At 30.9% G+C, this 57,671-nt stretch carries 55 protein-coding genes (2 of these 55 only partly in view); 26 read left to right on the forward strand and 29 right to left on the reverse strand.

All coding sequences use genetic code 11. The annotated features are described in order from the left end of the window. The 5 genes from ccoG to C4S75_RS02715 form a co-directional block, all read left to right on the forward strand. Window positions 1-237, forward strand: the 3' portion of a protein-coding gene (gene ccoG / locus C4S75_RS02695) for a cytochrome c oxidase accessory protein CcoG (RefSeq protein ID WP_105296786.1). The gene continues 1,224 nt to the left of window position 1, outside the view; only the last 237 of its 1,461 coding nucleotides appear in the window; its start codon lies beyond the left edge, outside the window; it ends in the stop codon at window positions 235-237. Between the two features lie 2 nt (window positions 238-239). Beyond that, window positions 240-701 (forward strand): FixH family protein, encoded by a 462-nt coding sequence (locus C4S75_RS02700; RefSeq protein ID WP_105296787.1) that lies wholly within the window; start codon window positions 240-242, stop codon window positions 699-701. Next, on the forward strand, window positions 692-1,423 hold the full coding sequence (locus C4S75_RS02705; protein WP_105296788.1) for a sulfite exporter TauE/SafE family protein: 732 nt from the start codon (window positions 692-694) through the stop codon (window positions 1,421-1,423). Before C4S75_RS02700 ends, C4S75_RS02705 begins: the two co-directional genes overlap by 10 nt. Window positions 1,424-1,488: 65 nt before the next feature. Next, window positions 1,489-2,235, forward strand: coding sequence for an ABC transporter permease (locus tag C4S75_RS02710; protein ID WP_166004694.1), 747 nt, complete (start codon window positions 1,489-1,491; stop codon window positions 2,233-2,235). 3 nt (window positions 2,236-2,238) lie between these two features. Next, window positions 2,239-3,015: an ABC transporter ATP-binding protein gene (locus C4S75_RS02715; RefSeq protein WP_105296789.1), complete on the forward strand. Its 777-nt coding sequence runs from the start codon at window positions 2,239-2,241 to the stop codon at window positions 3,013-3,015. A 14-nt stretch (window positions 3,016-3,029) separates the two neighbouring features. Here C4S75_RS02715 and C4S75_RS02720 read toward each other — a convergent pair whose 3' ends face one another. Further along, window positions 3,030-4,127, reverse strand: a complete 1,098-nt coding sequence (locus tag C4S75_RS02720) for a mannose-1-phosphate guanylyltransferase (RefSeq protein ID WP_105296790.1) — start codon at window positions 4,125-4,127, stop codon at window positions 3,030-3,032. Continuing rightward, the gene (locus C4S75_RS02725; protein ID WP_158254201.1) at window positions 4,124-4,738 is read right to left on the reverse strand and encodes a SprT-like domain-containing protein; all 615 of its coding nucleotides are present in this window, start codon (window positions 4,736-4,738) and stop codon (window positions 4,124-4,126) included. Before C4S75_RS02725 ends, C4S75_RS02720 begins: the two co-directional genes overlap by 4 nt. A gap of 168 nt (window positions 4,739-4,906) precedes the next feature. Between C4S75_RS02725 and C4S75_RS02730 the strand changes: the two genes are divergently transcribed. From C4S75_RS02730 to C4S75_RS02760, 7 genes are all read left to right on the forward strand, one after another. Beyond that, complete coding sequence (locus C4S75_RS02730) at window positions 4,907-6,136, forward strand: regulatory iron-sulfur-containing complex subunit RicT (protein WP_105296792.1); 1,230 nt, start codon at window positions 4,907-4,909, stop codon at window positions 6,134-6,136. 20 nt (window positions 6,137-6,156) lie between these two features. Continuing rightward, window positions 6,157-6,609 (forward strand): gliding motility lipoprotein GldH, encoded by a 453-nt coding sequence (locus C4S75_RS02735; protein WP_105296793.1) that lies wholly within the window; start codon window positions 6,157-6,159, stop codon window positions 6,607-6,609. Window positions 6,610-6,630: 21 nt separating this feature from the next. After that, complete coding sequence (locus tag C4S75_RS02740; RefSeq protein WP_105296794.1) at window positions 6,631-9,036, forward strand: penicillin-binding protein 1A; 2,406 nt, start codon at window positions 6,631-6,633, stop codon at window positions 9,034-9,036. Window positions 9,037-9,262: 226 nt separating this feature from the next. Continuing rightward, a complete protein-coding gene (locus tag C4S75_RS02745; protein ID WP_105296795.1) occupies window positions 9,263-9,940 on the forward strand; it encodes a LysE family translocator in 678 nt (225 codons plus the stop codon). Window positions 9,941-10,024: 84 nt separating this feature from the next. Beyond that, complete coding sequence (locus C4S75_RS02750; RefSeq protein ID WP_105296796.1) at window positions 10,025-12,454, forward strand: TonB-dependent receptor domain-containing protein; 2,430 nt, start codon at window positions 10,025-10,027, stop codon at window positions 12,452-12,454. Between the two features lie 417 nt (window positions 12,455-12,871). Then, window positions 12,872-14,716 (forward strand): M1 family metallopeptidase, encoded by a 1,845-nt coding sequence (locus C4S75_RS02755; protein WP_105296797.1) that lies wholly within the window; start codon window positions 12,872-12,874, stop codon window positions 14,714-14,716. A gap of 9 nt (window positions 14,717-14,725) precedes the next feature. Next, on the forward strand, window positions 14,726-15,505 hold the full coding sequence (locus C4S75_RS02760) for a type III pantothenate kinase (RefSeq protein WP_105296798.1): 780 nt from the start codon (window positions 14,726-14,728) through the stop codon (window positions 15,503-15,505). Window positions 15,506-15,689: 184 nt separating this feature from the next. Here C4S75_RS02760 and C4S75_RS02765 read toward each other — a convergent pair whose 3' ends face one another. The 4 genes from C4S75_RS02765 to C4S75_RS02780 all read right to left on the reverse strand — a co-directional run bounded on the left by C4S75_RS02765 (window position 15,690) and on the right by C4S75_RS02780 (window position 19,774). After that, complete coding sequence (locus C4S75_RS02765) at window positions 15,690-16,556, reverse strand: hypothetical protein (RefSeq protein WP_105296799.1); 867 nt, start codon at window positions 16,554-16,556, stop codon at window positions 15,690-15,692. Between the two features lie 302 nt (window positions 16,557-16,858). Then, entirely contained in the window at window positions 16,859-17,884 is a 1,026-nt protein-coding gene (hemE, locus tag C4S75_RS02770) for a uroporphyrinogen decarboxylase (protein WP_105296800.1), read from the reverse strand. Continuing rightward, a complete protein-coding gene (locus C4S75_RS02775; protein WP_105296801.1) occupies window positions 17,881-18,531 on the reverse strand; it encodes a uroporphyrinogen-III synthase in 651 nt (216 codons plus the stop codon). Before C4S75_RS02775 ends, hemE begins: the two co-directional genes overlap by 4 nt. A 259-nt stretch (window positions 18,532-18,790) precedes the next feature. Then, a complete protein-coding gene (locus C4S75_RS02780) occupies window positions 18,791-19,774 on the reverse strand; it encodes an ABC transporter ATP-binding protein (RefSeq protein ID WP_105296802.1) in 984 nt (327 codons plus the stop codon). Between the two features lie 308 nt (window positions 19,775-20,082). Between C4S75_RS02780 and C4S75_RS02785 the strand changes: the two genes are divergently transcribed. Beyond that, complete coding sequence (locus C4S75_RS02785; protein WP_105296803.1) at window positions 20,083-22,179, forward strand: type IA DNA topoisomerase; 2,097 nt, start codon at window positions 20,083-20,085, stop codon at window positions 22,177-22,179. 70 nt (window positions 22,180-22,249) lie between these two features. Then, entirely contained in the window at window positions 22,250-22,642 is a 393-nt protein-coding gene (gene mscL, locus C4S75_RS02790; RefSeq protein ID WP_105296804.1) for a large-conductance mechanosensitive channel protein MscL, read from the forward strand. A 47-nt stretch (window positions 22,643-22,689) separates the two neighbouring features. On the opposite strand, the gene C4S75_RS02795 is transcribed toward mscL, so the two are convergent. Both C4S75_RS02795 and C4S75_RS02800 read right to left on the reverse strand, forming a co-directional pair. Continuing rightward, the gene (locus tag C4S75_RS02795) at window positions 22,690-24,126 is read right to left on the reverse strand and encodes an OmpP1/FadL family transporter (RefSeq protein ID WP_146105550.1); all 1,437 of its coding nucleotides are present in this window, start codon (window positions 24,124-24,126) and stop codon (window positions 22,690-22,692) included. Window positions 24,127-24,149: 23 nt separating this feature from the next. Next, complete coding sequence (locus C4S75_RS02800) at window positions 24,150-25,520, reverse strand: hypothetical protein (RefSeq protein ID WP_146105551.1); 1,371 nt, start codon at window positions 25,518-25,520, stop codon at window positions 24,150-24,152. Window positions 25,521-25,697: 177 nt separating this feature from the next. Here C4S75_RS02800 and proS point away from each other — a divergent pair, with 177 nt between their 5' ends. Both proS and C4S75_RS02810 read left to right on the forward strand, forming a co-directional pair. Then, the gene (proS, locus tag C4S75_RS02805) at window positions 25,698-27,170 is read left to right on the forward strand and encodes a proline--tRNA ligase (RefSeq protein ID WP_370431227.1); all 1,473 of its coding nucleotides are present in this window, start codon (window positions 25,698-25,700) and stop codon (window positions 27,168-27,170) included. A 164-nt stretch (window positions 27,171-27,334) separates the two neighbouring features. Then, complete coding sequence (locus C4S75_RS02810; protein WP_255410569.1) at window positions 27,335-28,579, forward strand: 3-deoxy-D-manno-octulosonic acid transferase; 1,245 nt, start codon at window positions 27,335-27,337, stop codon at window positions 28,577-28,579. Between the two features lie 100 nt (window positions 28,580-28,679). On the opposite strand, the gene C4S75_RS02815 is transcribed toward C4S75_RS02810, so the two are convergent. From C4S75_RS02815 to C4S75_RS02825, 3 genes are all read right to left on the reverse strand, one after another. Further along, window positions 28,680-29,381 (reverse strand): 16S rRNA (uracil(1498)-N(3))-methyltransferase, encoded by a 702-nt coding sequence (locus tag C4S75_RS02815; RefSeq protein ID WP_105296809.1) that lies wholly within the window; start codon window positions 29,379-29,381, stop codon window positions 28,680-28,682. Between the two features lie 261 nt (window positions 29,382-29,642). Continuing rightward, entirely contained in the window at window positions 29,643-29,969 is a 327-nt protein-coding gene (locus tag C4S75_RS02820; protein WP_105296810.1) for an iron-sulfur cluster assembly protein, read from the reverse strand. Between the two features lies 1 nt (window position 29,970). Next, a complete protein-coding gene (locus C4S75_RS02825) occupies window positions 29,971-30,384 on the reverse strand; it encodes a BrxA/BrxB family bacilliredoxin (RefSeq protein WP_105296811.1) in 414 nt (137 codons plus the stop codon). 156 nt (window positions 30,385-30,540) lie between these two features. Here C4S75_RS02825 and rnpA point away from each other — a divergent pair, with 156 nt between their 5' ends. After that, window positions 30,541-30,912 (forward strand): ribonuclease P protein component, encoded by a 372-nt coding sequence (rnpA, locus tag C4S75_RS02830; protein WP_105296812.1) that lies wholly within the window; start codon window positions 30,541-30,543, stop codon window positions 30,910-30,912. 236 nt (window positions 30,913-31,148) lie between these two features. Here rnpA and C4S75_RS02840 read toward each other — a convergent pair whose 3' ends face one another. The 8 genes from C4S75_RS02840 to C4S75_RS02875 form a co-directional block, all read right to left on the reverse strand. After that, complete coding sequence (locus C4S75_RS02840) at window positions 31,149-31,742, reverse strand: MarC family protein (protein ID WP_105296814.1); 594 nt, start codon at window positions 31,740-31,742, stop codon at window positions 31,149-31,151. A 61-nt stretch (window positions 31,743-31,803) separates the two neighbouring features. Next, window positions 31,804-33,630, reverse strand: a complete 1,827-nt coding sequence (locus tag C4S75_RS02845) for a BatD family protein (RefSeq protein ID WP_105296815.1) — start codon at window positions 33,628-33,630, stop codon at window positions 31,804-31,806. Next, the gene (locus C4S75_RS02850; protein ID WP_105296816.1) at window positions 33,630-34,457 is read right to left on the reverse strand and encodes a tetratricopeptide repeat protein; all 828 of its coding nucleotides are present in this window, start codon (window positions 34,455-34,457) and stop codon (window positions 33,630-33,632) included. The genes C4S75_RS02845 and C4S75_RS02850 overlap by 1 nt, the downstream gene beginning before the upstream one ends. Before the next feature lie 19 nt (window positions 34,458-34,476). Beyond that, a complete protein-coding gene (locus tag C4S75_RS02855) occupies window positions 34,477-35,490 on the reverse strand; it encodes a VWA domain-containing protein (RefSeq protein ID WP_105296817.1) in 1,014 nt (337 codons plus the stop codon). A gap of 9 nt (window positions 35,491-35,499) precedes the next feature. Then, on the reverse strand, window positions 35,500-36,501 hold the full coding sequence (locus C4S75_RS02860; RefSeq protein ID WP_105296818.1) for a VWA domain-containing protein: 1,002 nt from the start codon (window positions 36,499-36,501) through the stop codon (window positions 35,500-35,502). Further along, a complete protein-coding gene (locus C4S75_RS02865) occupies window positions 36,491-37,405 on the reverse strand; it encodes a BatD family protein (protein WP_105296819.1) in 915 nt (304 codons plus the stop codon). Before C4S75_RS02865 ends, C4S75_RS02860 begins: the two co-directional genes overlap by 11 nt. Window positions 37,406-37,407: 2 nt before the next feature. Next, the gene (locus C4S75_RS02870; RefSeq protein ID WP_105296820.1) at window positions 37,408-38,274 is read right to left on the reverse strand and encodes a DUF58 domain-containing protein; all 867 of its coding nucleotides are present in this window, start codon (window positions 38,272-38,274) and stop codon (window positions 37,408-37,410) included. A 21-nt stretch (window positions 38,275-38,295) separates the two neighbouring features. Next, entirely contained in the window at window positions 38,296-39,300 is a 1,005-nt protein-coding gene (locus C4S75_RS02875) for a MoxR family ATPase (RefSeq protein ID WP_105296821.1), read from the reverse strand. A gap of 200 nt (window positions 39,301-39,500) precedes the next feature. On the opposite strand from C4S75_RS02875, the gene lipA reads away from it, so the two are divergent. Then, window positions 39,501-40,358, forward strand: a complete 858-nt coding sequence (gene lipA / locus C4S75_RS02880; RefSeq protein WP_105296822.1) for a lipoyl synthase — start codon at window positions 39,501-39,503, stop codon at window positions 40,356-40,358. A gap of 100 nt (window positions 40,359-40,458) precedes the next feature. On the opposite strand, the gene C4S75_RS02885 is transcribed toward lipA, so the two are convergent. Genes C4S75_RS02885 through yidD form a run of 3 tightly spaced genes read right to left on the reverse strand, consistent with a single transcriptional unit; the run spans window position 40,459 to window position 42,595 of the window. After that, entirely contained in the window at window positions 40,459-41,493 is a 1,035-nt protein-coding gene (locus C4S75_RS02885; protein WP_105296823.1) for a glutaminyl-peptide cyclotransferase, read from the reverse strand. A gap of 1 nt (window position 41,494) precedes the next feature. Continuing rightward, window positions 41,495-42,349, reverse strand: coding sequence for a prolipoprotein diacylglyceryl transferase (gene lgt / locus C4S75_RS02890; RefSeq protein ID WP_105296824.1), 855 nt, complete (start codon window positions 42,347-42,349; stop codon window positions 41,495-41,497). 6 nt (window positions 42,350-42,355) lie between these two features. Further along, entirely contained in the window at window positions 42,356-42,595 is a 240-nt protein-coding gene (gene yidD / locus C4S75_RS02895; protein WP_105296825.1) for a membrane protein insertion efficiency factor YidD, read from the reverse strand. Between the two features lie 184 nt (window positions 42,596-42,779). Here yidD and C4S75_RS02900 point away from each other — a divergent pair, with 184 nt between their 5' ends. From C4S75_RS02900 to C4S75_RS02910, 3 genes are read left to right on the forward strand one after another with little or no spacing between them, the layout of a single operon-like run. Continuing rightward, on the forward strand, window positions 42,780-44,021 hold the full coding sequence (locus C4S75_RS02900; protein ID WP_105296826.1) for a U32 family peptidase: 1,242 nt from the start codon (window positions 42,780-42,782) through the stop codon (window positions 44,019-44,021). 24 nt (window positions 44,022-44,045) lie between these two features. After that, a complete protein-coding gene (locus C4S75_RS02905; RefSeq protein WP_105296827.1) occupies window positions 44,046-44,276 on the forward strand; it encodes a ferredoxin in 231 nt (76 codons plus the stop codon). A 3-nt stretch (window positions 44,277-44,279) separates the two neighbouring features. Then, complete coding sequence (locus C4S75_RS02910; RefSeq protein WP_105296828.1) at window positions 44,280-44,849, forward strand: 5-formyltetrahydrofolate cyclo-ligase; 570 nt, start codon at window positions 44,280-44,282, stop codon at window positions 44,847-44,849. On the opposite strand, the gene C4S75_RS02915 is transcribed toward C4S75_RS02910, so the two are convergent. Continuing rightward, the gene (locus C4S75_RS02915) at window positions 44,816-45,382 is read right to left on the reverse strand and encodes a hypothetical protein (protein ID WP_105296829.1); all 567 of its coding nucleotides are present in this window, start codon (window positions 45,380-45,382) and stop codon (window positions 44,816-44,818) included. The genes C4S75_RS02910 and C4S75_RS02915 overlap by 34 nt on opposite strands. Further along, a complete protein-coding gene (locus C4S75_RS02920) occupies window positions 45,372-46,499 on the reverse strand; it encodes a hypothetical protein (RefSeq protein ID WP_146105552.1) in 1,128 nt (375 codons plus the stop codon). Before C4S75_RS02920 ends, C4S75_RS02915 begins: the two co-directional genes overlap by 11 nt. Window positions 46,500-46,663: 164 nt before the next feature. Between C4S75_RS02920 and C4S75_RS02925 the strand changes: the two genes are divergently transcribed. The 3 genes from C4S75_RS02925 (at window position 46,664) to C4S75_RS02935 (ending at window position 47,709) form a co-directional block, all read left to right on the forward strand. Next, entirely contained in the window at window positions 46,664-46,924 is a 261-nt protein-coding gene (locus C4S75_RS02925) for a hypothetical protein (protein WP_105296831.1), read from the forward strand. Window positions 46,925-47,025: 101 nt separating this feature from the next. Next, the gene (locus C4S75_RS02930; protein ID WP_146105553.1) at window positions 47,026-47,304 is read left to right on the forward strand and encodes a hypothetical protein; all 279 of its coding nucleotides are present in this window, start codon (window positions 47,026-47,028) and stop codon (window positions 47,302-47,304) included. A gap of 45 nt (window positions 47,305-47,349) precedes the next feature. Next, window positions 47,350-47,709, forward strand: a complete 360-nt coding sequence (locus C4S75_RS02935) for a hypothetical protein (protein WP_105296833.1) — start codon at window positions 47,350-47,352, stop codon at window positions 47,707-47,709. An 85-nt stretch (window positions 47,710-47,794) separates the two neighbouring features. On the opposite strand, the gene C4S75_RS02940 is transcribed toward C4S75_RS02935, so the two are convergent. Then, window positions 47,795-48,706 (reverse strand): SPFH domain-containing protein, encoded by a 912-nt coding sequence (locus tag C4S75_RS02940; protein WP_105296834.1) that lies wholly within the window; start codon window positions 48,704-48,706, stop codon window positions 47,795-47,797. A 62-nt stretch (window positions 48,707-48,768) separates the two neighbouring features. Next, on the reverse strand, window positions 48,769-49,887 hold the full coding sequence (gene prfB, locus C4S75_RS02945; protein WP_105296835.1) for a peptide chain release factor 2: 1,119 nt from the start codon (window positions 49,885-49,887) through the stop codon (window positions 48,769-48,771). A gap of 421 nt (window positions 49,888-50,308) precedes the next feature. On the opposite strand from prfB, the gene C4S75_RS02950 reads away from it, so the two are divergent. Further along, window positions 50,309-50,827 carry a mechanosensitive ion channel family protein gene (locus tag C4S75_RS02950; RefSeq protein WP_105296836.1) on the forward strand — a complete coding sequence of 173 codons (519 nt, stop codon included), beginning with the start codon at window positions 50,309-50,311 and terminating at the stop codon, window positions 50,825-50,827. A 24-nt stretch (window positions 50,828-50,851) separates the two neighbouring features. Further along, the gene (locus tag C4S75_RS02955; RefSeq protein ID WP_105296837.1) at window positions 50,852-51,811 is read left to right on the forward strand and encodes an MBL fold metallo-hydrolase; all 960 of its coding nucleotides are present in this window, start codon (window positions 50,852-50,854) and stop codon (window positions 51,809-51,811) included. Between the two features lie 52 nt (window positions 51,812-51,863). Here C4S75_RS02955 and sucC read toward each other — a convergent pair whose 3' ends face one another. The 3 genes from sucC to C4S75_RS02970 form a co-directional block, all read right to left on the reverse strand. After that, the gene (gene sucC, locus C4S75_RS02960) at window positions 51,864-53,057 is read right to left on the reverse strand and encodes an ADP-forming succinate--CoA ligase subunit beta (RefSeq protein WP_105296838.1); all 1,194 of its coding nucleotides are present in this window, start codon (window positions 53,055-53,057) and stop codon (window positions 51,864-51,866) included. Window positions 53,058-53,275: 218 nt separating this feature from the next. Continuing rightward, window positions 53,276-55,462: a thiol protease/hemagglutinin PrtT gene (locus C4S75_RS02965; RefSeq protein WP_105296839.1), complete on the reverse strand. Its 2,187-nt coding sequence runs from the start codon at window positions 55,460-55,462 to the stop codon at window positions 53,276-53,278. A 234-nt stretch (window positions 55,463-55,696) separates the two neighbouring features. Further along, window positions 55,697-57,671: the 3' portion of a thiol protease/hemagglutinin PrtT gene (locus tag C4S75_RS02970; protein WP_158254202.1), read on the reverse strand. 182 nt of this gene lie beyond the right edge of the window; only the last 1,975 of its 2,157 coding nucleotides appear in the window; its start codon lies beyond the right edge, outside the window; its stop codon occupies window positions 55,697-55,699.

Here is a 57,671-nt window from a genome sequence, read left to right on the forward strand (position 1 = left end):
AAACTAAACGTAAAAATACTTAAACCCAATCATGCAAGTATAACTTTAGTAGGATATGGTACACAGTTTATCATTCAACCTAAACAAACTCTCAAAGGTACAGCCACTATTAAAATTCCTCAGTCTGATTTAATTAAAACCAAGGAAGAAGTAATTATTGGTATCTTTGATGAAAATGGTAAAAAAGTAGATGAGTATAAAACTAATTTTATTGGTCCATCTAAAATCCGATTTTAATTATGAAATTTAAATTTACTTGGGGGCACGGGGTTATTTTAGCACTTGCCTTCTTTATTATATTTATTTGTACATTGATATTCACCATAGAATTTTCAAAGAATACTTTTGACCTGGTAACAGATAATTATTATGAAGAAGAAATAAATTATCAAAAAGAGATTGATGCTACCAACCATGCTGCTTTATTACAAGAAAAACCTAAAATTGAAATAATACCTGAAACCGGCATTAAAATAATCTTTCCAAAAGAATTTAATTATACTAATACCACCGGAAAATTTAAACTTTTCAGAGCCAATTCTCAAGCTTTAGATATTAATAAGAAAGAACTTGATTTATCTCCTTCTAATACCATATTAATACCGTCTAAAGTCTTAGTAAAAGGAAATTATACATTAAAATTATATTGGGAAAAAGAAAAAACTAACTACCAGATGGAAATACCTTTAACATGGAATTAGATATCGTTTACTTATATACAGCACTTAGTTTAGGGCTATTGGGGGGATTTCATTGCATAGGCATGTGTGGCCCGATCGCTTTTTCCATTGGTCTGGATGCTACTAATAAATTTAAATTCTATACTCAGAATATTTTATATCAATTGGGAAGAATAACTACTTATTCTTTATTAGGAGGCATTTTAGGAATTGTAGGTAAAAGCTTTAATATAGCCGGATATCAAAAATACATATCTATCTTTGCCGGTATTCTATTAATTCTCATGGTATTATTGCCGGGAAAAACCACTGAAATCGGAGATAATTTCAGACCGATAAATAAGTTCATGATTAAAATTAAACTATTTTTAGGTAGATTTCTTCAAAGGAAAGACAATACTTCCCGATATCTTACCGGAGTACTTAATGGATTTCTTCCTTGTGGAGCAGTTTATGTGGCTTTAACCTCTTCGATTGCTGCCGGTGGAATTATTCAAGGTATGCTATTTATGGCCGTTTTTGGATTAGGGACATTTCCTTTCATGTTCATAACAACATTAACCGGTAAATTTATTGGAGCTAAAGTTAGATTCAAGATTCTAAAAATATTTCCCTACTTTATAGTTTTAATAGGCATTTTATTCATACTAAGAGGGTTGGGTTTAGGTATTCATCTATTGTCACCCTCAGATAAAGCTTTAAAATTGGAACAAAGATCGCATGCGAAAAGTTGTTGCCATTAAAACGGTTTCCTTTAAAAATAATCTTTCTTTTTTTAAAAATAAAAAAATAGTAACTTCGCACCATTATGGGGATGATTTCGAATATTGGAGCATATTCTTTCTTAATGGCAAGGGTTTTTAAAAAACCCCAAAAAAGAAAAATTTTCAGAAAAAATTTACTTAGAGAAATAAATGATTTAGGAGTTAATTCCGTGGGTTTGGTTGCTTTCACCTCTTTTTTTGTGGGTGCAGTAGTTGCCATTCAAATGTATAATAATTTCAAGACATCATCTTTCCCTATTCCTGATTATTATGTGGGATATGCTACCAAAGTGGTTCTTATACTGGAATTTTGTCCTACAATAATTAGTGTTGTATTAGCCGGAAAAGTGGGTTCTTTTATTGCATCGAGCATCGGTACTATGAGAGTAACCGAACAGATTGATGCTTTGGAAATCATGGGAGTAAACAGCCCATCGTATCTAATTCTTCCAAAAGTGGTTGCTTCTTTATTTTTTAATGTAATCTTAATCATGATTAGCCTTTTGATGGGTATTCTGGGAGGTTATTTTGCGGGAAGTTTTTCAGGAAGCTGGGCCCCTGTAGATTATGTTCAAGGACTTCAAATGGCATCACCTGATTTCTTTATTTACTATTGTTTTATAAAAACTATCGTATTTGCCTTTATCATAGCAACAGTACCTTCTTATTATGGTTATACCGTAAAAGGCGGTTCATTGGAAGTTGGGCGTAATAGTACTTCAGCTGTTGTATGGACAACAGTCCTTATCATCATCACAAATTTAATGTTAACTCAACTTTTACTAGATTAAACAATGATTTCAGCAATAAACGTTACTAAATCATTTGATGGTGTAGAAGTCCTTAAAGGGATTACTACTACTTTTAAAAAAGGAAAAACAAATTTAATTATCGGACAAAGTGGTTCCGGAAAAACTGTTTTTCTTAAATGTCTTCTTGGCTTATTTGAACCTACTTCCGGACAAATTCTATACGAAAATACAGATGCATCCAAATTATCTGTATCTGAAAGGCAAAATTTACGAAGTGAAATAGGAACCGTGTTTCAAGGGAGTGCCCTGTTTGATTCCATGACGGTTGAACAAAATGTAAAGTTTCCTCTTGAAATGTTTGCAAATATATCTGAAAAAGATATGAGGGAACGGGTAGATCAAGTATTAGAACGAGTAAATCTAACGAATGCGCGTAAGAAATTTCCATCTGAAATTTCCGGAGGAATGCAAAAAAGAGTAGCTATTGCACGTGCTATTGTTAATAATCCAAAATATTTATTTTGCGATGAGCCAAATTCAGGTTTAGACCCTCAGACTTCTCAAATAATAGATAAACTTATTCATGAAATTACTCGTGAATACGACACAACTACTATTATAAATACTCACGATATGAATTCTGTTCTTGAAATAGGTGAAAATATAGTTTACTTAAAAAACGGAGTTAAAGAATGGGAAGGAGATAAAAACTCTATCGTAACTTCTGATAATCAAGCTTTATTAGATTTCGTATTCTCTTCAAAAATATTTAAAATGGCTCGTGAAGCCATGCTATATCATCAAAATAATAAAAAGTAAGAAACGAAGAAATATTATTCTTTTGAAGATTTCTTACTTTCTTCCAATTTTTTAATATTTTCTAAATAATCCTTAATTTTTTGATCATTATTTCGGGGACATATTAATAGTGCTTCTGAAGTATCCACTATTATAAAATCTGTTAGTCCATCAATAATATATATTTTATTCGAGAGGTCTGTTTTTATAATGGTATTACTGGTATCGTATGTATAAATATTGTTACCGTGTACTGCATTCCCTTCTTCATTTTTGTTAAAGTTCTCATATAATGCACTCCATGTTCCTAAATCACTCCACCCGAAAGTAGAAGGAATCACCCAAACATTATCAGATTTCTCTAAAATGCCATAATCAATTGAAATTTTTTCAATTTTAGAATAAATTTTTTCTACAGCCTCTGGTTCTTTATCTGTGTTATATTCAGGGATTATAGATTCAAAAGATCGATACATATCCGGAAGATATTTTTGATAAGAACTTAAAATACTTCGACTTGACCAGATAAAAATTCCTGAATTCCATAAAAAATTCTTACTTTTTAAGAACTCTTTAGCCGTTTCTAGATTCGGTTTTTCTTTAAAAGATTTCACTTGATAAAGCCCCTCTTTGCCTTCCTTAATGTACTCAATATATCCATATCCGGTGTCAGGTCTTGTCGGAGCAATACCTAAAGTTACCAATATATTATCATGACTAGCATGTTTTAAAGCGTTTAATACATTAGTAACAAATTGATTCTCATTGATAATTAAGTGATCTGAAGGAGCAACGATAATACTTGCATCCGGATTTAATTTATGGATTTTTTCTGCCATATAAATGTTACAGGCAGCTGTATTCATCATTTTGGGTTCACCGATAATTTGGTTTTTTGAAATATCGGGTAATTGACTCAATGTAAGATCAACGTATTCTTGATTAGTGATAACAAAAATATTTTCTTTTAAGATAATTTTACTTAATCTTTCAAATGTTTGCTGAATTAATGTTTTCCCTGTACCTAAAATATCATGAAACTGCTTTGGGAACTTTGTGGTGCTTATTGGCCAAAAACGACTACCTATACCTCCGGCCATAATTACACAATAATAATTCTTATTCTTTGTCATAAAACATTTATTTCAGTAACCGGAGCATTCTCCGCAATCAAATATCTTTTACCTGTATTTTTTTCAATGCAAATATAGCGAGTTTTTGATTTCTTTAATTTATAAAAAAATTTATTGTTAATTTTAAATAAAGCATTTACATGTAAATCTTTCAATAACAACGCATTCGGATCTTGTTTTCTTATAAAATATTCAGATAATTTTTTATCTGCATAAAAACTTGCTTTGGGATTCTGCATAAAAACTTTCAATATCACTTTTAATTCTTCTTCATATACATCAATACTTTCAGAAATCATTTCAGAAAATGTTTTTTTCCACTCTTTACCATGAGGTTGAATTCTTCTAGAATACAAATCAAAAGCTCTTAAATGTGCTATTTCATGGGTTAAAGTTAAAAAACATAACGATTTTAACATACCCGAATTTACTGTTATTATATGAGGATTACCTTCTTGTGGAACTCTATAATCTCCTAATTTAGTTGATCGTGGTTTTTTTATAACCAAATGAAACCAATATGGTTCCAGCCATTTTTCAATATAAACTATTGCTTCTTTAGGGATATGGGGATTTAATTTTGAATAATCTACTTTTTTAGAAGTTTCCACTATATTTTTAAATATTTCTGTAAATTTTCTTCAAAAGTAAGCCTTTTATATTAAATAATGGAATATAACGACTATATACCTTTCTTGAGAAAGGTAATTGTAAAAAATATTTTTAAGACTTATAACTTTAAAAATATCTATCTTTGTGAATTAGATTAATATCAAAATATGGAAACATGCAGTTCTTGTGGTTCGGGAGAACTACCTAAAGGATGTAAAAATAATGGAGCTTGTGGAACTGGAAATTGCAACAGTAAACTTTCTGTATTCAATTGGTTATCCGACATACACCCCCCTACTCAAAAAAATCAACCCCAATATATTGAAGTACGATTTAAAGACGATAGAAAAGATTTTTATCTAAATGATTCCCATTTACCCCTATCAATTGGTGACATAGTTGCTGTGGAAGCTAATTCAGGACATGATGTAGGGATTGTATCTTTAACCGGAGAGTTAGTCAAAATCCAAATGAGGAAAAAAAAGGCTAAAATTGATGAACTGTTTAAAGTTTATAGGAAAGCTTCTCAAAAAGATATTGAAATTTGGCAAAGCTATAAAAACAAAGAGCACGCGGTTATGCTTGATGCGAGACAAATTGCCAGGAGTTTGGGACTTCAAATGAAAATTTGTGATGTAGAATTCCAAGGTGACGGATCGAAAGTTACCTTATATTATACGGCTGAGAGCAGAGTAGATTTTAGACAGTTAATTAAAGATTATGCTATGACCTTTCGCTCAAAAATCGATATGCGGCAAATTGGTTACAGGCAGGAAAGTGCCAAAGTGGGAGGAATTGGATCCTGTGGGCGAGAGTTGTGTTGCTCTACTTGGCTGACAGATTTCAGATCTGTTAACACTGCGGCGGCAAGATATCAACAATTATCCATCAATCCGCAAAAATTAGCCGGACAATGTGGTAAATTGAAATGTTGTCTTAATTTTGAATTAGACACCTATGTGGACGCCTTAGCTGATTTCCCTTCCAGCCAAACTGTATTAGAAACTGAAAAGGGAAAAGCATATTGCATTAAAGTGGATGTATTCAGAAATCAAATGTGGTTTACTTATACTGATAATTCTATTTCTTGGTATCCTGTAAATATTTATGAGGTTAAAAAATTAGTTGAACTTAATAAAAAAGGTGTAACTATTAAACCATTAGATGAACTTCAGGAAAAAGAAGATTTAAAAGTTGATTTAATTGAAGAAAATAATTTGAATCGATTTGAAAAAAAATCGAAATCAAATACTAAACGGAAATCCAAAAATAAAAATCAACAGCGAACCAATTCAAAAAATACAACTGAAAAGCCTAAACCAAAAGCTAAAGCTAATACTAACGTTCAATCAAATTCTAATCAACCTAAAAAAAGAACCCCTAAAAAACCTAAATAATTTTTTTAGAACAATTTTAAATGAAAAAATTTCTTTTTATATCTCTTTGCTCAACGCTTCTTTTCATAAATTGTAATCATAAGTATGAATACTCACAAATGAAAAGTATCAATAATTCTTGGAGTAAAAAAGATACTTTAAATTTTAATTTTACCATTAAAAATGCTTCCGACAAAAAAAATATAAACTTTATAGTAAGGAATAATGAGGATTATCAGTTTAGTAATCTTTATTTATTTATTAAATTAAAAGAAGGAAAAAAAATTATTAGTACCGATACCTTAAATTATATATTAGCTGATAAAACAGGAAAATGGCTTGGTTCGGGCATGGGATCCATTAAAGAAATTTATTTTCAATATAAAAAAGATTTCTCATTTACTAAAAACGGGGACTATACTCTTTCCGTTGTTCAAGGAATGAGGAAAGACACTTTAAAAGGTATTGTAGACTTTGGAGTAACTATTGAATAAACTTACCATAGAATATATATTATGGCATTAACAAATAAAAATAAGAATAAGACCAATACTATAAATAAAATAAATAAATCTAATTCCACTAAAAAATTTATAAGAAAATTTTTTATATGGTTTTGGGGATTATTTTTTGCCGGAATTTTATCATTTGCTTTACTTTTCTTATTAACGATTTATGGCTTTTTTGGAGAAATGCCCAATGTTAGAGATTTGGAAAATCCGGATATATTTGTTGCCTCTGAAATTATATCTGCAGATGGTGTTGTAATTCAAAAGTTTGAAAAAGAAAAAAGAATCCCGGTAGAATATCAAGATTTACCACCATACCTTATTTATGCTTTAATGTCTAAAGAAGACGAACGTTTTCCTTACCATTCAGGGGTTGATAAAAAAGCTTTATTCAGGGCTGTTTTTTATGGTGGAAAAAGAGGGGGTGGTAGTACTATAACCCAGCAGTTAGCGAAACTTCTTTTTACGCAAAAAGATGATGACGAAGGTAACTTTTCTTACAAAGGGGTATCGCAAAATAAATTTCAACGAGCTTTCCAAAAAATAAAGGAAATTATAATCGCGGTTCAACTCGAAAAATTATATACTAAAGATGAAATCTTAACTCTTTACTTAAATAAATTCGATTTTTTATTTAATGCTAATGGTATTGCAACTGCATCCAAGGTATATTTTAATAAAAATGTTAAAGATTTGGATCTATCACAAAGTGCCACATTGGTTGCTATGTTGGAAAATCCGGTAGTAAACAATCCTAAAATTAATCCTGAAAATGCTAAAAAAAGAAGAAATGTTGTCTTGGGCTTGATGAAGGACCAAGGTTACATTACTGAAGCAGAATTCAATTCTATTAAAGAAACTCCTATTGAGCTTAACTACAGACCGGTAAAAGAAATTGGTGAAGGATATTCCGCTTATTTTAAACATGCTTTAAAAAAGGAAGTAAATGCCGTTTTAAATGATTATGAAAACCAAACAGGAAAAAAATATAATCTTTATAAAGACGGACTAAAAATATATGTAACTCTAGATTCTAGAATGCAAAAATATGCTGAAGAAGCGATTGAAAAGCATTTAAAAAATCTTCAAAAATCTTTTTTCAGAGAGCAAAAACAAAGGAAATACGCTCCTTTTTACACTTATCCGGGAGATCCCAAAATTGATTTTTTATACAATAAACTCATGACAGATGCCATGAAAAGAACCGGAAGGTATAAAAACCTAAAAAATAAGGGTTTATCTGATGAGGAAATTTTAACGGAATTCAAAAAACCAATCAACTTACAAATTTTTACTTGGAAAGGCGATAAAGATACTTTAATATCTCCCTGGGATTCTATAAGATATCATAAACATATTATTCAAGCAGGGCTAATGGCAATGGAGCCTCATTCGGGAAATATAAAGGCATGGGTTGGAGGTATCAACTGGAAACATTTTCAATACGATCATGTTAAACAAGCACGTAGACAGGTAGGTTCCACATTCAAACCTTTTGTATATGCCACAGCCATTAAAAACCTAAATTACACCCCTTGTACACAAGTTTCAAATGCAACTTATACCAAAGGTAAATGGACTGTTGCCGGAAATGGCGCTTCTATGCCTTTAAAAACTGCACTTGCCTATTCCAAAAATGCGGTAACAGCAAGACTAATTGATGCTACCGGATATGATGCGGTTATAAAAATGGCCAGAGATTTAGGAGTTGAAAGTCCTATACCCAGAAACAATACTATTGCCTTAGGTTCTGCAGACTTAACCATTTATGAAATGGTTGGAGCCTATAGCACTTTTGCAAATTTTGGGAATTATACCAAACCTGAAATGGTTTGGCGTATTGAAGACAGCAACAATAAAGTAATTAAAGAATATCAACTACAGGTAAGAGAAGTTATGAATGAAATATACGCTTACACTATGATTGAATTAATGAAAGGGGTTATTGATCAAGGTACAGGCCGAAGAGTCAGGAGTATGGGTATTGATGCTGAAATTGCAGGTAAAACAGGAACGACCAATAAAAATGCCGATGGATGGTTTATAGGAATTGCTCCTAAATTAGCTACCGGCATATGGGTTGGATGGGAAGACAGATATGCGCATTTTGAGTCAACTTCCATTGGTCAAGGAGCAAGTATGGCTTTACCTATTTGGGCCTATTTTATGCAAAAAATATATGCTGATCCTAAATTGGAAATAACCCAAAAAGATAAATTTGCCAGACCGGAAACTATGAATGATAATTTTAGTTGTGATGATTTAGCTTCATACGGTGCTTACGACGGAAGTTATTCTTCAGATGAGGATGGAGGGTATTATAATTCATCGAACGAAAACCATGGTTCTATTAAAACGGAAAATATAAATCGAGATACCAGAAAAAAAGATTCGGTAAATTTTGATAAATAAATAATAAATAAGTTAATTCACTCTTTATTTTACATTAAAAATAAGCAGATAAACTTTATTATTATAAATAGCATTTTTTTTATTTTTTTTTGTATTTGAGATAAAAATTAAGGATTACACTCAAATAAACATGATAAACTATCCATAAAATAATCTCATCTAACTAATATCTGTCACATTATGTTAACACAAAATTACGTACCTTGCAAATTATTATAATAATTTAATGATTTCTCTAATCACATCTGCAATTTTACTTGGGCTAATTCTCAGTCTTGTTTTAATAGGTCCCGTATTTTTTCTTCTGATTGAAACCAGTCTTACTAAAGGAATAAAACCTTCCATAGCTCTCGAAGCCGGTGTAATCTCTGCAGATATACTTTGTATATATGTTTCGCATACAGGTAGTAAAGGTTTACTAAAGTTTATAGACACTCATCCATCAGTTTACATGATTGCCGGTTTTGTAATTTTTATTTACGGATTATACAATATTCTTTCAAAAGGTAATTTGCATATTAAAACAGATGCTAATATTGCGACTACCAATTATTTTAAAACCTATATGAATGGTTTTTTACTTAATTTGGTTAATATTGGTGTTATCGTATTTTGGCTGACTACAGTTGTATTAATATCCGCACAATATTCAAAACCCTCCGATTTTTATTTATACATAACCATTCTATTAATTACTATGGTGTCTGTTGATATGTTAAAAATATTTTTAGCTTCCAAGTTTAAGCACCAGCTGACCGATCAACTTGCCTATAAAATAAAAAAAATTGTAGGTATTGCCCTTATCGTATTTGGTATTATTATCTTTGGTAAAAGCTTTATAAAAACTAAAACAGAAAATCCTTTTGAATTAATTGAAAACAATAACTTCCGAAAGAAAAAGTAACACTAAAAAAATAACTTTTCTTATTTACTTTACGATGTAACCTTTCAGTTTTAGCTTTGTCTATACTGAAAATAAAATTAATAAATGACTTCAAGTAAATCCATACTATCAACATTTTGTTTAGTACTATACACCTTTATATTTTCACAAAACATTGTTATAACAGGAACCATAATTACAGATAATAACCGTCCCGTACCCTACAGCAGCATTACTTTAACCAATTTAGAAGATACTTCTAAAGTATTTGGTGGGTTGGCTGACGAAAAAGGTAAATTTTCAGTTAAAGTAACAACGGGAGAATATGAATTGGTGATAGATCAGGCGGGATTTGATTCATATGTCGATCAAAAGTCACTTCTTCAATCAACTTCCTTAGGAAATATAAAGATTGAACAAACGGCTAAAGAATTGGAGGGAATTGTTGTAGAAGGAAAAAAGCCCTTATATAAAGTTGAGTTGGATAAAAAAATATATGATGTATCTCAAGATTTAACTGCCAAGTCAGGAACTCTTTCAGATGTTATGCAAAATGTTCCATCGGTGACTGTAGATGTAGATGGAACGGTTAGTTTACGAGGTAATGACAATGTTAAAATTTTAGTTGACGGTAAACCTTCTGCCATGTTAGGAATTAATGATACTGCCGAAGCTTTAAAATCCATACCGGCTGATATGGTTGAAAAAATCGAAGTAGTTACCAATGCTTCTGCTCGTTATGAATCTTCAGGAACTGCAGGTATTATAAATATAATTACCAAAAAAAATAGAAAAAAAGGTGTTACCGGAAGTATTCAAATGTCCGGAGGATCTCCACAATCGTACGGTACATCCATTAATTTAGGATACGGCAAAAAAAAATGGAACTGGTTTACCAATATCGGTTTTAGGTATGGTAAAAATAAAGGTAAAGAGAAAAAAAATTACATTGGTTATGATATGAACCACCTTATGGATGAAAATTCCCTACAAGATTCTAAAAGGAATAGAGAAAGAACTTCCCTAAATGCAAGTACGGGATTTAATTTTACTTTTGACGAACATAACTCATTATCTACATCTATAGGATATAATTATAATACCAGCAATTATTTAAGCACCACCCACTATAATACCACATTATATCCCTCACTTATACAAAGCTTTACAGAAAGAAAAGAACGAGAAAACAGAAATAATTACGGAATCGACGGAAATTTAAATTTTACGCATAATTTTTTAAAAAAAGGAAATGTACTAACCGTTGACGGATTCTACTCCTATAATCTAAAAGATTCCGATTCTAAAATTTTTGATCGAATTCCCGGTTTAAATACCAATGATAATACGCAAACCAAAATAATGTTGAAATCTGATTATGTATTGCCTTTTAAAGAAGGTTCTCAATTAGAAGCCGGAATGAGAGCTGATTATTCTAAAATTAAATCAGATTTTTCTTTAAATGAATTTAAAAATAATTCGTGGGTTGTGAATCCTGACCAAACAGACAATACAGTTTATCAAGAAAACATTTTATCTTCTTATTTACAATATGGAAATAAATGGGGGGGATTTTCATTTTTAGCAGGATTAAGAGAAGAAACGTCAATTATCAAGGTTGTTTCTCGTCAAGCTAATTCAACCATTACTAAAAATTATACGGACTTATTTCCTACTCTTCATCTAAATTATGATCTAACGGAAAAAAGCCAATTACAAATCAGTTACAGTCGAAGGATATTTCGTCCGGACAGCAGAATGCTTATCCCTTATAAAAACATTTCTGATGACAGGAATACTCGTCAAGGAAATCCGGACTTAGACCCGTCTTACACCAATTCGTTTGAATTGGGATATAACCTTCAACAAAGTAATTGGGGAATTACTCCATCTTTGTATTATCAACGAACTCAAGATCCTTTACAATTCATAACTACATCAGACCCTTTAGGAAATTTAAATACCATGCCTACCAATTTAGGACATGAAAATCGATACGGTGGTGAATTATCATATTCTGTAAATCCTTACAAATGGTGGAAAATTTTTGGAGATGTAAATTTATTTCAATACAAAAGCTATGGTAATTATTCGTATGAAAAAATTAATACTATAACCGGAAGTACCACTTTAGTTACCGAAAATTTAGATAAAAAAGGATTTACATGGAGAACTCGTATGAATATGACAGTAAAACTTCCTGAAAATTTTAATTTTCAATTACAAGGAAATTACATGGCACCTTTTAAAAATGGGCAAAATAAAAGTAAAGAAATGTACGGAATGGATTTAGGAATCAGCAAAGATATATTAAAAGGCCAAGGTACATTCCTTTTCAATATACAGGATGTTTTTGATTCTAAAAAAAGGAAATTTAAAACATACGGAGATGATTTTTACAGATATTCGGAAATGCAATGGCGCCCTAGACAGTTTACCCTATCTTTTACTTATAGATTCAACAAGGAAAAACGAAACGAAAAAAAGAACCGTACGCAAAACAACAACTCAGATTCTGAATTTATGGATTTATAATTTAAAATTTGTTGGTATTTCATAATGCATTGAAAAACATATCACTTACCCATTAAAAACACGTTTATCCATTTTTAGTGCTAGTCAATGCAGTTTTTAAAAACTAACTGATTTAATTGTGTTTGTACTAGTTAATTTATTTTTATTTTATTTAAAATAACTTTCAATAATTTGGACAAATAATCTCTAACTCATTGTTATATTGTTATAATACTTGATGAAAATAATTCTTTATTTTTTTTATTGTTCATAAGGAAGTAAACAACCTTTTGTCGTATAACTATATTTCGCATGTTATGCTTTAATTAACTTTCTTAGAAAATTAAAATTTTTCTTCATTACTTTATAAAGCAGTTCCCTAAATATAATTACAGCTTGTAATAAAATTAATCTTTAACTTGCGTTAAATTAATTTTAATGAAAAGAATATTTTTTATTTGCTTCCTACTTATAGGACTCATATCTAATTCACAAATAAATAAATACTATCAACAACAGGCAGATTATAAAATGAATATTGATGTTGATGTTAAAAATTACCAATATAAGGGTCATCAACAAATTACTTATACAAACAATTCCGAAGACACACTTTCTGTTTTTTATTTCCATTTATATTGGAATGCATTTCAACCAAATTCTATGATGGATCAGAAATTACAGGAACTAAATAAAACTGCTGACAAACGAATGATTACCAGTGATGGGAAATCACGAATCTCATCGTTGAAGTCTAATGAAATAGGATATCAAAAAATTAAATCCTTAAAACAAGAAGGTATACCGGTTACGTTTACTGTTGAAGAAACTATTTTAAAAGTACAATTGGCTAAACCTATATTACCTCATACCACCACTCATTTTGAAATGGAATGGACCTCACAGATTCCACCGGTAATTCGAAGAGCCGGAAGAAATAATTCCGAAGGCATTGATTTAACCATGACCCAATGGTACCCGAAAGTAGTAGAATACGATTATGAAGGTTGGCATACCTTTGATTATATCGCAAGAGAATTTCAAGGTGTTTTTGGAAATTATGATGTAACGATAGCAATTGATAAAAATTATATTATTGGAGCCGGTGGAGTTCTCCAAAACCCCAAAGATGTTAAAGGATATCTTGCAGATGCTCAACCGGTTGTTAAAAAAAATAAAACATTCTGGCATTTTAAAGCAGAAAATATTCATGATTTTGCCTGGGCTGCCGATCCTGATTATACAGTTGATTCAATCTCCATAAAAAACGGACCTTTGGTTTATTTGATTTATCAGAAGTCTGAGCAAACCAATTATTGGGAAGAATCTAAACCTTATATCAAGGAATACTTTTCTCTTATGAAAGAAAAGTTTGGCGCCTATCCCTATCCGACCTATTCTTTTATTCAAGGAGGAGATGGTGGCATGGAATATGGGATGTGTACTATGATTATGGGAAATGCAAAATCTTTGGAAGGACTTGCCGATTTGATGTTTCATGAAGCCTCTCATTCTTGGTTTCAGCATATACTTGCTTCCAATGAAAGTATGAGAGCTTGGATGGATGAAGGGTTTACTTCGTATGCAGAACATTTAATGATGGCTAAAATATTTCCTGATTATGTAAAAAATTATCCAAACCCTCATTATAATAGTGTTGAATTTTACACAGAATTTATAAAAACTAGACAGGAAGAAGTTATGGGTATATTTTCCGATCATTTTTTAACTAATAATGGCTATAGTGTTGCTGCCTATATTAAAGGCGAGTTGTTTTTAGTGCAATTAGAATATATTGTTGGTAGACAAACTTTTTTCAAAATAATGAAAAATTACTTTGAAACATGGAAATTTAAACACCCTACCGACAGGGATTTTATACATATTGCTCAAAAAATATCAGGCATGGATTTAAAATGGTATTGGAATTATATGACTTATACCACTCGAACTATTGATTATGCTATCAAAAGCGTAGGAAAAGAAGGAAAAACCACTAAAGTAACACTTGAAAATCTGGGTAATTTTCCGATGCCGATAGATGTTAATGTAACATATACAGATGGTTCTAAACAAATATATAATATTCCTTTGAATATGATGCATAATTATAAGAAACAAGAATCTGATGTTAATCAGAAAAATCTACCTTATTGGAAATGGACACAAAAGGAATATGAATTTAGTCTGAATGTATCACCTGAAAAAATTAAATCTATTGAAATTGACGCGACCTATCGAATGGCAGACATCAATAGAGAAAACAATATTTATCCTAAATAAAATATACATATGCTTTTAGTAGTAAACATCGGAAATAGTAATATACGTTTTGGAATATTTCAGGAAGAAGAGTGTATTAATTCATGGGTAATGAATACTAAACCTTATAAGAGTGAAGATGAGCTATTTTCTCAATTTAAAATGACTTATCAAAACTATGGGATTAATCCTAATGATATCACCGAAATAGCAGTAGGTTCCGTTGTTCCCCATTTAACATATCCTGTAAGAAAATCGCTAACCCGTCTTCATAATATAAAAACAGTTCAGGTAACCAGAAATACCCCTACAGAGCTAACGTCCAGTACCCCGCAAATGGGTACCGATCTTTATGCCAATGCATATTATGCTTATAAAAAATATAAGGGGACAAAAATTATCGTAGATTTCGGGACTGCATTAACTTTAACTTGTGTCGACAAAACCGGAGATATAAAAGGGGTAATTATTGCTGCCGGTGTCATAACTTCTTTAAATTCTCTAATTGGAGCAACTGCTCAACTTTCAGATATTGAAATGCGCACTCCTAAAAGCGTACTTGGTAAAACCACGGAAGAATCTATGCAAAGTGGAATGGTGTTTGGTTTTTTAAGTATGGTTGAAGGATTAATTGATCGGATTAATAAAGAATTAGGGGAAGACACTTTTGTAATAGCTACCGGAGGACTCGGCCATCTATTTGCTCCCTTAACAACTAAAATTCATATTTATGATCGTTTCCATACCATAAAAGGGTTACGGGAACTATACTTAAAACAAACCCTAGAAAATGAAAATTCTAAATTTTAGCTACCCATTTTGTATGTATAATTATAGATAGTAATGGATACTTTTTTTACTATTATAAACTTTTTAATATCATAAATTTAAAAATACACACATTATACATAATAGTTGTATTATCATTTTATGAAAATATTTACATAAATAAAATTATAAGTTATCCCCTTTTTACAGCTACTATTTTTATTAATTAATTGATTCTTAAAATATCAATAATTTTTACCCCAATATTATTTGGCAAAATAGGTAAAGCTGTATCGGCTCGAAACATAATCTTATATCCTTGACTAATTGAATTTGAATCGGAAAGTGTAGGAAAAGCTATTTGAAATTTTACACTACTGCCGACATTAGTTCCTGCGGGAACAATAATTGCATCTGAATAAACCGTTTCTCCGGTAGCATTTGATACAATTGAGACATAAAATATACCATTTGTAATCGGTTGTCTGTTTAAAATTTGATATTCAAAATTAATACGGAAAAAATTGGCTTGATCAGTCATTTTGTTTTCAAAGAGTAGTGTTCCAGAATCGCCATTTTTAGGACTGAGAATATCTGTCGGTGAATTTGATGGTGAGGGCCAAGTACCATTTACAAATTTAGGATTTACTGTGACTGAATTATTTTGAATTAATAATCCGAACGATTGAGTTCCTGAAAGTGGAACATACCCCGATTGATTAATACTTATTTTTACACCTACTAAATTTTTACCATCTGAAGGTGAAATACTATTGTTGTTATTACTGGAATAGAGGCGTTGCCATTCATGTCCATTAAACATATAAACTCCGGCTTCTCTTGTATAAACCTGGTTATTAATTGTTTCTGTAAATCCATCCGGTTCATAAATAATTAAACCGTTTGCAGGATTTTTAATTGTAACAGTATCTTTTATAGATGTAATATTTACTCTTGGAGGTAAAAACCCTTTATTAGATGATTTTATGTCTAAAATGGAAGAGCTGTCCGGAGTTTCTGTACCTATACCTACTTGTCCAAAAAGAATAATTGCATGCACAACGAAAGCGAAAATTGATAAAATTTTCTTCATAAAATTAAATTTAAAAATGTTATTTTGGGTAAAAATTGAGAACTTTAAATCTTCTCAGACAGATAATTTAGATGTAGAGGCATTTAAATAATTTACAAATATCATGCCCATATAGTGCTATGTATGAATTATTTACAATTTAGTAACTATACAATTTGAAGTAAAAATCATTTCGTTGTAGGATAGATGCAATACCGCTGATTTTTATTCAATGAAATATATTTTTTCTTAAAGATATAACTATGAAGTTATGTAAAAACTAATTATTATTTAAGTAATATACTTATTTCTACGTTTTATTGCTATTCTTTAAATTCAACAATTGCCTTAATAAAAGCTTCAGCATTTTCTAAAGGGACATTGGGTAAAATTCCGTGACCTAAATTGGCTATATATCGTTGAACACCAAAATCACGGATCATTTGTTGTGCTTCAGAATAAATTTTTTCAGGAGAAGACAATAATTTAGCCGGATCAAAATTTCCTTGCAATGTAATTGCATCCCCCGTAAATGCTCTGGCTTGTTGAGGCGTAATCGTCCAATCTACTCCTAAAGCAGAAGCCTTAGATCGGGACATGGTTTGTAATGCATACCAACAGCCTTTTCCATATACTATAACTGGAACTTTGGGTGCTAAAGATTCAACAATCTGATTTATATATTTCCATGAAAATTTATCATAATCTTTAGGAGAAAGCAAGCCTCCCCAACTATCAAAAATTTGTACGGCATCTACACCATATTCAACTTTTTTTAATAAATACCGGATGGTATAATCTGTAATTTTTTGCAGTAATACATGAGCCTGTTTTGGATTTTTAAAACAAAACGATTTAGCCTTATCAAATGTTTTAGAACCTTTACCTTCAATAGCATAGCATAAAATCGTCCATGGGCTTCCTGAAAAACCGATTAAGGGAATTTGATTATCTAGAAGTTTTTTAGTAAGGGTTATAGCATCCAATACATATCCTAAACTTTCTTCAATCGGAGGATTTTTCAATCTATCAATATCAGATTCAGAAGTGATAGGATTTTCCAAATAGGGGCCTACGGATTCCTTCATTTCAAAGTTCAATCCCATAGCTTGAGGAACTACTAAAATATCTGAGAATAAAATAGCCGCATCTATAGGAAACCTTTTTACAGGCATTAGAGTTATTTCTGCTGCCAATTCAGGAGTTTGACAACGGGTAAAAAAATCATACTTATCTCGTAAAGCTCTAAATTCAGGTAAAAATCTACCAGCTTGACGCATCATCCATACCGGTGGACGTTCGACATGTTTACCTTTTAAAGCTTCCAGAAATAAAGTATTTTTAATCATTTATTTTCTTTTTTTATTAGTTCAAGTAAGGATTCCTTTGTTGTATCTTCCGGATAATATATTTTGTATTCTCCCAATGTACTAACCGTTTCTGCGGTGGTTTTACCGCTTGTAAATATAATGGTTTCCTGCGGAATCTCATTCATGGAACTAAAGGATCTTACTGCAGAAGGACTTGTAAAAACAATAGCATCATATTGTTTATCTATTTTATGAGGAGTTAAAAGGGTTTTATAACATTCTATTCCAACAACTTCCACTCCATTTTTACGTAAAGCATCCGGTAAAATAGTAAGCGACAAATTTCCTTTAAAAAAAACATATTTTTTTATATCTGTTTCCAGCATTCTTTCCAACAAATCTTCAGCATAATTGGTTATAAATGCAATATCTCTGTTCTGTCCGTATAATTCTTTTGCAGTACTTTTACCTACTACAAAAAATTTACCTTCCAATTCTATATCCTTGATTGCTTTTGCAGAATTTTTACTGGTTACAATAAACGAATCAACATCTAAAGGTATTTGCTTAATAAATTCGTAATAAGGATAGATTTCTACATATATAAAAGGAATATAATCAATTTCATATTCCTGCTCATAATCATCCGGAATTGAGAAAGATGAAGTAAATAATATTCTTTTCATATTAAATTGATTTATACAAATATACTGTTATTAAATGCACCTAAAAAATCAACAACTTAAAATATCATCATTTTGTAACAAAATTCATACATTTTATCATTTTTTTATCCTTATTACCGAGTTTTTAAAACAATATTGCTTTAAGAATCATTATTTTTAAAGTATAATTAATAGGAAATTCAACCTATTATACTAAGTGACTATTCATAACGATTATTTGATTATTTGGTAAGTCGTTAGAGAGTTTTTGAACTATTAGTTAATTAAATTTATTATCCAATAATTTCTGATATTCATAAAATTGTAACAAACATCCTTTGCCAATCGGTAATGATTCATCACTAATAAACCAAAATCTTTTAAATTTTGAAATACTTTCCACGAGATAATGACTGCCCATAAAATAGCTTCTTATTACTTTTACAGGAATACCCGATTGAGAAATTATAAATTGATGCGGATAAATTAAAATTTCATCTTCTACTAAATCTTCAAACAGGTTTGGAAAATCTGCCCTTTTTAAAATGGTATTTTCACCAAATAAATTGGCAACATAAGTATTTTCGGGATTTCGATATATATCATGAGGATTGCCTTGTCGTATAATTTTACCTTCTTTAATAATCATCATTTCATCTGCATACGCCAAAGCGTCTTCTATTTCATGGGTGGCTAAAATAATGGAAATATTATTTTCTTTAGCAAAATCAAAAACAGCTCTTTTTAGTATATTTTTCTTAAAAGTATCGACTTGAGAAAATGGTTCGTCTAATAACAACACTGAAGGAGTTTGAGCTAAGGCTTTCGCCAATGCTACTCTTTGTTTCTGTCCTCCACTTAGTGAAATAGGTTTTTCATCTACATAATCCGCCATGCCCACTAAATCGAGCAAAAACATAATTCTGTTTTGCTTTTCTTTCAAATCTATATTAGAGAGAAATTTACCCACATTTTCGCCAACGGTTGCATAGGGCATAAGCCCGAAATCTTGTTCCAAATATTTAAATTCAGGTTCTCCGGGAACTAAATTTCCTTTAAATCCTGCTAATTTTTTTCCTCTATAAATAACTTCTCCACTCTCCCATTCCAACAAACCATAAACTAACTTTAAAATGGTACTTTTACCGCTTCCACTTTCTCCTACAAGTGCCAGCATATTTCCTTGCTTTAAAGTAAAAGAAAGAGATTCAATTATTTTTTTATCTTTAGTGTATGAAAAACATAGATTCTTAACTTCTAACATATAGACTTATTTGTAAAATTCTCTGATTATGATTCAATGCTACAAATGATACTGGATTAAGCATAATTTCACAAATTTAAACTATTAATGCTAAAAACATCTTTTAAACTTTTATTTATTTTACTATAAATTTAATGCGGTTTTAACTGTTCTTTGGACAAAATTTTGAATATAATTTTTGTAATTAGTATCAAATATTGTTTTCAAATCATATATTATTCAAATGCTTATCCAACCTTTTTTAAAAGATCAATTACTTATTATACTTAAAAAATTGCAATTTTGCAGGAAAAATCCTTCCATCTGTAATGATTGTATGTATAGCTGAAAAACCAAGCGTCGCTAAAGATATTGCTCAAATTGTAGGGGCAAAAGAGAGAAAAGACGGATTTTACCAGGGAAACGGTTATCAAGTTACCTGGACTTTTGGTCATTTGTGTACGTTAAAAGAGCCTCATGATTATAACCCAAACTGGAAGTATTGGTATTTGGAAGACCTTCCTATCATTCCGTCTAATTTTGGAATTAAACTTATTTCCAATAAAGGGGTGGAAAAACAATTCAAAGTAATAGAAAGCCTGGTTGCTGAATGTGAAGAGGTAATCAATTGCGGGGATGCCGGACAGGAAGGTGAATTGATCCAACGGTGGGTATTGCTTAAAGCAAAATGTAAAGTTCCCGTAAAACGATTATGGATATCATCTCTTACAGAACAGTCTATAAAAGAGGGATTTGAAAACCTTAAGGATTCTTCCCAATATGAAAATTTATATGCTGCCGGAAGTGCCCGCGCAATCGGCGATTGGCTTTTGGGAATAAATGCTACCCGACTTTTTACTAAAAAATTTGCCATAAATAAAACTTTGTTATCAATTGGTAGAGTTCAAACGCCAACATTGGCAATGATAGTACAACGACAAAAAGAAATTGATTCTTTTGTTATTGAGGAATACTGGGAATTAAAAACCATGTATAAGAATGTGGAATTCATTGCCGATATCGACCGATTGAAAAGCGAAGACCGAGCTAAAAAAGGATTAGAATATTTACAGAAATATCCTTTTGAAATAGTTTCTTTTGAGAAGAAAGAGGGAAAAGAAAAGAATCCTCGTTTATTTGATTTGACTTCTCTACAAGTAGAGGCAAATAAAAAGTACGGTTATTCTGCTGATCATACTTTAAAGTACATTCAAAGCCTCTATGAAAAGAAATTCGTTACCTATCCTCGGGTTGATACCACTTATCTTTCGGAAGACTTATATCCTAAGATCTACGGAATTCTTTCAAGCATGAAATATTATGAAAATCTTATTTCTCCTCTTTTAGAAAATCCGATACCAAAATCGAAAGCTGTTTTCGATGACACTAAAGTTACGGATCATCATGCTATTATACCTACCGATATTTTACCCGAAGGTATCTCGACTGATGAAAAAAAGATTTACGATCTTGTTGCCCGAAGATTTATTGCCGTATTTTATCCTGAATGTAAAATTTCCAATACTTTGGTAACTTCAAAAGTTGGTGAAGTACCCTTTAAAGCAAGCGGTAAACAAATTTTGGAACCGGGATGGAGAATCATCTATGAAAAAGATAAAAAAAATGAAAAAGAGGAAAATTTAATTCCGGTTTTTGAGGTTGGAGAAAGCGGTCCTCACGATCCATTCATTCATCAAGGAAAAACTACACCTCCTAAGTATTTTACCGAGGCTACTTTATTAAGAAGCATGGAAACCGCAGGTAAACAAGTAGATAATGAGGAGATGAGGGAAGTAATGAAGGATAATGGTATTGGACGCCCTTCTACTCGAGCAAATATTATTGAAACTTTACTACATAGAAAGTATATCGAGAAAAAAAGAAAAAATATTTATGCCACCTCAACGGGAATGGATCTGATCGACACGATACAAAGCGAAATTTTAAAAAGCGTTGAGCTTACAGGTCTCTGGGAAAAAAAACTCAGACTCATTGAAAAAGGGGAATATTCTTCCGATCTATTTAAAAAGGAACTTATCGAAATGGTAACCGACCTGACCCAAGAAGTTAAAAACAGTCAATACAGACGAATATCCATACAAGAGAAAGAAAATACTCAAATAAACGAAAAATCTAAAAAGCAAACCACAGCCCTACGACCTGTAGAAGATTTATTCTGTCCAAAATGTAAAACTCATAAATTGATCAAAGGAAAATCTGCTTACGGCTGTTCCGATTTTAAAAATTGCAGTTTTACTATACCTTTTGAAATATTCGGCAAAAAATTAACTTTAAAACAAATATCCGATTTAATAGGTAAAGGTAAGACAACAAAAATAAAAGGATTTACAGTTCCTGAATCTAAGGAGAAAAGGGACGGTATTTTATTATTTGATGAAAATTTCGGAATAGTATTTGAAACCTAACCAAATCAGCATATATTATGTTAATTTGAAATTTAATTTATTTTTGCAATTATAATTAAAATTATTATTTATGAGTTTAATAAAAGAATTTAAAGAATTTGCCCTAAGGGGAAATGTGGTTGACATGGCTGTCGGTGTAATTATCGGGGGCGCATTTAACCAGATTATCACATCTTTAGTTGAAGATATCATTACCCCTCTTGTTCTCACTCCTGCATTAAAGATGGCTGATTTGACCGATTTGGCTAAATTAACTATTCCGGGAACAGCTATTAAATATGGTAACTTTTTATCCACTTGTCTATCATTTTTAATTATTGCTTTTTGTTTATTTATGATGATAAAAGTTATCAATAGACTTAATAAGAAAGACGAAGAGAATAAAGAACAAGATAACACGCCTAAACCACCTTCACAAGAAGAATTATTAACTGAAATCAGAGATTTACTCAAAAATAAATAAAAAAAAAATCCTAACAGAAGTTAGGATTTTTTATTGTGAATATATTTTTAAAACCTCATACCCAAAGTTAATACAAAATTATTTTGGATATTATTAACTTTTCCTAAATAGGGTTTATCTAAACTTATTGCAAGATTGGATCCACCTACCGTATAAAAATCGCCGGAAAGAGTCGTGCGATAATCTGTTTTAATATATTGATATCCAAGGTCCACAAAAAATTGACCAATATCATATCCGGCTCCAAAAGATAATTTATTTTTTTCACCTGCCAAGTAATTTTTCACAAATACAGGATCGCTGTTTGTATCCCATATTCCTGATATAGAGTTACTTTTCACAGGTGAAGAAGCATAAGCGTAACCGGCGCGTAATTTAAGTTCTCTAAACCTGTACTCAATACCGGCGCGGTATTCTTGGGAATTTCTTACGTAATCATTAACAAAATTATTATTTAACCTATAGTCAACATCTCCTTTAAATTCCATGTCTTTATTAAAGTAATTAATAAAATCAAAATTGAAGGCCAACGAATTATCATCATCAACGATATTGGAAGCAAAGGCTCCACTTAATACCAATTTTCCGGGCGATACATTTTTATAATGATCATAATATACATAATCTTCTACGAATTGTCCTTTATCATCATATCCATATATCCATCGGTAATCATCCATATCAGACCACCAAATAGGAGAATGATAGGCAGCCCCTAAACGAATTTCAGGTGTAATTTTACCGATTACCCCAACATTTAATCCGAAACCGTTGGCTTCTTGACTATAAGGCGTTAATTGCTCATTGAATCTCATATATTCCCCATCTACTGTATTTCTATGACCATATTCAGAATTGCGATCAATATTTAAATAATGCCAATCTAATCCAATACCGAAATATAATCTATCCATGTAATTGGTTGCCAAACTGAATTTCATTTTTGATTTATATCCATTGGTATACTGATCATAATTGACCATTTCATAAAGTTGATCTACATTATCTTTATTAGGATATAAATAATTTAATTTGGTATTTCTGGAAAAGTTTACGTCGTTATCTACTCTTTGATAAGAAAAGTTTACTCCAACGTTTACTTTAAATACGTCTGCTTCATCACCTAAAGCCAATGCAACTCCGGCACCGGGAACATTAAAATTGGTATCGGTATTGGAATTTACTCCGTTGCCCATAGTAGCTTTATTTTTATTCGATAAGATACTCATTGAAATATTCGCTACAGAATTTCTAAAAATACCTAGACCGGCAGGGTTTGTTTCTACGGCACTAAGATCACCTCCTAAAGCCCCCATAGATCCTCCCATACCTATATATCTGGCAGTACCTGTTGTATTATTGGAATTATCACCAAAAATACTAAAAGCATCAGATATATCATTGGGATAAAATCTATTGGTTTGTGATTTACCTATCAAAACCATGGATGAAAGGATAAAACCGTATAATAATTTCTTGTTCATAATTTGAGTTATATTATTATATATTATCTTCTACCACCTATTACGCCTCCGCGACCACCTCCCAGGGAGCCTCCTCCAAAGCCGCCACGGCTGCCACTACTTATGGAACCTCCTCCAAAGCCTCGATTACCTCCTCCAATTATAGATCCGCGAGAACTTTCACGACTGCTTGAACTTGGGGTTTGATAGTTTGGTGAAGATATTCTAGAAGAACCTGATTCGTAATTTCTGGATCCACCTATAATTCCCGTACTGTTTCTAGACCCTCTTATTGTTCCTGAATTGGATGATTCTCTTCCGTTTCCGGAATTTCCAATCCCCACTTGATTTCTTGATCCTTCCAATGTACCTATACTATTTCTGGAACCTCTAATTACTCCGGTGGATCTAGAGCCTTCTGAATTAGTTATCGTATTATTTCTTGAGCCTCCAATTACAGCTCCGGAATTATTTCTTGAATTTTCGGGAGTAACAACTGCGGCATTAGCTCTTGAGCCGCCTATAATTGAACCGTTTCTTCCACTTTCATTGTTTCTTGAAATGGTGGATGTAGAACCTCTATTTATTCTTGAATTACTTATCCCATTGCTTCGGCTTCCCGAAATGATAGTATTTCTACTATTTTGTCTTTGAATGTCTTGTATTTGTCTTGAACGAGACGTTCCGTAAGATCTTGAAATATATGAGTTTCCTCTTGAACTATTCAAATAGGAAGACCTTGATCCGTAATTGGCGTAATATCTTGAACAACACCAACCATTATCCCAATAATGGTGATGAGGTCTCCAATAACCCGGATAGTTCCAGCCCCAGGATGGGCCCCAATATGAAGGATAATCCCAGCCCCAACCGGACCAACCCCAGCCCCAGCCTACTGAAACGCCCCAATTCCATCCATAATAAGGACTCCAATAACTTCTCCATCCCCAATAGGGTGCGCCCCAATAATAGGAATAATAAGGACTGTAACCTCCGTAATAATAATTATTAACTACGGTTCCGCCATCATCTCCCCAACCGTCTCTGCTATTATTATTGGAATAAGATTGATTGATTTCATCACTGTAGCGATAAACAGTATTGGAAGAAGCATCACTATGGTTAGAATCATCATCGTATAATAAATCACTGGCATTAGAAGTTGGGTCAATATATTTTTTACCTATCCTTACTTGATTGTCTGAATATGAATTGGATGAGCTTGTACCTTCATCATATACGTAATCATAAGACTTTTGTTTATTATTTTTTCGAGTCTTGTTTGAATAATATACACTATCCTCACCGGCATATGAAGATTGGCCGACATAACATGATGTTAAAAAAACCGACACCCATAAGAGAGTACCAACTTTCATGAAAACTCGTCCTAAATTACAACTGATATTCTTCATGATATTTTTTTAGTAGTTTATATATTTATTATAATTTTGTTCTTGAATCATTTTAAATTCGCAAAAGTCGTACCAATTAAGAAATACCTATTTTGCTGCAATAGTAATGTGACAAAGTATCTTAAGAATTATGACAGTTATAATTACAGAAAAGTTTAAAAACAGTAGAAAAGCATTATGGCAACACTTACATCAAGAGAAGAAGATTACAGTAAATGGTATAACGAACTGGTAATAAAAGCCGATATGGCTGAAAATTCCGGGGTTAGAGGATGTATGGTTATAAAACCTTATGGATATGCTATTTGGGAAAAAATGCAACGTCAATTGGATCAGATGTTTAAAGATACCGGACATGAAAATGCCTATTTTCCTTTGTTTATTCCTAAATCTTATCTGTCAAAAGAATCGGATCATGTGGAGGGTTTTGCCAAAGAATGTGCTGTAGTTACTCATTATCGATTAAAAAATTCTCCTGACGGAAAGGGAGTGATTGTTGACCCGGATGCCAAATTGGAGGAAGAATTGATTGTTCGGCCAACTTCTGAAACCATAATTTGGAATACTTATAAAAACTGGATTAAATCTCATAGGGATTTACCTATTTTAATTAATCAATGGGCTAATGTAGTTCGTTGGGAAATGAGAACCCGATTGTTTTTAAGAACTGCTGAATTTTTATGGCAAGAAGGACACACTGCCCATGTATCCAAAGAAGAGGCTATTGAAGAAGCTGAAAGAATGTTAAATGTTTATACCGATTTTGTTGAAAACTTTATGGGTATTCCTGTAATTCAAGGGGTAAAATCTCCTGCGGAAAGATTTGCAGGTGCTGAAGAAACTTATTGTATTGAAGCTATGATGCAAGACGGCAAAGCATTACAAGCCGGAACTTCTCATTTTTTAGGTCAGAATTTTGCTAAAGCATTTGATGTGAAATATCAATCCAAAGAGGGTAAACAAGAATATGTTTGGGCTACCTCTTGGGGAGTATCTACCCGTCTTATCGGAGCTTTAATCATGTCTCATTCCGATGACCATGGATTAGTACTTCCTCCCAATATAGCTCCAATCCAAGTAGTTATTGTACCTATTCATAGAAATGACGAACAATTAAATGCAATTTCTGAATTAGCAGATACACTTATCTTTCAACTTAAAAAATTGGGAATTAGTGTTAAATTTGATGATAGAACTGAATATAAACCGGGTTGGAAATTTAATGAATATGAGTTAAAAGGCATACCGGTTCGGGTTACCATTGGCCCTAAGGATCTTGAAAATAAACAAGTTGAAATAGCTAGAAGAGATACTTTAGAAAAGCATCAACATTCTGTAGATGGTTTAGCTGAACACATTCAAGATTTATTGAAAGAAATTCAACAAAATATTTTCAATAAAGCAAAATCACACAGAGATTCTTTAATTACCGAAGTAAATTCTTACGAGGAATTTAAAAAAGTATTGGACGAAAAAGGCGGATTTATTTCTGCTCATTGGGATGGTTCGTTAGAAGTAGAAGAAAAAATAAAAGCTGAAACGAAAGCAACCATTCGTTGCATCCCTTTAGATGCTAAAGAGGAAGAGGGAGTATGTATATATTCAGGGAATCCTTCCAAAAGAAGAGTCTTATTTGCGAGAGCTTACTAACCAATAGTACTTTTTATCGAAAAGATATTTGTACTATTTCCAAATATTAATTTATTTTTAAACTCAAATATGAATAAAAATTGCCTTAATTGAATTAAGGCAATTCTTTGTTAAACTAGAGTCTTGAAAAAAGTTAAATTTTAAATAACAGTAACAGAAAAATTTTGAATTCATTTTTATATTCTTTCGGCATTAAACTTATGGGAGCAGGAATGAAGATTGCTTCTTTATTTCTTCCTAAAGCAAGACTTTGGGTACAAGGAAGGACTCATGTCTTCTCGGAAATACAAAATAAAATTTCACCAACGGATCAAGTGATTTGGATGCATGCATCATCTCTTGGTGAATATGAACAAGGACTTCCTGTGTTAACTGCTTTAAAGAAAAAATTTCCAAAACATAAATTTGCTCTTAGTTTTTTTTCTCCTTCCGGATATGAAGTGGTTAAAAATAATTGCATAGCAGATCTTATATTTTACATTCCCTTAGATACTCCATCAAATGCCAATCAGTTAATTGAACTCTTACATCCAAGCTATGCTATTTTTGTAAAATATGATTTCTGGTATCATATATTGCAAGCACTTGCGGCAAAAAAAATACCTACTTTATTTATCTCAAGTATTTTTCGTCAAGAACAGATATATTTTAAGCCTAACGGGAAATGGTTTGTATCGATTTTAAAGAAAGTAACTCATTTTTTTGTACAGGATGAAAATTCAAAAAAGTTATTAAATTCTATCGGCATTCAACAAGTAACGGTTTCAGGGGATACACGTTTTGACAGAGTTAAAATGTTAAGTAAACAGAATAACCACTTAAGCTGGTTGTCTTTGTTTAAAGGAACCAATACCTTAATTGTTGCAGGAAGTACGTGGAAAGAAGATGATACGCTGTTAAAAAACTTTATTAATTCTTCTTTCTTTATGAATTGTAAGATACTTATCGCTCCACATAATATGAATCATGAATATTTTCAGAAATTAAAAGCGGAGTTATTACCTAAAACGGTATTATTTTCAGAATTAAGTCACACCCATCCTGCAGACTATCAAGTCCTAATTTTAGATACGGTTGGTATATTGACAAAAGTTTATTCCTATGCCGATATTTCTTATGTGGGAGGTGCATTTGGTAAAGAAGGAGTACACAATGTATTGGAGCCGGCTGTTTTTGCTTCTCCTGTTTTATTCGGACCCATTTATGATAAATTTATCGAGGCCGTAGAATTAATCCAGTATGGAGGAGCAAAAGTAATTCACAATCAAAATGAATTTAATGAAGTACTCGTTGAATTACTTACAGATACAAATAAAAGTTATAGAATGGGTAAAAGGGCTCGCGAATATGTTTTTAGTAAACCTGATTCGGTTCAAGTTATTGTTGATTATTTGGTTCACTTACAATAATCGACTTAAAACTTGATTTTACTTGATTTTATAGGTTATAACATTTTATTTAATATTATAGTCAATAAAAAATTGATCATATAAATTTTAATGATTCCGTTTATGGTTGGTTGTGAAAAAAATAATAACTGGAGGCAATGAAAATTCCGGCAGTTTCTGTCCTCAAACGATTCTCTCCTAAACTAACCCCTATAGAGCCTAAAGAATAAAGTTCTTCTACTTCTTTTTTAGAAAAATCTCCTTCCGGTCCAACCATCAAGGTTATATCTTTTTCTCTGTTAAACGTCTCGTTTAAAGTGATCTTCTCATATTCTTTATAACAATGGGTAAGGTATAATTTTGTTTTCGAAGATTGTATAAAATCCTTCAAAGGAGTTAAAGGATAGAGTTCAGGAAAATTTATTCTCAAAGATTGTTTACAGGCGGTTTCAATTTGTTTCTTGATTTTTTCCGTATTTAAAACCTTTCTCTCTGAATTAGTACATAAAAGTGGGGTAATTTTAGATATTCCTAATTCCACTGCTTTTTCTACAAAAAACTCAAATCTGTCTATATTTTTAGTTGGAGCAATAGCAATATGTAATCCATTTTGCCCTCTATTTGAATGGGGAAAAGTTTCAATTATTTTAACCTTAACTTTCTTTCCTGTTATTTGTAATTGTCCTTTTATTAATGCTCCTTTTCCATTAGTCACATAGACCATATCTCCTTCTTTCATTCGCAACACTCGTACTATATGGTGTTCTTCTTCTTCCCTTAGTTGTACTTCATTCGGATATATCTCTCCTATAAATAATCTCATGAGATCAATCTTATATTTAACAAATGTAATTATTTACCGGTGAATTGAGATGATAGTTTTTATTGAGTTAAAGTTGTATAAATCTTTCAACCATTTGCTTCAATTTTAACATAATCTCAAATTTCACTTTTCTATTATCACTTAAATTTATTCAAGTCCACTACTTTTTAAATTTAGGAAAAAAGGACAGATTAATACAATTAAATCTGTCCTTTACTATCATTAATTAAAGTTTAATTACTTAGCTTTTGTCTAATAATGCTATAAAAGTCCTAAATTAAATTTAGCTTCTTCGCTCATCATATCTTTATCCCAAGTTGGTTCGAAAGTAATTTTTACATTTACTTCTTTTACTTCATCTATAGCACCGATTTTTTCTTCTACTTCCATGGGTAATGTTTCTGCCACGGGACAATTAGGGGTTGTCAAGGTCATCAATATTTCCACATCTCCCTCTGTACTAATCTGAATATCATAAATTAATCCTAGTTCATAAACATCCACGGGAATTTCAGGATCGTAAACCGTTTTTAATTTTTCAACGATTTTTTCTGACAGGGATTGTATTTGTTCTTCGTTTAAAGACATGTTAGCAAAATTCAGTATATGCTTGTTTTAAATTTTCAGCAATTATTTCCGGAGAATGACCTTCAATATGATGTCTTTCTAGAAAATGAACCAATTCTCCATCTTTAAAAAGTGCTATGGACGGAGATGAAGGTGGAAAAGGGGCAAGATGTTCTCTAGCGGTTTTAACTGCATCCACATCAAATCCTGCAAATGAAGTAGTTAAATAATCCGGTTTTTTTCCTTCGCCTTCTACAGATAATATTACTCCGGGACGAGCTCCTCCGGCAGCACATCCACAAACAGAATTAATTATTAATAGGGTTGTACCGGGTCTTTTTAATGCTTCTTCTACTTTTTCTGATGTGTTTAAATCTTCAAAACCTTTATTTGTTAATTGCGCTTTCATTGGCGCAACCATTTCTTCTGGATACATATTTTATATTAGTTTTTATTGTTATACAAAATTAATTAATGTTTATGATTATTACAAATGCCCTATCTTTGACAAAACATTTCTTGAAATTTTATGTAATCAAAAGTCTCAATAATATCATCTTTGGGAATAGTATTGTGATGAAATGCATATTAGATGAACCAAAAGTATACGAAAGAAGAACATTTAAAAGGATATAAGCTTATTAAATATTTGTTTGAAAAAGGGACGTGGAATAAAAAATATCCTTTAGCTATGGTTTATTGTCCTTCTCCTGAATTTTTGGAAACCCATAAGGTTGGAGTGTCCGTTTCTAAAAAAATTTTTAAACATGCAGTGGATAGAAATCGGGTAAAAAGACTTTTGCGTGAATGTTTCCGTTTGCATAAAAATGAGCTAAACAACACTTTTACAACATCTCATTTACTAATGATTGTCTATAATGGTAAAGACAAAAAAATACCTGCCTATAAAGAATTGGAGAGTTGTTATTTAAAATTGCTTGAAAAAATTAAATCTTCTGATTAATTTATTTGGTTTGGGATAATTTTTTTAGTCCTTTAATTATGAATATTATTAAAATGCCTACAATAGCAAATAAAATTGAATAAAAATATTTATCGTTTGGATCGGTAGTTATCCCATAACTATAATTTATTCGCGTTGCATTAAAAATTATTAAGAGGACAAAAGCTAAAAGAGTAAGATTTAAAAAATATTTCATCTTTATATTTTTACAAATATACAAAATGAGATCTTATTTTTTAAGGAGATACTTTTTCTAACAAAGAGGTTATGTTTGCAGTAAATAACTTAATGGAAATAGCTAATAAGATAATACCGAAAACTTTTTTCATAATTGAAATTACTCCTTGTCCTAAAATTTGTTCTAATTTACCCGAATATCTTAATACTAAATATACGACTACCATATTAAGAAGTATGGCTATGATAATATTTTCAGTATGATATTCTGCTTTTAAAGCCAATACGGCGGTTAAAGCTCCTGCTCCTGCTATTAAAGGAAATGCCAAAGGAATTATGGAAGCGGAATGCGGCTCATCGATTTTATTAATTTCAATGCCCAAAATCATTTCCAGTGCAATAACAAATAAAACTAAAGCACCTGCTACAGCAAATGAATAAACATCAATTCCTATAAGTTTTAGTAATTTATCACCAACGAACAAAAAGGATATCATAATTGCACAAGCAACCAATGTTGTTTTTTTAGCCTGAAGATAACCGACTTTACTTTTTATGCTTACTATTACGGGAACACTGCCAAAAATATCTATAATGGCAAATAAAACCATAAAACAACTTGCTATTTCCTGGATAGAAAAATGTAAAGGCATAGTAAAATTATATTTTTAAAGAATTTTGTTAATTAAATTTCCTAAAAAGTTTTTAGGCGCTCTATTTTTTTATATTTAATTTCTTAATTAAGTCTTTAGCTTTTGTATACACAGATTCTAGGGATTCTTGTTCTGTTACGCTTGAATATCGTTCAATTTGAGATTGAATAACCATATTCTTCCATTCTTCTGAAATTTCATCTCCTAATCTCTGAGCTAATTCATCTTCTAAGTCTGAAGTAGAAACAAAACTATCTTTTTCTAAATTTAAAAATTGTTTTGCTGCTTCTATCAAAGTCTTTTCTAAAAAAATGTAAAATTCTTTTTTATCTGTTCCTTCTTGTGCTAAATGATTTAATTGTGATAATTCATTTTTAAAATCATTAGTAATGTTAGAGCTTGTATAAGGCAAATTACGTGATGTAAATTTTTTTTCTTTATTTAATGAATCAAACGATTGTTCTTCTTCTTGTTTTTTTAACTTATTATTTTTATTTCTTTTTATTACTAGTATACAAATTCCAAGGATAACAATAATTGATAAAACTCCTGAAAATAATATAATTATCAATATTTTTCCTAACCTTCTATGATCTCTTTTCAATACTTCGGTGACCTTATTTTTAATAGCAGATTTGGGATCATATTGGTCGACATCACTCGTGTCCTTTTTGATGACCGTACCGGTTTTTTCATCATTTTTTGCTAAAGTATTAGCTGATACTTTAATAGGAATTGGCTGTACTATTAAACTTTTATATTTTTCATCTATGGGATCAAAATAGCTAACTGATTCTACATTTATATTATAAGTACCCTCTTTTTGAGGAACTAATATGGTAGACGTATTTAATTTTCCTTTGATGCCATGTACGGTTGCCTCTGAATCAAATTTACTTTTAGGGGTATATTGTTCTATATCATCAGACATTAGAAGTCTTGGAGATTTAAGAAGCGTAAGATTTCCCTTACCATTTATTTCTACATTTACAGTTACTGCTTCTTCTGCTTGTAAATCTTTTTTGTTTGCTGAAGCTTTCATAGTAAATTGACCAACCAACCCATGAAAATCTTTTGGAGCATTATCAGGAAGTTTTTTAACTTGTAATGTAACCGGTGCAGATTTTATATTTAAATCGTGTTCATCAAAAAATCCATCTGGAATTGTTAATGTTAAAGTAAATGGATTAATGACAAGGGTTCCCGATTGAGTTGGAAACATAACATAAGTCCCTATAACTCTTGAAAAATAGGATTCACCATTAATTATTTCCTGTTCGTAGGTATTGCTTCTTTCTTTTACCGGTTGTACAAATAATCCCTGCCAATCCGGAGAAACCAGATTGGTCATACTATTGAGTAATTCAATCCTTCGAGTATAAAATTTTAAATTCGCAACTATCCCTTCATTTTGATACGGATTTTTTTCTGATACTTTAAATTTAAGAAATACTTCATCCAATTTTGAATTAAAAGCTGTGTCATCTTCACTTCCACTAGGATTTCCTGACACAGTTATTACGGTGGGCTTGGTCTCATATTTCCTATTATTAACAGTTATTTGTGCGGCGTCTATACGGATATTCCCTTTTTTAACAGCTCTTAATATAATTTCAATTCCATATTCGAAAACACTGTTCCCTTCATCATCAAAGCTTTGGTTCTGAATAACCTGCCTGCCAATTACCTGCGTATTTGAAAAAGAAGGTAATTTTAAACGCCCCATATTTTTAATTTCTTCATTTTTAATGGAAAGTAAAAATTGTAGGCGTACAGGCTCATTGACTCCTACCTCATTTTTTTGGGGTATGAGTTGAAAAGAAACCTGAGCTTTTGCCCAAATTCCGCTTAAAAAGATAAGTAAAAAGAGTATTACATATTTCTTCATCACCAATCTTTGCTACTTTGTCCTTGATTTGAATTAGCTCTTTTATTAATAATCTTTTGATGCGCTCTTTTTTCTTGTTCTTCCATTGCTCCTAAAATATTATCATAATGTTGATTAGAGGCATCTGACAGATTAGCATTATTTGTATCAGCTTGTGATTTCTGATTGTTTATTGAATTTTTTTCATTTTTATTGGGCCGTGTTTCATTATGATTTAGAGAATTATCTTTATCTTTTTTATCGGTTGAATTATCAGTTTTATCTTCTTTAGCATTGGATGAATTCTGCTGATCTTTTCCATTTTGCTGAGAATTATCCTTTTTATCTTCTTTATCTCCTTGGTTCTTATCTTGATCTTTTGAATTTTGCTTTTCTTGTTTTTGTTGAGCTTCTTTTACTTTTTGTTTTGACATCGTATAATTATACCTCGCCTTATCATCATTCGGATTTAATTTTAAAGTATTTTTAAACGCTTCGGCTGCTCTTTCATATTCTCCTTTTTGAAAATAGCTGTTTCCCATATTGAATAAAACGTTGGCTTTTTCCGACTGATTTGCCGCCAATTGGAGTGATTTTTCATATTGAATCAATGCGTCATCATATTTTTTTAGTTTATACATGGCATTTCCTAAATTGTAATTAGATCTATATGAATCTTCTCCGTCTTGTATCGAATTTAAATAATTAGCTGCTGCATCTTTATAAGATTCAGCCAAATATTTATTATTACCCTCTAATAAATGCTTTCTTGATGCTTTCGTCTGAGCTTGAAAAATATTTATTAGTGAAATAAAAATTATAACTAAATATTTATTTTTTAAATACATTTTAACAAAGATACTAAGATTAAATCATAAAATCTCTCCTATAATTTGTTAAAGAAACAATAAAAATAACTAAAAATGCGGCTCCTATAAAATAATGAAAATACTGTTTTGTGTCGTAATTAATACTTACGGATTGGTTAGTTTTGTCTAAGGTGGACATGGATTTAAATAGCTTAGTAACAACATCTTTTGTATTATGACCGCCATAGAAATATTTACCTCCGGTTCCTGCTGCCAATTGTTTTAATGTACTTTCTTGCAATTTCGTTAATACAATATCTCCATTATCATCTTTTTTATATTCTGAATATTTACCATCATAAAATAGTGGTATGGGAGCTCCTTGAGTTGTACCTACCCCTACGGAAAATATGGAAATTTTATTTTTCTTTGCCGTATTTATTGCCCGTTTAACGTCTCCTTCATGGGCTTCTCCATCAGATATTATAAAAATTACTTTGGATGTATTGGATGTTTGAGATAAAAGAGTGGAAGCTTTTAAAACGGCATCTGCTATATTTGTTCCCTGAGTTGTAATAAGATTGGTATCAATACCATTTAAGTAAAGCTGAGCAACGCTATAATCACTAGATAAAGGCATAATGGGATAGGAATTTCCTGCAAATGCTACTATTCCTACTCGATCCCCCCCTAGTTTAGATAAAAAATCACAAACAATTTTTTTGGTTTTTTCCAATCTTGAAGGAGCTATATCTTCTGCATTCATGGATTTGGAAACATCTATTACAAAAACCAAATCAATTCCTTCGCTCTTTACTTCTTTTTTCTCTGTTCCTCCTAAAAAGTTAGCTAATCCTAAAATCATCAGGATATAGGCTATAATTATTCCTATATTACTTAAAATAAATTTTGAATAATTTACCTTTCCAAAAATCATTTTTTGAAAACTTGGTTCTGCAAATTGATTTATTTTAGACTTTTTCCATTTTATGAGATATAGTAATCTCCATAATAGAAAGGGTATGAATAACAATAAATAAAAATATGATATTTTCTCAAACTGCCAATTCATAATATCTTTTTAATTTATACTTCTAATTACAAAGCCTCTTAAGAATAATTCTAGTAACAAAAGTATTAATGCAGGAAATAGAAATATTCTATATTTCTCTTTATAATTATAATATTTTAAATCATTTATATCTGATTTTTCTAATTTATTTATTCTATTGTAAATATTTTGAAGACTTTCCACATCAGTAGCTCTAAAATAGGCTCCGCCTGTTTTTTGGGCTATTTTCTTTAATAAATCTTCATCAATTTCCACTTTTTGTTTTTCAAAATAAATTTTTCCGGTAAAGCGGTCTATTTGAGTAGGAAATAATGCGTAGCCATTAGTACCGATACCTATGGTATAGACTTTAATCCCTTCAGCAGCTGCAATATCTGCTGCAACAATTGGCTCTACATATCCGTCATTATTTACTCCATCTGTCATTAAAATAACTACTTTACTTTTTGCCTTACTTTTTTTAAGATGATTGACAGCTGTAGCTAAGCCCACCCCTATAGCCGTTCCTCCTTCAAGTGTCTGCGTCCTTAGATTTTCAATTTGTTGAATAAGAATTTTTCTGTCTACCGTAAGAGGAACCATAGTAAGTGCTTCCCCGGAATAAGCAATTAACCCGATTCGGTCAACATATCTTTCTAATGCAAATTTCTGCGCTACTTTTTTAAGTGCTGATAATCTATCCGGATTCAAATCCTTTGCTAACATACTTAAAGAAACATCAACAGTCAGCATGATATCTATCCCCTTATCGCTCTGGTAAACTTGCGAGGTGCCTATAACTTTAGGCCTTGCCATGGCAAATATTAAGAGCGCTAGGATAAGCAATCGTATCCAAAATAATAAAGGCCTTAAATATGTTTTATAATTTTTTTCAGATTTAAAAGCAGAGACATTCGGTATCGATACGACCTTTGTCTTAGCTTTCGTTCTAAATTTTAAATATATAAAAATGGGTATTACCAGTAAAAGAAGCAACATCCAAGGATAACCAAACAGTATATTATGATTCATCTTGCAGCTTTATTTTAGGTGAATCTGTTTTAGTAAGATTTATGAAATTAATTGCCTTTTCCATATGTAATTTCGTTTCTTCCGGAGTTGGTTTATATTTCGCAAACTTTGCCAAGTCTGAAGTTTTGAAAATACCGCTTAGATTTTCAATTTCATTTTCATCTATCCATTTTTCTTTTTTTAAATACTCCAACAAATCATCAGATAAAAGTTTGGTTGCCGGAAAATTCCACCGAGCTTCCATATATTCTTTTATTATGGATGTTAATTCTGAATAATATTTTTTATATAAATCTTTAGCTATGTAATTAGACTTCTTGAGCTTTTTCAATCTTTTAATGGCTAATACATCCGGTTCGCTTTTATGGGTTTCCGATTTTTTCTTTTTTCTTCTTATAAAATATATGATTACACAAACTAGGATTACAAGTAATATTAGTACATACCCTAGGTAAGGCTGTATATAATCCCATACATTTTTAGGAATCTGTACAATACTTTTAATATCGAATAAAGGAGTTTTTACGCTATCCGTAACAACAGGAGCTACTGTGACTTTATAGGAAGGGGTAAAATATTCTTTTGAATTGACTAAAATTCTTTGAGGCGGAACCGAAAAAGTTCCTTCTTCATAAGCTGAAAAAATTATACTGTCACTTATAAAAATAGAGTTGTTTTTACTTAACGTATCTTTTTTTTGTCTTAAAACTTCAAATTTTTCACTAAGTGTATCTGTAATTGTTGGAAAAATTATGGTATCCTTTTGACCGGTTTTAACTGTTATTTTTAAAACAATAGGTTCTCCAAATTTTATATAATCTTTAGAAATTTTGGAAACAGGGATTTGTGCATGAAGAAGTATTGCTGCTATAAAAAAATATACTATGAAAATTTTAAACTTCACAATTAATGATGTCCTCTAAAATAATTAAACAATATTTTTATATAATCACCTTCGGCAGGAATATTTAGAAAACCGGCGCCATTTTTAATAAAAGCATTTTCTGTTGTAGTAGTTAATCGCTGATAATATGCTGAATATTTATCTCGAACAGTTTTTGAAGAAGTATCCACCCATTGCAATTTTCCTGTCTCTAAATCTTCAAGATAAATTAAGCCCATATCGGGAAATATTTTCTCCCAACGATCGTAAACTCTAATCCCTGTAATATCGTGCTTTTTAGTCAATATCCGTAAATTTCTTTCAAAATAGGTGACATCAAAATCAGATATGAGAAAAATGGTGGATTTTCTTTTAATAGTTTTTATAATAAAATCAAAAACTACCGATAAATCTGTTTTAGTATGTTTAGGCTCTGCTTCTAAAATCGTTTTTATGATTCTTACAATGTGAGCATTTCCTTTTTTCGGAGCAATAAAATAATCAATTTTATCCGAAAATAAAACTAACCCTACTTTATCATTATTTTTAATGGCAGAAAGAGCAAGAGTTGCTCCTATTTCAGCAACCAATTCTTTTTTTAATTCTTTTTTGGTCCCAAAATTCATCGAGGCACTAATATCTATTAAAATCATAGATACCATTTCTCTTTCCTCTTCAAATATTTTTACAAAAGGTTCATTAAAACGGGCTGTTTTATTCCAATCAATTTTTCTTACATCGTCTCCAAATTGGTATTGACGAACTTCTGAAAATGTCATTCCTATGCCCTTAAAAGAACTGTGATATTCCCCTAAGAATATTGAATTAATTCTTCTTTTAGACTTTAGCTCTATAAGCCTTACCTTTTTTAGAAGTTCTTCTGTCGTCAATTTTTTTGTTTTTTTATAATACTACGGAGCTTTTACTGAACTGAGAATTTGATCAATAATATCCTCAGAAGTTATATTTTCTGCTTCTGCTTCATAGGTTATTCCGACGCGATGACGAAGGACATCTTTGGCAACGGATTTAACATCTTCTGGTACTACAAAACCTCTTTGGTTTAGAAAAGCATTTGCTTTTGCCGCCAATGCCATACTTATGCTACCTCGGGGAGAAGAGCCGAAAAGTATGTAAGGTTTAAGATTAGGCATATTATATTTTTCGGGATAACGGGTAGCAAATATCACATTTAGGATATAACTTTCGATCTTTTCATCCATGTAAATTTCTTTCACCAACTCCCTCGCTTCAAATATTTTTTCTAAAGTGATAATTTTCTTAACCTCATGTTTTTCTCCTGAAATATTTTGTCTAAGGATTGTTCTTTCTTGTTCAAAATCAGGATAAGAAACAACACATTTTAATATAAATCTATCGACTTGAGCTTCAGGGAGTGGATAAGTACCTTCTTGATCGATAGGGTTTTGTGTTGCCAAAACCAAGAACGGTTCTTTCAATTTAAATGTTTCATCTCCAATGGTTACCTGTTTTTCCTGCATGGCTTCCAACAGAGCTGATTGAACTTTAGCCGGAGAACGATTAATTTCATCTGCCAAAATAAAATTAGCAAAGATAGGCCCCTTTTTAATTGAAAAATCGTTTTCTTTCATATTATAAATTAAGGTTCCTAAAACATCCGCAGGTAATAAATCAGGCGTAAATTGAATTCGAGAAAATTCTCCATCAAGAGCCTCTGCAAGTGTTTTTATTGCCAATGTCTTTGCTAATCCGGGAACTCCTTCCAATAAAACATGACCGTTACTTAATAAACCAATTAACAGGCGGTTAATCATGTATTTTTGACCAACGATCACCTGATTTATTTCTTTACTTAGTAAACTAAAATCTTTACTTTTTTCCCGTACTTTTTCAATAATAATTTTTATATCTTCGGAAGTCGATGTATACTCCATGCTTTCTAAAAATTAGCTAGCTGCAAAGTTCACTATTTTATTCTAATTGTGCTGCTAATAAATCGTTAAAATTTATATTAAAACTCCTAATTTTATGTATTTATAGCAGTATAATTATATAATTATATTTTTTTTATATTTATAGCTTAAATAATTATCCGTAATAAAGTTACTAACTTTGTACGATAAAAATTTGTTTTATGGACTCGTCAACAATAACAAAACCTAAATGGATTCGGGTTAAGCTGCCTTCCGGTAAGAATTATAAAGAACTTAGGGGAATTGTAGATAAATATAAGCTTAATACGATTTGCCAAAGTGGAAGCTGTCCAAATATGGGAGAATGTTGGGGTGAAGGCACGGCGACATTTATGATTTTGGGTAATATCTGTACCAGAAGTTGTGGGTTTTGTGGTGTTAAAACAGGGCGACCTTCCGAAATTGATTGGGAGGAACCCGAAAAAGTTGCGCGTTCTATTAAATTAATGAAAATTAAACATGCGGTATTAACTTCCGTTGACCGTGATGATCTTAAAGATATGGGATCTATTATTTGGGCAGAAACCATAAAAGCGGTACGCAGAATTAGTCCCGGCACAACCATGGAAACTTTAATTCCTGATTTCCAAGGAATTCACAGGCATATAAATAGAATTTTGGAAGCTGCCCCTGAAGTCATATCCCATAATATGGAAACGGTTAGAAGATTAACCCGTGAAGTACGTATACAAGCAAAATATGATCGAAGTTTGGAAGTTCTCCGATATATGAAAGAACAGGGGCAACGAAGAACGAAAACTGGAATTATGCTAGGTCTTGGAGAGAAACCTTCTGAAGTTTATGAATCTATTAGAGAAATACATGACGCCCAAGTTGATGTAATCACGATCGGTCAATATTTACAACCTAGTAAAAAGCATCTTCCTGTAAAGGAATTTATTTCGTTGGAACAGTTTAAAGATTATGAAGATTACGCTAAAAGTTTAGGAAATTTCAGACATATTGAAAGCAGCCCGCTAGTTCGCTCATCTTATCATGCTGAAAAACATGTAAATTAAACTATTCCTTAAGTTAATGTATATAGAGAATGGAAATGGTGTTTTTTTTCTAAAATTATATTTTAGCTATAATCACGATCCACTAGAAAAATTATTTCACTTACTTCGTAAATTCAACTTTGTAAATTTTAGACCATAGTTTTCCAGTAATTAAGAAAGTATCTCCATCAACATAGGCAATCCCATTCAAAACAGCTTCCTCATTGGATTGATTCATTTTAACTAAATCCGAAAAATCTGCTTTAGCAACCACAATTCCTGTACTAGGATCAATTTTTAAAATGATTGGTTCATCGAAAACATTGGCATAAATATATCCGTTAGCGTACTCCAATTCATTAATTCTAGAATAAATATTTTCATAACCAATCACTGAAATACTCTTTTTTAAATTAAAATCTTTATCATAAAACTTTAATTCAGAAGACCCGTCAGAAACAACCATTTCATCTCCTATGGTTGTTGCTCCCCAACCTTCATATAAAGTCCCCGGATAGTTGAATTCTTTTAAAAGTTTAAAATCTGATGCATTGTAAATGAATCCTTTTTTTTCTCTCCAAGTAAGTAAATATAATTTCTCATTTAGCAAGGCAAACCCTTCTGCGAAAAATTTAGGGTCTATTTTAACGCTTTGAGAGTAAGAAGTTGAACCTAATTTATATTTAACTAATAATGATTTCCCATAAAGTCCTGAACTTTCCGTAATCCATCCGTCTTTATAGGTAAATCCTTGTGTAAATAATTCAGGATTGTGTGGAAATTCTTGGATCAATTTATAATGTAGATCCTTTTCTTTTTCGTTTGGAAACACGGTAAAAGTTGCATCAATTTCTTTTTTATATTTTCCATTATAATTGATTGTTAGTACTATATAATTTGTTCCCAACTTGGCATTGGATTCATCTAAAGTAATATTTTTTTTATCGTATGTTTGATTATTCAATTTAATACTATACGAATCAATAATTCCATCTTGTGTATTAAATTCTAAAGGTAATTTATCTCCTATGTGTAAGGGTTTATCATCTAATTTATCGAAATTGGTACTAATACTTATATTCTTAGGATCTTTACAACCCACTATACTTATAACAATCAGCAAACATAGTATTAGTTTTGTTATTAGATTTTTCATTTTATATTGCTTTTGATGTATAAATCCTGTTTTTTGCAGTAACTAGTATGCAAATTCCTGCGATAATAAAGGGTACACTTAACCATTGTCCGGTATTTAATCCCAGCCAATTAATATATTCTTCTCCCTGCGGTTCCTTAAAAAATTCTACGATAAACCTGATACCGAAAAGTACAATTAAAAAATATCCAAATATCCAACCCGAATATTTCTTTTTATCGGTTTTTAAATAGATAAACATCAGGGATATAAACAAAAGTAAATAGCCAAAGGCTTCGTATAATTGAGAGGGATGTCGTGGAACAATACTTCCGTATTCATCGGTATCCTGTTGAATAAAAAGTACTGCCCATGGAAGTGAAGAAGGTTTTCCAATAATTTCCGAATTAAAAAAATTTCCAAAACGTATAAACATTCCTCCTATGGAAACCGGAATAACTATTCTGTCTAATATCCAATAAAAAGTTCGTTTTAAATATTTTCTTGTAAATAGATATAAAGAAATTAGAATTCCTATAGCAGCTCCATGACTGGCTAAGCCTGAATAACCCGTAAATTCAAAATGAGGTTTAGTTCGTATGGGTAAGAAAACTGCTAATGGATCTTGTATAAATAATTGTTTTTGATAAAAGAGTACATGCCCCAATCTAGCTCCAATTATTACGGCTAGAAACATATAGATGAACAAAGGATCTAATAATTTTTTATCTTCCTTATCTTTTTTAAAAATAAATTCCATGAGATAAAAACCTAAACCAAAAGCAATAACATACATCAAGCTGTAGTATCTTAAGGTAAAGCTGCCTATATGTATACCTAAACTCGGATCCCAGGTAATATATAAAAATTGATTCATCTAGTTTTAATTATGTTTTTTATGTGGCACCGGATCATACCCCTCTCCTCCCCAAGGATGACAACGAAAAATACGTTTACTTCCCAACCAAAATCCATAGAACAGTCCATGAATTTTTAATGCTTTCAACATATATGCGGAACAGGTGGGAGTAAATCTGCAATTATTTCCCATCCAAGGAGATATAGCGATCTGATAAAAGCGTATTAATACAACTAATGGGAATATTGCTATTTTCCTTATCATTATATCAATTTCTTTACAAAGATACGGTTTTCTCTAAGATGATTTTATGCGTTAATAAATATTTAACAGGCTAAAATTAACCGTGAAAAATTGAAAGGTTGTAATCATGGTTTACCAACCTAAATAAAGGCTTCTTTTTATATAGGTTATATTTATTATTTTTGCGTAAAATTTTAATTCAGTAATGACAGAAAGTGGAAAGATAGAATTGATGTGTCCGGCAGGTAATTTTGAATCATTGCAAGCAGCTTTGGATAATGGTGCAGATTCAATTTATTTTGGAGTCGAGCAATTAAATATGCGTGCGCGTTCATCTGTTAATTTTACTTTAGACGATTTGGAAGAAATTTCCAAAAGATGTTCTCAAAAAGGGGTACGAACCTACTTGACCTTGAACACAATTATTTATGATCACGATTTATCCATAATAAAAACAGTCTTGGATCGAGCAAAATCTGCTTCTATAACAGCAGTTATTGCCATGGATCAAGCGGTTATTGCTTATGCGAGACAAATTGGAATGGAGGTTCATATTTCAACTCAAATAAACATTACCAACATTGAAACGGTAAAATTTTATTCTTTATTTGCCGATACTATGGTTTTAAGCAGAGAATTGAGCTTAAGTCAAGTTAAAAAGATCACTTCTCAAATTAATAAAGAACAAATTAAAGGCCCGGGTGGAAAATTAGTTGAAATTGAAATTTTTGGACATGGCGCTTTGTGCATGGCTGTATCGGGAAAATGTTATTTAAGTCTACATTCTCATAATTCTTCTGCTAATCGAGGAGCTTGTAAACAAAATTGCAGAAAAAAATACACCGTTATCGATCAAGAATCCGGTTTTGAGATTGAAATCGATAATGAATATATGATGTCCCCTAAAGATTTATGTACTATTGATTTTCTTGATCAAGTTATTGACTCCGGGGTAAAAGTATTGAAAATAGAAGGTAGAGGAAGAGCACCGGAATACGTGGCTACTGTAACTAAATGCTATCGTGAAGCCATTGATGCCATTGCTTCCGGATCTTTTACTAAAGAAGCAGTAGCCGAATGGATGAAAAAATTAGAAACTGTTTATAACCGAGGATTTTGGAGCGGTTATTATCTTGGGCAAAAATTAGGAGAATGGTCTGATAATCCGGGATCTAACGCTACACAAAAAAAGGTTTATATTGGAAAAGGTCGACATTTTTACCCTAAAACAAAAATCGGTGAATTTGAGATTGAGGCTTATAGTCTAAATGTTGGAGATAAAATATTAATTCAGGGACCTACTACCGGTTCACAAGAGGCTGAAGTTTCTTCAATGATGGTCGATGATATACCCGCTCAGGAAGCTAAAAAGGGAGATATATTGACTTTACCTATTGGTTTTAAAATACGTCCGTCCGATAAATTATATAAAGTTGTTAAAGCTTAGATTTTCGAATTTTTTTATTAAAATATGGTAATCATTACATTGCAAAGAGATAAATGCATAGGATGCAATTATTGTTCGGAGTTTGATCCTGAAAATTTCCGCATGTCTAAAAAAGATGGAAAATCTGTTTTACTAAGGTCTACTGAAAAAAAGGGTTTTTTCACTTTAAAAAATCCTGATAATAATTGTTTTGAGGCTGCAGATAAAGCGGCTAAAGCCTGTCCTGTTAAAATTATTTCCGTAAAAAAAATATGATTCATGTTAAAAAAAGAGGCTCGTAAGAATTTTCTTATCTTAAGATCTTTGCTTACGAAAAAGCAGGTATTATCTAAATCTGAGCAAATTTTTTTACAGTGGAAAAAATCTATTTTATCCGACTACAATTCATACCATATTTTCTTAACTATTTCTGACAAAAAGGAGGTTGATACTTCTTTCATACTAAATTATTTGTGGGCTAATCAAAAAAAGGTTTATTGCTCCAAAGTCCATCATAATTCTTTATTACATTTTGAACTTACTCCTGAAACTAAACTTGAAAAAAATCTGTGGGGAATCCCTGAACCGATAGATCAAGATAATATACAAATTAAGAATATAGATTGCATATTTACTCCTTTATTGGCTTATGATATTTTAGGAAACCGCGTAGGATATGGAAAAGGATATTATGACAACTTCCTTAAAAACCACCTTTCTTCTACTAAAATTGGACTTTCTTTTTTTGAACCCTTGGATTCAATTAACGATATTTCAAGATCGGATATACCTTTGGATTATATTATAACTCCCAATTATTGCTCGGGGTTTCCAATTGAGGTAAAGTAAAATTTAAATTCTGATTTAAACTTTTCCGGATTTTTCTTTAAAATATAATTTGCTTGGGATTTTTGAGTAGAGAAATATTTTTTCTTATTATTATAATAATGAACCTTATAATGTACTACTCCTATTGAATCATTAAGAATCGTAGTGGTATCTGATTTTTTCTTTTCAAGTTCAATTGTAACATATTTTACCTTTAAAGAATCCAAATTATTTACAATTTTACTCACATACACCGTGTCTTTTTTAGGAAAATACCCTTTTAATTGTGAAACTATAAGAGTATCAATCTCTTTGTTTGATTTATTTTCGGTTGCTAAAATAGCTAAATCATAAACTTCTTGTAACTTTTGTTCTGTAATATGTGATATTACTGCCAATGAATCCATTTTTTCAGAAGCATAATAATTTTTATTGTTATATTCTTTTATTTTAGTGGGATCTTTTTCTCCTTCGTAATATTTTTCCTTCTTACAAGCTACAAAACCTATTATCAGAAAAACTATAATAATTTGAATTATATGCTTATTTTTCATTTTTTTGTATTTTGAATTTAATTAAATCTATTTTTTTGTTCTTATTAATCTGACTGTTAATCAGAATATAATTTTTGAGTGAGGTAGTAGGAGTAGTCATAAAGTCAATGTATTTTTTCTTATCCAGCACTTCAACACCAAATATTTCATTATCGTATACTTGATAAATAAGTGCATCATCAGCGATTAGTTTATTTAATTCTTCTTTTCTTTGTTTTATTAATTGCGATTTTTTATTTTCATCTGCATCGTTTACACCTGTTGAATAATAATATAACATAATAGCATAATCATCAGGTCTCAATTTGAAGTTTCTATTATTCTCTTCTCCCTTATCTCTTATTTCTTTAAGTCCGACTACAAAAGATTCCTTTTTATACATAGGTGAGCTAATAGTCATTTTGAGAGTATCTGTTGATGATCGATAGGTAAAACAACCGTTAGAAACAGTATAATATTCAGGAGATACTCCATTTTTTTGGATAATTATTTCTAATTTGGATTTTATTAAAGAGCTTCTATCGGCATCATAAAAACAAAACTTGAAGGTATTTCTATATTCATAATATTTATCTATTGAAAAAACTACAACTAATAATGTGATCAATCCTAACAGTATATATATTAATTTTTTAATGCCAAACGAATGATTTTTATTTTTAGTTACGTTTATGCCTAAAGATTCTGTTTGTATAGCTTCATCATCATAACCATTAATTTTTACCTCTACATTATCTAAAAAAATTTTTTTATCATCGCCAACAGTTTTGTTTATCAATGGCCCATTCGTCACATGTGAAGTTGGATTGTCTTGAGATATTTTAGATTGATATTTTTCCTGAAATTCTGTCCATCCCCTCTTATATCCACAATATTGAGTTAATAAATTGAGCATATCAATTCTGGGTAATTTTTCAAATGAAGATTTAAAATAGGTATAGAACCATTTTTCGCTAACGTTTCCTCTAACTTTCTGTCTTAAATGTTCTTGAAAATATATAATGTCTAATCCTTTCCATTTTGAAATGTCAGGATTTAAGGTAGGAAAATCTTCTAAAAAGGTTTGGGTAACCTCCTTTTTTAATTGCTCAAAAAGTATTTTTTCCTGACCCTTCATTTGTAAAATAATTTTAACACACTGATAATCAGTATATATTTTTTGTAAAATCCAAAAAACAGTTTTTACAAAAATATTACAAGCATTTGAATCTTGCAACAAAGTTTAACTCTCCTATATTTGTTTCTCTAATTTAAATTATATATAATTAAAAAAACTAAAAAATGAAAAAACTAATCTTAAACATTGCAGCTGTAACTGTTATTGCAACAACTTCTTTCATCGCATGTGATAAAAAACAAGCTAGTAGTGATGCTGCTGCTACAACTGATTCTACTGCAACTACTGCTCCAGCTGTTGATTCTACTGCGGTTGAAGAAGCTCCTCAAACTCAAGCTCCTGCAACAGACACAGTTAAAGCTGAAGCTCCTAAAGCTGAAGAAGCTGCTGCTCCTAAAGCTGAGGAAGCTGAAAAAGCAAAATAATTTGTTTAAATTAAACAAAATTCACAAAAGGTTACAACTTTTTTGTAGCCTTTTTTCTGAAAGTAAATTTTTACTTTTTTAAAACTTAACAAAAACCTCAAGTGATGAATAAAAATTTATTGAATTTTACTGCCATCACGTTACTTAGTATAACTAGCTCCTTCATTGCATGTGAAAATAATCATAAAAATAAAACCAATGAAAATGAATTAAATTCCGTGCAAGGTCTAAATGCTCAACCTCAGCAAGAAATTGCGCCGGCTCCTCCTATAGACAGTTCTGCTAACCTTAAGAACAATAACAATCCTGCTATCCCGGGCATGAATGCTCAACCACAGCAAGAAATTGCTCCCGGCTCAGCATTAGATGATAGCAACTAAAAATAAATTAAATTTTAAAAAAAAATCATTTAAAAATTTATCGTTATGAAAAAAACAATTTTAAACATCTTAACTATCGCTACTATTACTTCTATTTCTTTTATTGCTTGTGAAAAAAAACAAGTTAATCATGTAGATGCCTCTAGTTCAACTGCTGATTCTCTTGCAAAAGATACAGCGACTTTAGGTGAAAAAATTGGAAATTTTACCGATTCCGCTACCACTCATATAAAAGAAACAGCTCATGAAGCTAAAGAAAGCTTAGAAAAGACTGTAGATAAAGTTAAGGAAGAAGCAAACGATCAAAACCATAATATCAAAGAAACAGCTAATAACGCTAAAGAAGGCGTAAAAAATGCTGCTGAAGATTCTAAAAATGATATTAAGGAGGCCACTAAAAAATAATTTTTGGATAAATATCTAATATATTTTCATAAAAAAGAGGCATTGGAAATCAATGCCTCTTTTTTATATTCTTTAATTAATTTTATTACAAGGATCGTTTATCATTTAATTGATCGCTAACTTTTTGTGAAGCTACAAAAGAAGTAATTGTATTAGTTAACATATCACTTGCTGCACTCGGATTATTAGGTAGCAATATTAAATTAGATCGAGAACTGGCTCCTATAGAGCTTAATGTATCGTAATGTTGAGTAACCACAATTAAAGAAGAGGCCTCTTGTGAGTTTATATTTACTCCGTTTAATACTTTAACAGATTCCTCTAAACCTCGAGCGATTTCTCTCCTTTGATCAGCAATACCTTTTCCTTGTAATTGTTTACTTTCTGCTTCTGCTTTGGCTTTAGCTACAATTTTTATACGCTCTGCTTCTGCTTCATATTCTGCAGCAACCTTTTCTCTTTCTGCTGAATTTATACGATTCATTGCTTGTTTAACTTGCTCATCCGGATCTATATCTGTAACTAAGGCTTTTACAATGCTGTGCCCATAGCTCTGCATCGCTTCTTGCAATTCACTTTTAACAGCAATTGCTATGTCATCTTTTCTTTCAAATACATCATCTAACCGTAATTTAGGAACTTCAGCACGTACTACATCAAAAACATAAGAAGTGATTTGTTCGTATGGATTTTGTAATTTGTAAAATGCATCATACACAGCTGTTTGAACTACATGATATTGGACTGAAACTTTAAGGTGAACAAATACATTATCTTTTGTTTTTGTTTCAATCATTACATCCAATTGCTGGATTTTTAAATTAACTCTTCCTGCGATCTTATCTATGAAAGGAACTTTAAAATTAATCCCCGCATTTCGTGAGGAATTAAATTTTCCAAATCTTTCAATTATTACTGATGTTTGTTGCTTTACAACAAATATAGGCGCGCCTAAAAAAAATAATATAAATAGAACAAATAGTAGTATAATACCCATAATTTATCAAATATTTTTATTTTTATTAAAAACAAATATAAATAATTTTATTTTATCGTATCTTATTGAGGTCTCTGTCCCATCAACATTAAATAGGACTTTAAAAAATCATCTATATTACCATTCATAACTGAGTCAACATCTGAAGTTTCAGTACCTGTTCGAACATCTTTAATCAATCGATAGGGCTGCATTACATAATTTCTTATCTGACTTCCCCATTCTATCTTCATTTTACCCGCCTCTATTTCGTCGCGTTTCGCATTTCTTTTTTCAAGTTCAATTTCAAATAAGCGTGATTTTAATAATTGCAATGCTTTTTCCTTATTTTGTAGTTGGGATCTACTTTCTGTATTTTCAATGATGATCTCTTTTTCTTCTGCTGTGTCATCATCTTTATATTTATAGCGTAATCTAACTCCTGTTTCCACTTTATTAACATTTTGTCCACCGGCTCCACTGGAACGAAACGTATCCCATGAAAGCGAAGCTTGATTAATCTGAATCTCAATGGATTCATCTACTAAAGGATACACATACACAGAAGCAAAAGAGGTATGTCTTTTTGCATTGGAATCGAACGGTGAAATTCGAACCAATCGATGCACTCCGTTTTCTCCTTTTAAATAACCAAAGGCATAGTCTCCTTCAATCTCTAATGTTACAGTTTTTACACCTGCTACATCTCCAGCCTGATAATTAAGCTCTTTCACTTTAAAATTATGTTTTTCTGCCCACATAATATACATACGCATGAGCATACTCGCCCAATCACAGCTTTCGGTACCACCTGCTCCTGCTGTTATTTGTATTACAGCGTTTAAATCGTCTCCTTCAGATGATAACATATTTTTAAATTCTATATTTTCAAGCAAAGTAACAACTGTCTGATAATGAGAATTTATTTCATCTTCGGAAACATCTCCTGATTTAAAAAAATCGTATAAAACCACTAAGTCTTCATATTGTGCGTGGATTTCCTGGTACTCTTCAACCCATTTTTTTTTGGCTCTTAATTGTTTTAATATTTTTTCTGCTTCTTTTGGATCTTCCCAAAATGAAGGATCTGCAGATTTTTCTTCTTCATTTTGTATTTCTACTTGCTTTTTTTCTATTTCTAAGTATTCATACAAATCGTTTATCCTTGTCTGTAATTCTTTTAGATTTTCTTGAGTAATCATAAGTAGTACAAAAATACAATGTAAAATTTTATAATTAAAATACCGTATGAAATAATATAATTCAATATATCCCGGTATTAAATTTTTATAATCTGATAAATTAGTTCTAAATTAAATAAAAATTGATGAATTTTGTTTGTAAATTTGCCTTCGTTTTAACAGAGTTCATAATAATCATATACTATAATGCCGAACATATCATTAATAATAAATAATGTATTGTAAATAAGACATTTCATCTTAGGAGAATTTTTCCTTTTTAAATGATCTTTAAAACTTATGTGTATATATGAAATAAGCTAAACATTTTTTTCTAAAAAAGTAGTATTGATTTTTTTATTTCGAGAAAAAATGTCTTTCCAACAGCATACAACTAGTTTACAAAGAATATTTAAAAACAAAATAAACGATATAATATAAAATGGAATTATTAAGTAAATTTTTTAAAGATTATCACCTTCAATTAATAGCTACTATAATTGTTATTATGGGGATATATTTTTTAAAACTTATTATAAATAAAATAATTTTAAAATATGGTAATCATACCCATATTAAAGAATTACGAACACGAGTAGTGATTAAATATTCAAGTATATTAATTAATATTTTGGGCTTTGTTCTTCTTATAACCATATGGGGAGTTACTCCGGAATGGATATTTGCTACATTTGCCTCTTTTTTTGCAATTGTAGGTGTCGCCTTTTTTGCCCAATGGTCATTATTAAGCAATGTAACTGCGGGTTTTATCATCTATTTCACAGTTCCATTTCGGATAGGAGACATTATAAAAATTATTGATAAAGATAATCCAATCACCGCAACTGTTGAAGATATTAAGGCTTTCTATGTTGTGCTACGTACCGATGATGGATTTCCGGTAACTTTTCCGAATAACTTAATTTTACAAAAAGCCATATTAACTTTAAAAGCTTCCTAATGAAATCTTTAAAAACCTTTAAATATGAAAAACTTTTTAAATCAATTAATTGTATTTACCCTTTTTGTTACCGGGGTTACATCTGCTCAAAATTTTAATAATTCCGGATTCCAAAATTTGAAAATCGGTGATATTCAAGGAGTATTACTTACCGATGGTTACTTTTATAATCCCTCGGTACAACCTGAAATAGCACCTGTAGCAAAAGCCGAAGATGTTAATAAAATACTTTTAGACAATTATTTACCTACCGATAAATTAAAATTGGCCTTAAATGTATTATTATTAAAAAAGGATAACCATTTAATTTTATTTGACACCGGAACGGGAGAGATTAATAGTAATGGTGGAAAATTGCTTAACGCCCTATCTGGGGTCGGTATTAAACCGGAACAAATTACAGATATTGTGATTACTCATGCTCATTTAGATCATATTGGAGGATTAGTTGCCGATAATAAACCGGTTTTTCCGAATGCCACTATTTATTTAACTAAAAAAGAATATGATTTCTGGACGGGTAAAAAACAGGATTTTTCAAAGTCTAAACGATCAGGAAATGAAGCTGAATTAAAAGAAAGTATTAAAGCAATCAGTACTAAATTAAAATCGATAAAATCGAAAATTAAATTTATTAAGGATAAGGAAACCATTTTAAATTGCATTACATTTTCATTAGCTCCGGGACATACTCCGGGACATATTATTTCAACAATTTATTCCAACAATGAATCATTGGTCCATATTGCTGATTTAGTTCATTATGGAGCATTGTTATTCCCACATCCTGAATGGGGAACATCTTTTGACTGGAATTTTGATTTGGCAGTTAAAACACGTATTTCCGTTCTTGATACTTTAAGCAGGGATAAAACCCTTGTTTTTGGTTATCATCTTCCTTATCCGGGTATTGGCTATGTCAAAAAAACAAATTCCAATAGCTTTCAATGGTTAACTTATCCCTTTTTGACTCCTTTACAATAATAATAAAGAAAGGCTATCCAATGATAGCCTTTTTTACTATTTATTTTTAAGATTATGCTAAAGCTTTTGTAACCTCATTTGCCGCATCTTCTAAGGTAATAGCAGATATAACTTTTACTCCACTTTCATCAATCATTTTTTTAGCTATTTCTGCATTAGTTCCCTGTAATCGTACTATGATTGGTACTTTTATAAAATCACTCATATTTTTATAGGCATCTAAAATGCCTTGCGCTACTCGATCGCAACGAACAATACCTCCAAATATATTTACGAGTATCGCTTGTACTCTATCATCCGCTAAAATTATTCTAAATGCTTTTTCTACTCTTTCAGCATCAGCAGTTCCCCCAACATCTAAAAAATTTGCCGGGTCTCCTCCTGAAAGTTTAATGATATCCATCGTTGCCATAGCTAATCCGGCACCGTTTACCATACATCCTACATTGCCTTCTAGTTTTACGAAATTTAATCCTGCCTCTCCTGCTAGTACTTCAGTTGGATCTTCTTCTCTTATATCTCTTAATTTCACATATTCTGGATGCCTGAAAAGAGCGTTGCTATCAATGGTAACTTTTGCGTCTACTGCCGCAATTTGATTATCTGATGTTTTTAAAACTGGATTTATCTCGAATAAGGTAGCATCGCTTTTTATATAAGCTTTATATAATGCAGTCACAAATGTTACCATATTTTTAAACGCCTCTCCGAACAATCCGAGATTAAAAGCAATTTTTCTTGCTTGAAAATTTTGTAAACCAACCGATGGGTCTATTTCTTCATTAAATATAAGTGACGGAGTTTTTTCTGCTACCGTTTCAATGTCCATACCTCCTTCTGTAGAATATATAATTACATTTTTTCCTTTCACTCTGTCTAATAAAACAGACATATAAAATTCTTCAATTTTACCCTCTCCGGGATAATACATATCTTCCGCAATAAATACCTGATGAACTTTCTTACCTTTTTTAGGTGTTTGGGGAGTGATTAGATTCATTCCTATGATTTCGGAGGTGATTTCTTTAACTTCATCCAAAGATTTTGCCAATTTAACTCCTCCTCCTTTTCCTCTTCCTCCTGCATGAATCTGAGCTTTTACCACCCACCATTTGGTACCTGTTTGATCATTCATTTCTTTAGCTGCTTCTACAGCTTTCTCCGGTGTAGTAGCAACTATTCCCCTTTGGACTCTTACTCCAAATGATGCAAGTATTTCTTTTCCTTGATATTCATGTAAATTCATGGCTTATTACTTTAGATTTATATTAATCTACTTCAATTTTTAAATGCTATAAGGACAAATATACAGATTTTTTAAATGAGATATTTTATTAATTAGTAATGCAGTGATATAAATAAAATTTCAAACATTTTCATTACAAATCTATATAGTTTTTTATAGCAAAAAGCGTTTCCTTTAGGTTATTGGGAAACGCTTATTTATATATTAAATTTTATGAATTATTTTTTAATAAACTTATATTTCATTATTTCTTTTGACGTTTTAATTTTTAAAATGTAAGCCCCTGAACTTAATGAGCTCACATTTAACTCATTAGAAGAATCTATATTGCTACGCAATAATTCTTTACCTGATAAATCAAAAATTGAAATGGATTTAATTTGTTGTTCTGAATCAGATTTGATATATAAAATATCTTTAACCGGATTAGGATAGATTACAAATTCATTTTTTTCATTTTTCATCTCTTCTATTCCCAATTTGCCATTTACAATGGTAAGGGGAAGATAATTAACGGTTACTCCTTCCAAGAATTGCCATTGTTGACCATCATTTTCACGTGCAAAGATCCTGATTCGATACGCTCCATTAGCTATATCATCCGGTATGTAACCTGAAATTATATATGATCCATAGTAATGACCCTCTCCGAAATTATTTACTGAATTTTCTCTAAGTATATATAGCAATTCATCCTTCTCATTAGCCAAAGCTAAAGCTATTGTTCCATTAAAAGGTTTACATCGATTATTTTCAAATGAAAATTCTACTCTAAGATATTCTTTAGGTTTAGCTTGTCTTATGTTGGCCGTAAGATCTTTATTATTTAATAAATTAAGATTATGTGATTTAACACCATCCAATAATTCTATTATACTTGTATCATCTACATTTTGAGCCGTTTTAATTGGTATATACGCATCTCCTTTCTTTTCCACTACTTTTAAACGATACTTCCCTGCTTTAATAGTACTGTTTAGCGTATAATAATTATTATTAAAATTATACGGATGATTACTTTCATTAAGTAGGGTTACCATTGTATTGTTAAGATCATATAAGGCCATATATTGATTTTTATATATAATGGTATCTTCTATACTTATGTTGTATAAATCATGTTTTTCTACAAAACATTCATCTTTATATACTTTATTTTTAGAAATCGTAAGCTTATTTACAAAATATCTATTGACTTTTTCTCCTCCTTCATTGGGTTTTATATTTATGCCTATACTTTGACCATATTTATATTCTAATGGGGCATTTGAATTGTAATATCCATCTTGATATCCTCCCCATCCAAAATTAAAATGCAAGAGTCCGTTGGAATCGTATCCATCACAAACAAATGCATGTCCCGATCTATTTTCCGTATTTCCTGAATAATAGACGGGTCTACCTTCATTTAATTCTTTTATTATTATCTCCTCCCATTCTTCATCACTGATAGGTATTTCATTAAAATTACCATTATAATATCGACCTCTTATTATATAATCTATACTTTTATCATAACCAAAATAAGTATACAATGATTTTAATGCTTTCTCACTAGAAGTTCCACTTGCTTTTACTCCATATTTCATTTGAGCACTTGCCCCTATATGATACATTAAAAGCCCTACAGCCTTTGTTTGCTCATTAGTATAATTGGGAGTGGGTGAATTATGATACTCATTTAACATATTAGACCAATCATATTCGTATTGTTGTAAATCTATCTGTGGAATGTTATAGATTGCATTGTTACTAGGGTCTGTGGTCTGATAGGCCGGAATGATACCAATTCCTTTGTTAGGGTATTGATAAAATTTCATAATCTGCGCGGTAGCCGTTGCTACACAACCGGTATAAACTTTATAAGGTATTTGACTATTATAAGGCTCATCTTGATTCCATTTTGTTTTTACAAGCGGTTCTAGTGCGGTAAGTCTGGTTTGGATGCTTTTTTTTGAACTTCTATATAATTCCCATTCCTTTTGAATTTCTTTGGTAGGTTTGGTGGAATTATCAAAAGCTTGTTGCATACCCAATTCTATGGTTTTCATCCAAGATTGGAAATTTTCCGGAAGATTAGCTGCATCATAATATCCGGAATTGGAATATCCTATGATCGGATAATTTATATCGTCTGCTGAAATGATTATAAAGCCTTGATTTGCTCCAATGTTGTAAACATAGTAATATTTTTGAGAATGATTTTTCTTTAAGTTACTTATTTCATTCTCTGCCGTATAAACTAATTGTAATTGGAATCTTTGACTTTTTTTTAGGTTAGAAAATTGATTATTAATAAAATTTTCTGCAATACGTTTTGCTTCTTCTTGATCTATTTGTTTTGACCATAAATGTAAATTACTAAATATAAATAATAGTAAAATAGATAATAAAAGTTTTCTCATAATAAAATTTTTCAGTTATCTTCAAATTTAATAAAATAAATAATTATTTATTGAATTATTTTTAAAAAAAATATATATTATGATTATTTATTATATAATTACATAATAATATACTTAAATTTTAATTAATTTTCATTTTATAAAATTAATTTTTTTTAACTACTAAAAAAGGGTGAAGAAAATTCTTCACCCTTTTTTAAATTTTAAATGTTTTACTGATAATTTAAGTAAAATTTATATTTTAATAAATTTATATTTCTTTATTTCTTTAGACGTTTTAATTTTTATTATGTAAGCTCCTGAACTTAATGAGCTAACATTTACTCCGTTAGTAGGATCTATATTGCTTTGCAATACTTCTTTACCTGAAAAATCAAAAATTGAAATGGATTTAATTTGTTGTTCCGAGTCAGATTTGATATATAAGATATTTTTAACCGGATTAGGGTAGATTACAAATTCATTCGTTTCATTTTTCAGTTCTTCTATCCCCAGCTTTCCATTTACAACGGCTAGAGGAAGATAATTAACGGCTGCTCCATCCAGCAACTGCCATTCTTGACCATCATTTTCACGTGCAAAAACCCTTATTCGATATGTTCCATTAGCAATATCATCCGGTATATAACCTGAAATTATATATGATCCATAGTAATAACCCTCTCTTAAATTATTTATTAAATCTTTTCCAAGAATATAGATCAATTTATCCTCCTCATTAGTCAAAGCTAAAGCTATCGTTCCATTAAAAGGTTTACATCGATTATTTCCAAATGAAAATTCTACTTGCAGAAGATCTTTAGGACTGACTTGGTTTGCATTAGCGGATAATGGTGTATAATCGTATAAATTTAGATTATGTGAATTTGTAAATTCTTTAACTTCAATTATATTATTATCTCCAATACTATTATCTGATTTTATAACAACATATTCATCCCCTCTTTTTTGAACTAATGTCAATCGATATTTTCCGGCAGTGATATCTGTTCCAATTGAAAAATATTTTGCACCATAATTTCCTAAAATTGAATTTATTTTACTTCCATCTAAATCAACTAAAGCAATATATATATCACCAAGACTTGAATCGTGTAATCCAATGGTGGCTATATTATACTTCACTTCAAAGCATTCATTCTTTGATACTTTATTTTTAGGAATTGATAATTCTGTTACTAAATATCTAGCTATTCCTTGACCTCCTTCATTGGGTTTTATATTTATACCTATCCCTTGACCATATTTATATTCTAATGGGGCATTTGAATTGTAATATCCATCTTGATATCCTCCCCATCCAAAATTAAAATGTAAGAGTCCGTTGGAATCGTATCCATCACAAACAAATGCATGTCCCGATCTATTTTCCGTACTTCCTGAATAATAGACGGGTCTACCTTCATTTAATTCTTTTATTATTATCTCCTCCCATTCTTCATCAGTTATAAATATATTTAGATTAGTATAATAATTTCCTCTTACGATTAAATCTAAGCTTTTATCATAATCAAAGCACGTAAATAATGATTTAAGCGCATCATTGCTAGAAGCTCCACTTTCTTTAACTCCATACTTCATTTTTACGCTTGCTCCAATATGATACATTAAGAGCCCTACAGCCTTTTCTTGTTCTTTTGTATAAGTTGGAGTGGGTTTATTAATATACTCATCCAACATATTAGACCAATCATACTCGTATTGCTTTAAATCTATCTGCGGTATATTATAGGTTACATTGTTACTGGGGTCTACGGTCTGATAAGCCGGAATGACACCAATTCCTTTTTTAGGGTGTTGATGGTATTTCATAATCTGCGCTGTAGCTGTTGCTACACAACCGGTAAGAACTTCATAAGGAATTTGACTATTATAAGGTGTTCTTTGATTCCATTTTGTTTTAATAAGCGGTTCTAGTGCGGTAAGTCTGGTTTGGATGCTTTTTTTTGAACTTCTATATAATTCCCATTCCTTTTCAATTTCTTTGGTAGGCTTGGTTGAGTTATCAAAAGCTTGTTGCATACCCAATTCTACGGTTTTCATCCAAGATTGGAAATTCTCCGGAAGATTAGCTGCATCATAATATCCTGAATTGGAATATCCTATAATCGGATAATTTATATCATCTGCTGAAATAATTATAAAACCTTGCTTTGTTCCAATGTTGTAAACATAATAGTACTTTTCTGAATGATTTTTCTTTAAGTTA

This window comes from Apibacter sp. wkB309 (assembly GCF_002964915.1).
Lineage (GTDB): Bacteria > Bacteroidota > Bacteroidia > Flavobacteriales > Weeksellaceae > Apibacter.

Bases quoted from the DNA above. Each gene is read 5' to 3' on its own strand.
- C4S75_RS02700 (WP_105296787.1), top strand. From the start codon at position 240: ATGAAATTTAAATTTACTTGGGGGCACGGGGTTATTTTAGCACTTGCC.
- C4S75_RS02705 (WP_105296788.1), top strand. From the start codon at position 692: ATGGAATTAGATATCGTTTACTTATATACAGCACTTAGTTTAGGGCTA.
- C4S75_RS02710 (WP_166004694.1), top strand. From the start codon at position 1,489: ATGGGGATGATTTCGAATATTGGAGCATATTCTTTCTTAATGGCAAGG.
- C4S75_RS02715 (WP_105296789.1), top strand. From the start codon at position 2,239: ATGATTTCAGCAATAAACGTTACTAAATCATTTGATGGTGTAGAAGTC.
- C4S75_RS02720 (WP_105296790.1), bottom strand. From the start codon at position 4,127: ATGACAAAGAATAAGAATTATTATTGTGTAATTATGGCCGGAGGTATA.
- C4S75_RS02730 (WP_105296792.1), top strand. From the start codon at position 4,907: ATGGAAACATGCAGTTCTTGTGGTTCGGGAGAACTACCTAAAGGATGT.
- C4S75_RS02735 (WP_105296793.1), top strand. From the start codon at position 6,157: ATGAAAAAATTTCTTTTTATATCTCTTTGCTCAACGCTTCTTTTCATA.
- C4S75_RS02740 (WP_105296794.1), top strand. From the start codon at position 6,631: ATGGCATTAACAAATAAAAATAAGAATAAGACCAATACTATAAATAAA.
- C4S75_RS02745 (WP_105296795.1), top strand. From the start codon at position 9,263: ATGATTTCTCTAATCACATCTGCAATTTTACTTGGGCTAATTCTCAGT.
- C4S75_RS02750 (WP_105296796.1), top strand. From the start codon at position 10,025: ATGACTTCAAGTAAATCCATACTATCAACATTTTGTTTAGTACTATAC.
- C4S75_RS02755 (WP_105296797.1), top strand. From the start codon at position 12,872: ATGAAAAGAATATTTTTTATTTGCTTCCTACTTATAGGACTCATATCT.
- C4S75_RS02760 (WP_105296798.1), top strand. From the start codon at position 14,726: ATGCTTTTAGTAGTAAACATCGGAAATAGTAATATACGTTTTGGAATA.
- C4S75_RS02765 (WP_105296799.1), bottom strand. From the start codon at position 16,556: ATGAAGAAAATTTTATCAATTTTCGCTTTCGTTGTGCATGCAATTATT.
- hemE (WP_105296800.1), bottom strand. From the start codon at position 17,884: ATGATTAAAAATACTTTATTTCTGGAAGCTTTAAAAGGTAAACATGTC.
- C4S75_RS02775 (WP_105296801.1), bottom strand. From the start codon at position 18,531: ATGAAAAGAATATTATTTACTTCATCTTTCTCAATTCCGGATGATTAT.
- C4S75_RS02780 (WP_105296802.1), bottom strand. From the start codon at position 19,774: ATGTTAGAAGTTAAGAATCTATGTTTTTCATACACTAAAGATAAAAAA.
- C4S75_RS02785 (WP_105296803.1), top strand. From the start codon at position 20,083: ATGATTGTATGTATAGCTGAAAAACCAAGCGTCGCTAAAGATATTGCT.
- mscL (WP_105296804.1), top strand. From the start codon at position 22,250: ATGAGTTTAATAAAAGAATTTAAAGAATTTGCCCTAAGGGGAAATGTG.
- C4S75_RS02795 (WP_146105550.1), bottom strand. From the start codon at position 24,126: ATGAACAAGAAATTATTATACGGTTTTATCCTTTCATCCATGGTTTTG.
- C4S75_RS02800 (WP_146105551.1), bottom strand. From the start codon at position 25,520: ATGAAGAATATCAGTTGTAATTTAGGACGAGTTTTCATGAAAGTTGGT.
- proS (WP_370431227.1), top strand. From the start codon at position 25,698: ATGGCAACACTTACATCAAGAGAAGAAGATTACAGTAAATGGTATAAC.
- C4S75_RS02815 (WP_105296809.1), bottom strand. From the start codon at position 29,381: ATGAGATTATTTATAGGAGAGATATATCCGAATGAAGTACAACTAAGG.
- C4S75_RS02820 (WP_105296810.1), bottom strand. From the start codon at position 29,969: ATGTCTTTAAACGAAGAACAAATACAATCCCTGTCAGAAAAAATCGTT.
- C4S75_RS02825 (WP_105296811.1), bottom strand. From the start codon at position 30,384: ATGTATCCAGAAGAAATGGTTGCGCCAATGAAAGCGCAATTAACAAAT.
- rnpA (WP_105296812.1), top strand. From the start codon at position 30,541: ATGAACCAAAAGTATACGAAAGAAGAACATTTAAAAGGATATAAGCTT.
- C4S75_RS02840 (WP_105296814.1), bottom strand. From the start codon at position 31,742: ATGCCTTTACATTTTTCTATCCAGGAAATAGCAAGTTGTTTTATGGTT.
- C4S75_RS02845 (WP_105296815.1), bottom strand. From the start codon at position 33,630: ATGAAGAAATATGTAATACTCTTTTTACTTATCTTTTTAAGCGGAATT.
- C4S75_RS02850 (WP_105296816.1), bottom strand. From the start codon at position 34,457: ATGTATTTAAAAAATAAATATTTAGTTATAATTTTTATTTCACTAATA.
- C4S75_RS02855 (WP_105296817.1), bottom strand. From the start codon at position 35,490: ATGAATTGGCAGTTTGAGAAAATATCATATTTTTATTTATTGTTATTC.
- C4S75_RS02860 (WP_105296818.1), bottom strand. From the start codon at position 36,501: ATGAATCATAATATACTGTTTGGTTATCCTTGGATGTTGCTTCTTTTA.
- C4S75_RS02875 (WP_105296821.1), bottom strand. From the start codon at position 39,300: ATGGAGTATACATCGACTTCCGAAGATATAAAAATTATTATTGAAAAA.
- lipA (WP_105296822.1), top strand. From the start codon at position 39,501: ATGGACTCGTCAACAATAACAAAACCTAAATGGATTCGGGTTAAGCTG.
- C4S75_RS02885 (WP_105296823.1), bottom strand. From the start codon at position 41,493: ATGAAAAATCTAATAACAAAACTAATACTATGTTTGCTGATTGTTATA.
- lgt (WP_105296824.1), bottom strand. From the start codon at position 42,349: ATGAATCAATTTTTATATATTACCTGGGATCCGAGTTTAGGTATACAT.
- yidD (WP_105296825.1), bottom strand. From the start codon at position 42,595: ATGATAAGGAAAATAGCAATATTCCCATTAGTTGTATTAATACGCTTT.
- C4S75_RS02900 (WP_105296826.1), top strand. From the start codon at position 42,780: ATGACAGAAAGTGGAAAGATAGAATTGATGTGTCCGGCAGGTAATTTT.
- C4S75_RS02905 (WP_105296827.1), top strand. From the start codon at position 44,046: ATGGTAATCATTACATTGCAAAGAGATAAATGCATAGGATGCAATTAT.
- C4S75_RS02910 (WP_105296828.1), top strand. From the start codon at position 44,280: ATGTTAAAAAAAGAGGCTCGTAAGAATTTTCTTATCTTAAGATCTTTG.
- C4S75_RS02915 (WP_105296829.1), bottom strand. From the start codon at position 45,382: ATGAAAAATAAGCATATAATTCAAATTATTATAGTTTTTCTGATAATA.
- C4S75_RS02920 (WP_146105552.1), bottom strand. From the start codon at position 46,499: ATGAAGGGTCAGGAAAAAATACTTTTTGAGCAATTAAAAAAGGAGGTT.
- C4S75_RS02925 (WP_105296831.1), top strand. From the start codon at position 46,664: ATGAAAAAACTAATCTTAAACATTGCAGCTGTAACTGTTATTGCAACA.
- C4S75_RS02935 (WP_105296833.1), top strand. From the start codon at position 47,350: ATGAAAAAAACAATTTTAAACATCTTAACTATCGCTACTATTACTTCT.
- C4S75_RS02940 (WP_105296834.1), bottom strand. From the start codon at position 48,706: ATGGGTATTATACTACTATTTGTTCTATTTATATTATTTTTTTTAGGC.
- prfB (WP_105296835.1), bottom strand. From the start codon at position 49,887: ATGATTACTCAAGAAAATCTAAAAGAATTACAGACAAGGATAAACGAT.
- C4S75_RS02950 (WP_105296836.1), top strand. From the start codon at position 50,309: ATGGAATTATTAAGTAAATTTTTTAAAGATTATCACCTTCAATTAATA.
- C4S75_RS02955 (WP_105296837.1), top strand. From the start codon at position 50,852: ATGAAAAACTTTTTAAATCAATTAATTGTATTTACCCTTTTTGTTACC.
- sucC (WP_105296838.1), bottom strand. From the start codon at position 53,057: ATGAATTTACATGAATATCAAGGAAAAGAAATACTTGCATCATTTGGA.
- C4S75_RS02965 (WP_105296839.1), bottom strand. From the start codon at position 55,462: ATGAGAAAACTTTTATTATCTATTTTACTATTATTTATATTTAGTAAT.